57 protein-coding genes and 1 tRNA gene (2 of these 58 only partly in view) are annotated in these 55,645 nt (G+C 70.8%); 23 read left to right on the top strand and 35 right to left on the bottom strand.

Features of this window, described 5'->3' with window-relative positions:
• The 3 genes in view from BEK98_RS09115 to BEK98_RS09105 are tightly spaced (at most 20 nt apart) and all read left to right on the top strand, a layout consistent with a single transcriptional unit that may run on beyond the window.
• A protein-coding gene (locus BEK98_RS09115; RefSeq protein ID WP_094215905.1) for a hypothetical protein crosses the window boundary here: on the top strand, positions 1–651 show its 3' portion. 84 nt of this gene lie to the left of the window's left edge; 651 of the gene's 735 nt are visible here — the last part of the coding sequence; its start codon lies off the left edge, out of view; it ends in the stop codon at positions 649–651.
• Between the two features lie 14 nt (positions 652–665).
• Positions 666–3,095 carry a glycosyltransferase gene (locus tag BEK98_RS09110; protein ID WP_208643056.1) on the top strand — a complete coding sequence of 810 codons (2,430 nt, stop codon included), beginning with the start codon at positions 666–668 and terminating at the stop codon, positions 3,093–3,095.
• 20 nt (positions 3,096–3,115) lie between these two features.
• Positions 3,116–5,371, top strand: coding sequence for a transglycosylase domain-containing protein (locus tag BEK98_RS09105; RefSeq protein WP_094215904.1), 2,256 nt, complete (start codon positions 3,116–3,118; stop codon positions 5,369–5,371).
• 337 nt (positions 5,372–5,708) lie between these two features.
• On the opposite strand, the gene BEK98_RS09095 is transcribed toward BEK98_RS09105, so the two are convergent.
• Positions 5,709–5,779: transfer RNA gene (locus BEK98_RS09095), tRNA-Gly, on the bottom strand.
• 551 nt (positions 5,780–6,330) lie between these two features.
• Between BEK98_RS09095 and dcd the strand changes: the two genes are divergently transcribed.
• Together dcd and BEK98_RS09085 are read left to right on the top strand one after the other, a co-directional pair.
• Positions 6,331–6,906, top strand: a complete 576-nt coding sequence (dcd, locus tag BEK98_RS09090) for a dCTP deaminase (RefSeq protein ID WP_094215902.1) — start codon at positions 6,331–6,333, stop codon at positions 6,904–6,906.
• Between the two features lie 13 nt (positions 6,907–6,919).
• Positions 6,920–7,417 (top strand): phosphoribosyltransferase, encoded by a 498-nt coding sequence (locus BEK98_RS09085; RefSeq protein WP_094215901.1) that lies wholly within the window; start codon positions 6,920–6,922, stop codon positions 7,415–7,417.
• 68 nt (positions 7,418–7,485) lie between these two features.
• On the opposite strand, the gene BEK98_RS09080 is transcribed toward BEK98_RS09085, so the two are convergent.
• From BEK98_RS09080 to BEK98_RS09015, 14 genes are all read right to left on the bottom strand, one after another.
• Positions 7,486–8,511, bottom strand: a complete 1,026-nt coding sequence (locus tag BEK98_RS09080) for a Yip1 family protein (protein WP_094215900.1) — start codon at positions 8,509–8,511, stop codon at positions 7,486–7,488.
• 58 nt (positions 8,512–8,569) lie between these two features.
• Positions 8,570–9,991 (bottom strand): VCBS repeat-containing protein, encoded by a 1,422-nt coding sequence (locus BEK98_RS09075; protein ID WP_094215999.1) that lies wholly within the window; start codon positions 9,989–9,991, stop codon positions 8,570–8,572.
• Positions 9,992–10,022: 31 nt separating this feature from the next.
• Complete coding sequence (locus tag BEK98_RS09070) at positions 10,023–11,402, bottom strand: FG-GAP and VCBS repeat-containing protein (RefSeq protein WP_094215899.1); 1,380 nt, start codon at positions 11,400–11,402, stop codon at positions 10,023–10,025.
• 84 nt (positions 11,403–11,486) lie between these two features.
• A complete protein-coding gene (locus BEK98_RS09065; protein ID WP_094215898.1) occupies positions 11,487–12,968 on the bottom strand; it encodes an FG-GAP and VCBS repeat-containing protein in 1,482 nt (493 codons plus the stop codon).
• Between the two features lie 195 nt (positions 12,969–13,163).
• Positions 13,164–14,426, bottom strand: coding sequence for an FG-GAP repeat domain-containing protein (locus tag BEK98_RS09060; RefSeq protein WP_094215897.1), 1,263 nt, complete (start codon positions 14,424–14,426; stop codon positions 13,164–13,166).
• A gap of 159 nt (positions 14,427–14,585) precedes the next feature.
• On the bottom strand, positions 14,586–14,840 hold the full coding sequence (locus BEK98_RS09055) for a hypothetical protein (RefSeq protein WP_094215896.1): 255 nt from the start codon (positions 14,838–14,840) through the stop codon (positions 14,586–14,588).
• Positions 14,837–15,067 (bottom strand): hypothetical protein, encoded by a 231-nt coding sequence (locus tag BEK98_RS09050; RefSeq protein WP_094215895.1) that lies wholly within the window; start codon positions 15,065–15,067, stop codon positions 14,837–14,839. Before BEK98_RS09050 ends, BEK98_RS09055 begins: the two co-directional genes overlap by 4 nt.
• Positions 15,068–15,079: 12 nt before the next feature.
• Positions 15,080–15,922, bottom strand: coding sequence for a peptidoglycan-binding protein (locus BEK98_RS09045; RefSeq protein ID WP_094215894.1), 843 nt, complete (start codon positions 15,920–15,922; stop codon positions 15,080–15,082).
• 20 nt (positions 15,923–15,942) lie between these two features.
• Positions 15,943–16,593 (bottom strand): hypothetical protein, encoded by a 651-nt coding sequence (locus BEK98_RS09040; RefSeq protein WP_094215893.1) that lies wholly within the window; start codon positions 16,591–16,593, stop codon positions 15,943–15,945.
• Positions 16,590–16,775: a hypothetical protein gene (locus BEK98_RS09035; RefSeq protein WP_094215892.1), complete on the bottom strand. Its 186-nt coding sequence runs from the start codon at positions 16,773–16,775 to the stop codon at positions 16,590–16,592. Before BEK98_RS09035 ends, BEK98_RS09040 begins: the two co-directional genes overlap by 4 nt.
• Positions 16,776–16,840: 65 nt before the next feature.
• Positions 16,841–19,234 (bottom strand): hypothetical protein, encoded by a 2,394-nt coding sequence (locus tag BEK98_RS09030; protein WP_094215891.1) that lies wholly within the window; start codon positions 19,232–19,234, stop codon positions 16,841–16,843.
• On the bottom strand, positions 19,221–20,057 hold the full coding sequence (locus BEK98_RS09025; RefSeq protein ID WP_094215890.1) for a hypothetical protein: 837 nt from the start codon (positions 20,055–20,057) through the stop codon (positions 19,221–19,223). Before BEK98_RS09025 ends, BEK98_RS09030 begins: the two co-directional genes overlap by 14 nt.
• Before the next feature lie 27 nt (positions 20,058–20,084).
• Entirely contained in the window at positions 20,085–21,062 is a 978-nt protein-coding gene (locus tag BEK98_RS09020) for a hypothetical protein (protein WP_244201802.1), read from the bottom strand.
• A gap of 44 nt (positions 21,063–21,106) precedes the next feature.
• Positions 21,107–21,628: a hypothetical protein gene (locus BEK98_RS09015; protein WP_094215889.1), complete on the bottom strand. Its 522-nt coding sequence runs from the start codon at positions 21,626–21,628 to the stop codon at positions 21,107–21,109.
• Between the two features lie 86 nt (positions 21,629–21,714).
• Here BEK98_RS09015 and BEK98_RS09010 point away from each other — a divergent pair, with 86 nt between their 5' ends.
• Positions 21,715–22,104: a DUF3592 domain-containing protein gene (locus BEK98_RS09010; protein ID WP_094215888.1), complete on the top strand. Its 390-nt coding sequence runs from the start codon at positions 21,715–21,717 to the stop codon at positions 22,102–22,104.
• Between the two features lie 359 nt (positions 22,105–22,463).
• Positions 22,464–22,751 carry a hypothetical protein gene (locus tag BEK98_RS09005; RefSeq protein ID WP_143684093.1) on the top strand — a complete coding sequence of 96 codons (288 nt, stop codon included), beginning with the start codon at positions 22,464–22,466 and terminating at the stop codon, positions 22,749–22,751.
• 14 nt (positions 22,752–22,765) lie between these two features.
• Here BEK98_RS09005 and BEK98_RS09000 read toward each other — a convergent pair whose 3' ends face one another.
• From BEK98_RS09000 to BEK98_RS08970, 7 genes are all read right to left on the bottom strand, one after another.
• Entirely contained in the window at positions 22,766–23,053 is a 288-nt protein-coding gene (locus BEK98_RS09000; protein ID WP_425276598.1) for a hypothetical protein, read from the bottom strand.
• 116 nt (positions 23,054–23,169) lie between these two features.
• Positions 23,170–23,460, bottom strand: coding sequence for a hypothetical protein (locus BEK98_RS08995; protein ID WP_094215886.1), 291 nt, complete (start codon positions 23,458–23,460; stop codon positions 23,170–23,172).
• A 79-nt stretch (positions 23,461–23,539) separates the two neighbouring features.
• A complete protein-coding gene (locus tag BEK98_RS08990; protein WP_094215885.1) occupies positions 23,540–24,133 on the bottom strand; it encodes a phage tail tube protein in 594 nt (197 codons plus the stop codon).
• Between the two features lie 23 nt (positions 24,134–24,156).
• Positions 24,157–24,492 (bottom strand): hypothetical protein, encoded by a 336-nt coding sequence (locus tag BEK98_RS08985; protein WP_306459774.1) that lies wholly within the window; start codon positions 24,490–24,492, stop codon positions 24,157–24,159.
• Positions 24,493–24,806: 314 nt separating this feature from the next.
• The gene (locus BEK98_RS08980) at positions 24,807–24,995 is read right to left on the bottom strand and encodes a helix-turn-helix domain-containing protein (protein ID WP_094215883.1); all 189 of its coding nucleotides are present in this window, start codon (positions 24,993–24,995) and stop codon (positions 24,807–24,809) included.
• Positions 24,992–25,528 carry a hypothetical protein gene (locus BEK98_RS08975; protein WP_143684092.1) on the bottom strand — a complete coding sequence of 179 codons (537 nt, stop codon included), beginning with the start codon at positions 25,526–25,528 and terminating at the stop codon, positions 24,992–24,994. Before BEK98_RS08975 ends, BEK98_RS08980 begins: the two co-directional genes overlap by 4 nt.
• A 50-nt stretch (positions 25,529–25,578) precedes the next feature.
• Positions 25,579–26,052, bottom strand: coding sequence for a WhiB family transcriptional regulator (locus tag BEK98_RS08970; RefSeq protein WP_094215881.1), 474 nt, complete (start codon positions 26,050–26,052; stop codon positions 25,579–25,581).
• A gap of 49 nt (positions 26,053–26,101) precedes the next feature.
• Here BEK98_RS08970 and BEK98_RS08965 point away from each other — a divergent pair, with 49 nt between their 5' ends.
• Genes BEK98_RS08965 through BEK98_RS08955 form a run of 3 tightly spaced genes read left to right on the top strand, consistent with a single transcriptional unit; the run spans position 26,102 to position 27,316 of the window.
• Positions 26,102–26,548 carry a helix-turn-helix domain-containing protein gene (locus tag BEK98_RS08965; protein ID WP_244201801.1) on the top strand — a complete coding sequence of 149 codons (447 nt, stop codon included), beginning with the start codon at positions 26,102–26,104 and terminating at the stop codon, positions 26,546–26,548.
• Positions 26,549–26,564: 16 nt separating this feature from the next.
• The gene (locus tag BEK98_RS08960; RefSeq protein ID WP_094215879.1) at positions 26,565–26,993 is read left to right on the top strand and encodes a hypothetical protein; all 429 of its coding nucleotides are present in this window, start codon (positions 26,565–26,567) and stop codon (positions 26,991–26,993) included.
• Positions 26,990–27,316: an antibiotic biosynthesis monooxygenase family protein gene (locus tag BEK98_RS08955; RefSeq protein ID WP_094215878.1), complete on the top strand. Its 327-nt coding sequence runs from the start codon at positions 26,990–26,992 to the stop codon at positions 27,314–27,316. Before BEK98_RS08960 ends, BEK98_RS08955 begins: the two co-directional genes overlap by 4 nt.
• A 54-nt stretch (positions 27,317–27,370) precedes the next feature.
• Here the strand turns inward: BEK98_RS08955 and BEK98_RS08950 are convergent, their stop codons facing one another.
• Together BEK98_RS08950 and BEK98_RS08945 are read right to left on the bottom strand one after the other, a co-directional pair.
• Complete coding sequence (locus BEK98_RS08950; RefSeq protein ID WP_094215877.1) at positions 27,371–28,150, bottom strand: GntR family transcriptional regulator; 780 nt, start codon at positions 28,148–28,150, stop codon at positions 27,371–27,373.
• On the bottom strand, positions 28,147–28,689 hold the full coding sequence (locus BEK98_RS08945) for a GntR family transcriptional regulator (RefSeq protein ID WP_094215876.1): 543 nt from the start codon (positions 28,687–28,689) through the stop codon (positions 28,147–28,149). Before BEK98_RS08945 ends, BEK98_RS08950 begins: the two co-directional genes overlap by 4 nt.
• A 59-nt stretch (positions 28,690–28,748) precedes the next feature.
• Between BEK98_RS08945 and BEK98_RS08940 the strand changes: the two genes are divergently transcribed.
• Positions 28,749–28,982 carry a hypothetical protein gene (locus BEK98_RS08940; protein WP_244201800.1) on the top strand — a complete coding sequence of 78 codons (234 nt, stop codon included), beginning with the start codon at positions 28,749–28,751 and terminating at the stop codon, positions 28,980–28,982.
• Positions 28,983–29,094: 112 nt separating this feature from the next.
• On the opposite strand, the gene BEK98_RS08930 is transcribed toward BEK98_RS08940, so the two are convergent.
• Positions 29,095–31,278, bottom strand: a complete 2,184-nt coding sequence (locus tag BEK98_RS08930) for an NACHT domain-containing protein (RefSeq protein WP_143684091.1) — start codon at positions 31,276–31,278, stop codon at positions 29,095–29,097.
• A gap of 93 nt (positions 31,279–31,371) precedes the next feature.
• Complete coding sequence (locus BEK98_RS08925) at positions 31,372–31,632, bottom strand: GntR family transcriptional regulator (protein ID WP_094215873.1); 261 nt, start codon at positions 31,630–31,632, stop codon at positions 31,372–31,374.
• 132 nt (positions 31,633–31,764) lie between these two features.
• On the opposite strand from BEK98_RS08925, the gene BEK98_RS08920 reads away from it, so the two are divergent.
• The 3 genes from BEK98_RS08920 (at position 31,765) to BEK98_RS08910 (ending at position 33,982) form a co-directional block, all read left to right on the top strand.
• Positions 31,765–32,064: a hypothetical protein gene (locus tag BEK98_RS08920; RefSeq protein ID WP_094215872.1), complete on the top strand. Its 300-nt coding sequence runs from the start codon at positions 31,765–31,767 to the stop codon at positions 32,062–32,064.
• Entirely contained in the window at positions 32,061–32,339 is a 279-nt protein-coding gene (locus tag BEK98_RS08915; protein ID WP_244201799.1) for a hypothetical protein, read from the top strand. Before BEK98_RS08920 ends, BEK98_RS08915 begins: the two co-directional genes overlap by 4 nt.
• Before the next feature lie 176 nt (positions 32,340–32,515).
• Complete coding sequence (locus tag BEK98_RS08910; protein ID WP_094215871.1) at positions 32,516–33,982, top strand: alpha/beta fold hydrolase; 1,467 nt, start codon at positions 32,516–32,518, stop codon at positions 33,980–33,982.
• Between the two features lie 138 nt (positions 33,983–34,120).
• Here BEK98_RS08910 and BEK98_RS08905 read toward each other — a convergent pair whose 3' ends face one another.
• Positions 34,121–36,388 carry a (Fe-S)-binding protein gene (locus BEK98_RS08905; RefSeq protein ID WP_094215870.1) on the bottom strand — a complete coding sequence of 756 codons (2,268 nt, stop codon included), beginning with the start codon at positions 36,386–36,388 and terminating at the stop codon, positions 34,121–34,123.
• Between the two features lie 207 nt (positions 36,389–36,595).
• On the opposite strand from BEK98_RS08905, the gene BEK98_RS08900 reads away from it, so the two are divergent.
• From BEK98_RS08900 to BEK98_RS08880, 5 genes are all read left to right on the top strand, one after another.
• The gene (locus tag BEK98_RS08900; RefSeq protein ID WP_094215869.1) at positions 36,596–37,615 is read left to right on the top strand and encodes an MraY family glycosyltransferase; all 1,020 of its coding nucleotides are present in this window, start codon (positions 36,596–36,598) and stop codon (positions 37,613–37,615) included.
• A 94-nt stretch (positions 37,616–37,709) separates the two neighbouring features.
• Entirely contained in the window at positions 37,710–39,557 is a 1,848-nt protein-coding gene (gene dnaK, locus BEK98_RS08895; RefSeq protein WP_094215868.1) for a molecular chaperone DnaK, read from the top strand.
• Positions 39,554–40,216, top strand: a complete 663-nt coding sequence (grpE, locus tag BEK98_RS08890) for a nucleotide exchange factor GrpE (RefSeq protein WP_094215867.1) — start codon at positions 39,554–39,556, stop codon at positions 40,214–40,216. Before dnaK ends, grpE begins: the two co-directional genes overlap by 4 nt.
• A gap of 36 nt (positions 40,217–40,252) precedes the next feature.
• Positions 40,253–41,422, top strand: a complete 1,170-nt coding sequence (gene dnaJ / locus BEK98_RS08885) for a molecular chaperone DnaJ (protein WP_094215866.1) — start codon at positions 40,253–40,255, stop codon at positions 41,420–41,422.
• A 5-nt stretch (positions 41,423–41,427) separates the two neighbouring features.
• Entirely contained in the window at positions 41,428–41,877 is a 450-nt protein-coding gene (locus tag BEK98_RS08880; protein ID WP_094215995.1) for a heat shock protein transcriptional repressor HspR, read from the top strand.
• Between the two features lie 60 nt (positions 41,878–41,937).
• Here the strand turns inward: BEK98_RS08880 and BEK98_RS08875 are convergent, their stop codons facing one another.
• Positions 41,938–43,638, bottom strand: coding sequence for a PA14 domain-containing protein (locus BEK98_RS08875; RefSeq protein ID WP_094215865.1), 1,701 nt, complete (start codon positions 43,636–43,638; stop codon positions 41,938–41,940).
• 296 nt (positions 43,639–43,934) lie between these two features.
• On the opposite strand from BEK98_RS08875, the gene BEK98_RS08870 reads away from it, so the two are divergent.
• Positions 43,935–45,041, top strand: coding sequence for a sugar ABC transporter substrate-binding protein (locus BEK98_RS08870; protein ID WP_094215864.1), 1,107 nt, complete (start codon positions 43,935–43,937; stop codon positions 45,039–45,041).
• Positions 45,042–45,431: 390 nt separating this feature from the next.
• Positions 45,432–46,475 carry a helix-turn-helix transcriptional regulator gene (locus tag BEK98_RS08865; RefSeq protein ID WP_094215863.1) on the top strand — a complete coding sequence of 348 codons (1,044 nt, stop codon included), beginning with the start codon at positions 45,432–45,434 and terminating at the stop codon, positions 46,473–46,475.
• On the opposite strand, the gene BEK98_RS08860 is transcribed toward BEK98_RS08865, so the two are convergent.
• The 5 genes from BEK98_RS08860 to BEK98_RS08840 form a co-directional block, all read right to left on the bottom strand.
• The gene (locus BEK98_RS08860) at positions 46,438–47,418 is read right to left on the bottom strand and encodes a helix-turn-helix transcriptional regulator (protein WP_094215862.1); all 981 of its coding nucleotides are present in this window, start codon (positions 47,416–47,418) and stop codon (positions 46,438–46,440) included. The two genes, BEK98_RS08865 and BEK98_RS08860, sit on opposite strands and share 38 nt — an antisense overlap.
• Positions 47,415–48,404, bottom strand: a complete 990-nt coding sequence (locus tag BEK98_RS08855) for a helix-turn-helix domain-containing protein (protein ID WP_094215861.1) — start codon at positions 48,402–48,404, stop codon at positions 47,415–47,417. Before BEK98_RS08855 ends, BEK98_RS08860 begins: the two co-directional genes overlap by 4 nt.
• On the bottom strand, positions 48,401–49,399 hold the full coding sequence (locus BEK98_RS08850; RefSeq protein ID WP_094215860.1) for a helix-turn-helix transcriptional regulator: 999 nt from the start codon (positions 49,397–49,399) through the stop codon (positions 48,401–48,403). Before BEK98_RS08850 ends, BEK98_RS08855 begins: the two co-directional genes overlap by 4 nt.
• A gap of 67 nt (positions 49,400–49,466) precedes the next feature.
• On the bottom strand, positions 49,467–50,450 hold the full coding sequence (locus tag BEK98_RS08845) for a helix-turn-helix transcriptional regulator (RefSeq protein WP_094215859.1): 984 nt from the start codon (positions 50,448–50,450) through the stop codon (positions 49,467–49,469).
• A gap of 21 nt (positions 50,451–50,471) precedes the next feature.
• On the bottom strand, positions 50,472–51,482 hold the full coding sequence (locus tag BEK98_RS08840) for a helix-turn-helix transcriptional regulator (RefSeq protein WP_244201798.1): 1,011 nt from the start codon (positions 51,480–51,482) through the stop codon (positions 50,472–50,474).
• A 297-nt stretch (positions 51,483–51,779) separates the two neighbouring features.
• On the opposite strand from BEK98_RS08840, the gene BEK98_RS08830 reads away from it, so the two are divergent.
• Positions 51,780–52,115, top strand: coding sequence for a Rieske (2Fe-2S) protein (locus BEK98_RS08830; protein ID WP_094215856.1), 336 nt, complete (start codon positions 51,780–51,782; stop codon positions 52,113–52,115).
• 179 nt (positions 52,116–52,294) lie between these two features.
• Here BEK98_RS08830 and BEK98_RS08825 read toward each other — a convergent pair whose 3' ends face one another.
• Positions 52,295–52,708 carry a pyridoxamine 5'-phosphate oxidase family protein gene (locus tag BEK98_RS08825; protein WP_094215855.1) on the bottom strand — a complete coding sequence of 138 codons (414 nt, stop codon included), beginning with the start codon at positions 52,706–52,708 and terminating at the stop codon, positions 52,295–52,297.
• A 161-nt stretch (positions 52,709–52,869) separates the two neighbouring features.
• Between BEK98_RS08825 and clpB the strand changes: the two genes are divergently transcribed.
• Positions 52,870–55,467, top strand: coding sequence for an ATP-dependent chaperone ClpB (gene clpB / locus BEK98_RS08820; RefSeq protein WP_094215854.1), 2,598 nt, complete (start codon positions 52,870–52,872; stop codon positions 55,465–55,467).
• 89 nt (positions 55,468–55,556) lie between these two features.
• Here clpB and BEK98_RS08815 read toward each other — a convergent pair whose 3' ends face one another.
• Positions 55,557–55,645 carry the 3' portion of a hypothetical protein gene (locus BEK98_RS08815; protein WP_094215853.1) on the bottom strand. It continues 340 nt past the right edge of the window, so 89 of the gene's 429 nt are visible here — the last part of the coding sequence; the start codon falls outside the window, past its right edge — the gene reads right to left on this strand; its stop codon occupies positions 55,557–55,559.

Raw genomic sequence — 55,645 nt, 5'->3', positions numbered from 1 at the left:
GGGTACGGCCACGACGGGTACGGTCACGAGGGGTACGCCGTCGACACGGCCACGCTGACCGGGGACCCGGTGCAGCTCGCGCAGTGGACGCAGCCCCATTCGACGGCGTGGGACGCCGCTCACGGCGACGTCCTCACCGTGCCGGCCGCGGAGATCGACACGCAGCCCACCCCTTTCGTGCAGCCGGAATCCGAGAGCGACCCGGTGCGACCGGTCTTCGTCGACTCCTCGGGGCGTCGCCAGCGCCTCGTGCTGCGCGCCGCCCGGCTGCTGGTGATCCCCGCCGGCGGCTATGTCGCGCTGCTGATCAGCACCATGCTGGGCGGCCCCGGCATCAGCGCCCCCTTCGTCCCGCAGCCGGACAGCGCACACGGGGCCGGCCCCGGCGTGACCGCCTCCGACTCCCCGTCCAGCACCGGCCACTCGGCGGGGAGCGCGAGCTCCGCCGCGGCGCACGGCAAGTCCCGCTCCACGGCGCAGCGGACCTCCGGCCAGCCCGTCCGGCCGACGGCCTCGACCGCTCCCGCGGCCACGTCCGGGCCCACCGCGGCACCCACCAGGGCCACGTCCCCGACGGCCACCGTCGGTCCGACCTCGACCCCCTCCTCCCGGGGGCGTGCCCTTGGGACGTCCCACAAGCCCGTGAAGTGACCCAAGGCCCTGACGTGACCGATCGCCGCCGCAGCAGCCGTACCCGCCAGATCACCCCCCGCACCCATTGGCTGCTGCTGAGCGTGCTCGCGGTGACCTTGTCGACGGCCCTCCTGCTCCAGGGGTACACCCACCACATGTTCGGGATCACCTCGGACGCCGTGACCGGTGCCCGCGGACGCAGCGAGGCGGTGCCTGGTCAAGTGACCCACGGCGGTCCCGTGATCGCGAACGCCGCCACCGCCGTGCACACCGCCCGGCCGAAGGCCCGCACCATCGCCCTCACCTTCGACGACGGCCCCGACCCCATCTGGACGCCGCGCATCCTCGACGTGCTGCGCCGCAACCATGTGCGCGCGACCTTCTTCGTCGTCGGAACCGAGGTCGTGGCCCACCCGGAACTGGTCCGCCGGATCGTCGCCGAGGGCCACCAGATCGGCATCCACACCTTCACCCACCCCGACCTGTCCCGTCTCGCCCCGTGGCAGCGTTCCCTGGAGCTGCGCGAGACGCAGCTGGCGGTGGCCGGTGCGGCCGGGGTCACCACCGCGCTGCTGAGGCCGCCGTACTCCTCGAACAACGGAGCGCTGAACGACGCCGACTGGTCCGTCCTCAAGCAGGCCGACGCGGCGGGCTATGTCACGGTGCTCTCCACCCAGGACGCCGAGGACTGGCAGCGTCCCGGCACGGACCGCATCCTCGCGAACGCGACCCCGCACGGGCACGCCGGGCAGATCCTGCTGATGCACGACGGCGGAGGTGACCGCTCCCAGACCGTCGCCGCGCTGCACAAGCTGATCCCCCGGCTCAAGGCACAGGGTTTCCGGTTCGCGACGGTCGGCGCGGCGGTCCGCATGGCCGGCCCCGTCCAGCCCGCCGGACTGGGCGAGCACCTCCAGGGGATGGCCCTCGTCACGGCGTTGCAGGCCGGCGACCGGGTGGTGTGGCTGCTGGGCGTGCTGATGTACGCGGCCGGAGCGATCAGCGTGCTGCGCGCGGCGGTCGTACTGATCGCGGCCCGCCGGCACCGACGGCTGCGGACCGGGAGCCGGGGCAGGTCCTGGGGGCCGCCGGTGACCGAACCGGTCAGTGTCATCGTCCCCGCGTACAACGAGAGCGCCGGCATCGAGGCGGCCGTGCGCTCCCTGCTCTCCTCGGACCATCCGGTGGAGATCATCGTGGTGGACGACGGCTCCACCGACGGCACCGCGGACCTGGTGGAGTCGCTCCGGCTGCCGGGGGTGCGGGTGATCCGGCAGGAGAACGCGGGCAAATCGGCCGCGCTCAACACCGGTCTCGCCGCGGCCTCCTGCGACCTGGTGGTCATGGTCGACGGCGACACGGTCTTCGAACCCGCCGCCGTCCGCACGATCGTGCAGCCCTTCGCCGACCCGCGCGTGGGTGCCGTCTCGGGCAACGCCAAGGTCGTCAACCGCGGCGGCATGCTGGGCCGCTGGCAGCACATCGAGTACGTCGTCGGCTTCAACCTCGACCGCCGCCTGTTCGACCTCGCCGAGTGCATGCCCACCGTGCCCGGAGCGGTCGGGGCGTTCCGGCGCCGGGCCCTGCTCGCCCTCGGCGGCGTCAGCGACGTCACCCTCGCCGAGGACACCGACCTCACCATGGCGCTGTGCCGCGCCGGCTGGCGTGTGGTGTACGAGGAGGGCGCGGTGGCCTGGACCGAGGCACCCGCGTCCCTGAACGCCCTGTGGCGGCAGCGGTACCGCTGGTGCTACGGCACCCTGCAGGCGATGTGGAAGCACCGCGGCGCACTGGTCCAGCGCGGTTCAGCCGGGAAACTGGGCCGCCGGGGCCTGGTCTACCTCCTCCTCTTCCAGGTACTGCTGCCCCTGCTCGCGCCGGTCGTGGACATCTTCGCCCTGTACGGCCTGGTCTTCCTGGACCCGGTCCGGATCACCGCCCTGTGGCTCGCCTTCCTTCTCCTGCAGCTCGGCATGGGCCTGTACGCGTTCCGCCTGGACGGCGAACGCCCCGGACCCCTGTGGAGCCTGCCGTTGCAGCAGTTCGTCTACCGGCAGTTCATGTATCTGGTGGTGATCCAGTCCGTCTTCACCGCCGTGTCCGGATCACGCCTTCGCTGGCAGCGCATGGAGCGCTACGGCAGCCTGCGGGCGCCGGCGGGAGCGGAACCCTCCGGGGAGGACCGCACCGCGGCCCCCGCGCAGCCGGAGCCGGAACCGTACGAAGGTGTTGCGCGGCCGGAACCGTACGAGGGCGTCCCCTCTCCCGGACCGTACGCGGCCGTGCCCCCTCCCGGACCGTACGCGGCCGTCCCGGGGCCCGGACCGTACGGGTCCCACCCGGACTCCCAGCCGTACTACGAGTCCCACCCGGACCCCCGGCCGTACGAGGCTCACCCGCAGCCCTGGCCGTACGCGGGCCCTCCACGACCCGCGCCCCACGACACCACCCACCGGTACTGAAAGCAGAGTGATCCGAGCCCATGAGCGGTACCCGGCGCAGGCCGCCGCAGCGCACCATCTCCGGCAGTCGTGCGGCGGGTCGTCGCAGGGCGAGCCGCACCGCATCGCGCAGACGCTGGATCGACTATCCGAGAGCCGGCCGGGCGGGCGCGCGCCGCTGGCTGCCTTCGTGGCGGCAGGTGCTGGCGTCGTTCGTGTTCTGCGTCGGCTCAGCGACCGCGGCCATCGGGTACGCCTACGCCACGATCTCCATCCCCGACCCCAACCCCTCGACGCTGCTCCAGAACAACGTCTACTACTGGTCCGACGGCACGGTCCTGGCGACCGACGGCAGTGTCAACCGGGAGAACGTCTCCCTGGCGCAGGTCCCGCTGGGCGTGCAGGAAGACTTCATCGCCGCTGAGAACGCCTCCTTCTACTCCGACCCGGGCATCGACCCGCAGGGCATCGCGCGCGCCGTCGTGCACATGGCCGAGGGCGACTCCGTCCAGTCCGGTTCGACGATCACCCAGCAGTTCGTCAAGAACACCTACCTCGACCAGTCGCAGACGCTCTCCCGCAAGCTCAAGGAGCTGCTGATCTCCTCCAAGATCGGCGCGAGCATGAGCAAGCAGGAGATACTCCAGGGCTACCTGAACACCTGCTTCTTCGGCCGACAGGCGGACGGCATCGAGGCCGCCGCCCGCGTGTACTACGACCTTCCGGTCGAGAAGCTGACCGTGAGCCAGGGCGCCTTTCTCGCCGCGGCGGTCAACGAGCCGAGCCTCTTCCAGTACGCCGACTCCGATCCCAGGGCGCGGGCACAGGCACAGGCACGCTGGTCCTGGGTGCTCGACCGCATGGTGAAGACCGGCAGGCTGACGGAGCAGCAGCGCGCCCGGTACGCGGCGGCCGGTTTCCCGGTGCCCAGGAAGTGGACTGCCGGCTCGGGTCTCACCGGGCAGACCGGCTATCTGGTCCAGCTGGCCCGGTCGTACGCCCAGCAGCACGACCCCGGCATCACCGACAGCAGCCTGAGCCGGGGCGGTTACCAGATCCATACCACCTTCGACCGGAAGAAGACGGCGGAGCTGGCCAAGGCCGTCGCGAAGGTGCGCGCGGAGCGCCTCGACCCCGCCCACCGGACGGCTGACCGGAACGTCCAGACCGGCGCCGCCTCGGTGGACCCGGCCACCGGCCGCATCCTGGCCGTCTACGGCGGTCCCGGCTACGAACGGGCCCACTACGCGGACAACGCCGACACCTCCGGCGTCCCCGTGGGCTCGACCTTCAAACCGGTCGTCCTCGCCTCCGCGCTCCAGTACGGGGCCGTCCTGAAGCCCGGCGCGTCACCGGCGCCGATCACCCCGGGCAGCAAGTTCGACGGCGACGACGGCATCCGGATCAAGGACCAGCAGGGCGACTACGTCACCGACGACAAGGACCCCACCGGTCTCCTCCACCAGCACAACGACACCACGCACCGCTGGGGCTACATCACTCTGCGCCAGGCGATGGAGCAATCGGTCAATACGCCGTACGTGCAGCTGGGCGAGGACGTCGGCCACACCGACGTGGCCCGGACGGCGACGGCCCTGGGCCTGCGCTCCGGGAGCCTCGCCGCGCCCAGCGCCGGCTTCTACATCGGCACCTCGACCCCGAGCGCCATCCGCATGGCGGGCGCCTACGCGACGTTCGCCGCGTCCGGGATGCAGGTCACGCCGTACTCGGTGACCAAGGTGACCCACGACGGGGCCATACTGCCCGGCTTCACCGCTCCCACCCCCGTACGCGCCCTGCCGACGGCGGTCGCCGACAACGTGACCGACGTCCTGCGCGGCGTCATCGCCCGGGGCACCGGAACCAAGGCCCAGGCCCTCGGCCGGACCGCGGCGGGCAAGACCGGGACCACGGACGACTACCGGTCGGCCTGGTTCATCGGCTACACCCGCCAACTCGCCACCTCCGTCGTCCTCTTCAAAGAGGACCCGGCCCATCCCCAGCTCCAGTCCCTGGCGGGCGTCGGCGGTCTGCAGAAGGTGTTCGGCGGCGACATCCCGACCGAGATCTGGACCGGGTACATGCGCGACGCCCTGGTCGGCCTGCCCGACCTCCCCTTCCCCGCCCCCACGTCCCTCGGCCCCGGCACCGACGAGCCCGGCGTCCCCTCCGCCTCTCCCACCCCGGCCCCCACCAAACACGTCGGCAGGCCCGGCAAGCGAACGACCCCCACGGCCACCCCCAGTCCGGGCCTCCCGACGACCCGTCCCAAGTGCCGTCCGCACAAGTGCCGTTGACGCCGGGAAGTCAAGGAATTTGGGTGAAGCGACGGTCGGCAGTGCGCACCGCGCGGCGGACCGCCGCCGCCCCGATACGGCACTCCCGGTCCTCCGCCGCCGGGCCGGTACGGGCGATGCCATGCACTGTCGTCCGGTGGGGCGTATCGCGGTGCGGGCGGGTCGCACAGCGCTCGACCTGCGCAGAGAGACGGCGCGTGGTGCGAGCGCTCGGCTGGATGGTGTCGTCGACGGGCGGTGGCTGGGCCGCCGGGATCTCCGACACCCTCGCCCTGGGCATCCTCTGTGAGGCGCACAACAACAAGGCCCAGGTCTCTGACCTGGGCCTCAATCACAGAGCGGGTGACGAGAATCGAACTCGCGCTCTCAGCTTGGGAAGCTGATGTTCTACCATTAAACTACACCCGCGTAAGACGGACGGGACGGCTCCGCAGAGTCGATGTCCGAACGCTCGCTCACTGTACCTCATCGCAGACCCCCGGTGCTCGGACCGCGGGGTCCGGGTGCGTTGGGGGTGGGGTGGAAGGGTGGGATCCCCGTGCGGGGGGCGCGAGTTGGGGCGTACCGTGGAGGGATGGGAGAGGGTCCGGGTGAGGCCGGAGTGCCGCCTGGAGAGTCGTCTCTTTGATCCCGTAATGTGGCTTTTGTCGTCAGGGCAGTAAGCCGGACGCGGCTCTTGGGGAAGGGACTTGAGGGACTTGATGGAACGCACCGTCGTTCGTTGTGCGGACGGGCACGTCTTCGGCACCGCTTCGTTCCCGATGCAGCAGGCCGAGCGGCTCGGCCCCGGCCGGCTCGTGAGGTGTCCGCGGTGTGCCCGGCTCCGCAGTGTGGTGCCGGTCGCCCTACAGAAGCGGTAGTGCCGCAGAAGCGGTAGCGGGCTGGGCGCCGCAAGATCGAAAGGCGCGCGGAGTCGTCACGATTGTCATGGCTCCGCGCGCCTTGCGTATCCTCGGGACGTGCTTCTCTCAGACAAGGACATCCGGGCCGAGATCGACGCCGGGCGGGTGCGTATCGATCCCTACGACGAATCCATGGTGCAGCCGTCGAGCATCGACGTGCGGCTGGACCGCTTTTTCCGGGTGTTCGAGAATCACCGGTACCCCCACATCGACCCCTCCGTCGAGCAGGCCGACCTCACGCGGCTCGTGGAGCCCGAGGGGGACGAGCCGTTCATCCTGCACCCCGGGGAGTTCGTGCTCGCGAGCACGTACGAGGTCATCTCGTTGCCCGACGATCTTGCCTCCCGGCTCGAGGGCAAGAGTTCGCTGGGGCGGCTCGGGCTCGTGACGCACTCCACCGCCGGGTTCATCGACCCGGGGTTCAGCGGTCACGTGACCCTGGAGCTGTCCAACCTCGCCACCCTGCCGATCAAGCTCTGGCCCGGCATGAAGATCGGCCAGCTGTGCATGTTCCGGCTCAGCTCCCCCGCCGAGTTCCCGTACGGCAGTGAGCGCTACGGCTCCCGGTACCAGGGGCAGCGCGGGCCGACCGCCTCGCGGTCCTTCCAGAACTTCCATCGGACCCAGGTGTGAGGGCGGCCACGACATGAGTGACGTGCGGGAGAACCTGACCTACGAGCGGTTCGGCGCCGCCATCCGCGAGCTGGCGCAGACCATCGCCGACGACGGGTACGAGCCGGACATCGTGCTGAGCATCGCGCGCGGGGGCGTCTTCGTCGCCGGCGGGCTCGCCTACGCCCTCGACTGCAAGAACATCCATCTCGTGAATGTGGAGTTCTACACGGGCGTCGGGACGACCCTGGAGATGCCCGTCATGCTCGCCCCGGTCCCGAGCGCGATCGACTTCTCCGACAAGAAGGTGCTCATCACCGACGACGTCGCGGACACCGGCAAGACGCTCAAGCTCGTGCGCGACTTCTGCCTCGACACCGTCGCCGAGGTGCGCTCGGCCGTGATCTATGAGAAGTCCCACTCCCTCGTGAAGTGCGAGTACGTCTGGAAGCGCACCGACGAGTGGATCAACTTCCCGTGGAGCGTCGAGCCGCCCGTGGTGAAGCGGGCCGGACAGGTCCTCGACGCCTGAGAGCAAGAGAACAAAGAGAAGGGCCCCCGGGTGGAACACCCGGGGGCCCTTCTCTGTGCAGGTCGCGGCTAGAACGTGCCCAGCTTCACTATCGACAGCAGCGCGATCAGCTGGATCGCCGACGCGCCCAGCGCCTTCGGCCAGGGCAGGTCGTGGGAGCGGGAGACCATCAGGGTCAGCAGGGCGCCCGCGCCGATCCAGGTGGCCCAGCCGAGCAGCTGGACGAAGCCCGCGTTGCCGCCGAAGAACATGGCGAAGACCAGGCGGGGGGCGTCCGTGAGGGACGTGATCAGCATGGACAGCCCGACCGTGGGCTGCCAGGCGCCGTCGCCGCCGAGCTGGCGGGCCAGGGTGTGGGTGACCACGCCCAGGATGAAGGCGCTCACGACCATCGCGACGGCGGTGATCAGGACGATCGGGATCGCGTTGGAGAGCGTCGCGTTGATCGCGTCCGAGCGGGCCCCGTCGAAGCCGAAGACGGCGAGCAGGCCGTAGAGGAAGGTGACGATCAGGGCCGGGGCCCACATCGTGTAGTCCCGCATGCGCAGGAAGGTCTGGGCGGGGGAGAGGATGATCCCCTTCAGCAGTTCCTTCCAGTGCAGGGGCGGGCCGACCGGGCCGGACGGGGCGGCCGAGCCGGCGTGGTAGGTCGCGCCCTGGGTGTAGCCGGCGGCCTCGTCGATCGAGAAGGCCTGGGTGTGGCCCGGGTTGTTCGCCGCGTACGGATCGTGGCCGCCGTCGCCGAAGTACTCCGGTCCGTCGTCCGCCCGGCCGCCCGGGTAGCCGTACGGCTGTCCCTGGGGCGGGTACGACGGCTGCGGGTACGACTGCTGCTGCGGCGCCGACGGGTAGCCGTACGACGGGCCCTGGGGGCGGCCCCCGGGCTGTCCGTGCCCACGTCCCTGGCCGGGCCCCCGTCCCTGGCCGTGCCCGTGCGACGGTCCCTGCTGAGCCTGTTGTCCCTGGGGGGTGCGGTTGTCACGGCCCCCGCGTCCGATCCTGAATCCAGCCACGTCATCGAACGTACCTGGTCCCGGAGGGTGACGTGCCGGGCCCGGGGGTACGGGCCCGGCTTTGCTGCCGACCTGTGACATCCCCTAAGGGACCGTCAGGGGACCTACCAGGGATTCCCCCGGTTTCACCGCCCCGCCCTCACTGCCCCATCAGGCGCCCCAGATGCGGATACCCCGTGGCCGGGACCCCCGTCGCCGCCGGGCCGAAGGACACCGCGCCCGTCGTGCGGATGCCGGAGGCCGAGCCGCGCAGGCTCCACACCGCGCCGTCGGAGTCGTTCTCCCCGTGGGCGCCGATGGAGAGGTCCGCCTTGCCGTCACCGTTCAGGTCGGAGAGGCGGACCGCCGAGCCGAAGAAGTCGTTGTCCTCGGCGCTGCCGGGGACGCCGGCCGTGTCCTGGGAGAAGGACTGGGCGCCGGTGCCGGTCAGGCCCGTGGCCGAGCCGCGCAGCACGGTGACGGCGCCGGTCTGCCAGTCGGGACCGATGGCCTCGTAGATCGCGCCGACGGCCACGTCCGCGTACCCGTCGCCGTTGACGTCGCCGACGGAGAGGGAGTGGCCGAACCAGTCCTCCTTCTCGTCGGTGCCGGGGACGCCGGGGCTGTTCTGGGTGATCGTCGCCTGGGGCGTGGTGCGGATGCCGTCCGCGCTGCCCAGGTAGGCGCGGACCGAGCCGCCGTCGTTCGCGGAGACCGAGCCGGGGGCGGTGGCCGCGACCACGTCGTCGTAGCCGTCGCCGTTGAGGTCACCGACGGCGGCCGTGCGCCAGGCGCCGGAGGGCAGGAACGTCTGGAGGGTGAGCGGGGTGTCGCCCGTCGAGCCCGTGTAGACGAGCTGGCCGTCGTCGTAGGTCCGCTCGTCGGTGCCGCTGATCACCAGGTCGTCGACGTGGTCCCCGTTGACGTCGGCGGCGGCCAGGCCCTGGGCGCCGGAGATGACGCCGGCCTGCAGCTCGGTCCGCAGCACGAACCGGGACGCGGCGCCGGAAGCCTTGGTGAAGCCGCCCCGGAAGACCCACACGTCCTTGCCGAGGCTGCCGACGGCGAGGTCGGCGCGGCCGTCGCCGGTGAAGTCGCCGACCGCCAGGGTCAGGGCGTACTCGTCGTGCGCCGAGGACGCGGGGCCGGGGAGGGTCCAGCCGCCGGAGAGGCCGTTCTTGCCGCCCCAGACGACGACCGCGGTGCCGGTGCCGTCGTTCTCGTCCGGGGTGCCGACGACGAGGTCGGCGTAGCCGTCGCGGTTGAGGTCGCCGGAGGCGAGGGACGCGCCGAACTCGTCGTTCGTCTCCGCCGTGCCCGGGATGCCCGTGGTGTTCTGGGTGATCACCGTGTGCCGGGCGGCGCTGATCCCCGACTTGGAGCCGTAGTTCACGACCACGGCACCCGCCCGGGCCTTTCCGCCGACCGTGGCCGACGGGGCGGCGGTGACCAGGTCGCGGTAGCCGTCGCCGTTGAAGTCGTCGGAGAAACGGGCGGGGGCCGCGGAAGCCGTGGTGACGGGCAGGGCGGTGAGCAGGCCTGTGGTCAGGGTCGCTGCCAGTAGGAAGGCGCGCGTGCGCATGTCCGATCCGTTCATGAGAGGGGGGCGGGCGTCAGTCCTGGAAGCCGCCGCCGAGGTCCGGCAGGACGACCGCTTCGCTCGCCGTCGGCGTGGTGGCGGTGCCGGGCAGCAGGATTCCGCCGCCGCTCAGGGCGATCGCCAGGTCGGCCTTGCCGTCGCCGGTGACATCGCGCAGGCGGAGGCTGTAGCCGAAGGCGGTGTCGGAGTCGGCGCGGCCGGCGACGGTCTGCGGGATCCAGGCGGAGCGGGTGCCGGTCAGGCCGCCGGAGCCGCCGCGGAAGACGTGCACACCGCCCTGGTCCTGCTTGCCGTCGACGTCCTCGTGGGGCACGCCGACCGCGAGGTCCGCGTAGCCGTCGCCGTTGGTGTCGGCGGCCGAGACGTCGTAGCCGAAGTCGTCGTCGGTCTCCGGGCTGCCGGAGACGCCCGCGGTGGCCTGGGTGAGGGTCGTGGAGCCGCTGGGGCCGGCGGAGGTGCCGCGCCAGACGGTCACCGCACCCTTGCCCTTGTCCTTGTCGGGCTGCCCGATGGCGATGTCGCCGTAGCCGTCCTTGTCGAAGTCGGCGATGACGGCGTTGGCGCCGAGGCCGCCGTGCCAGGCGGACTCCAGGGTCTTGGAGGCGCCCGAGGTCAGGCCCGAGGAGGCGCCCTTCAGGAACCAGGCGCGCAGGGCGGGGGTGTCGTTCGTGCCGGTGAACTGCTCGCCGAGGACCACGAGGTCCGTCTTGCCGTCGCCGTTGACCTTGCCGGCCGCCAGCCCGGACGAGTACCAGCCGGCACCGTCCTTGTCGATCTCGCTGACGGTTCCGGTGCCCCCCGCCCTGGTGAACGGCCCCCGGTACAGCCAGGCCTCCCCGCCGCCGATGACCGCGAGGTCGGGCGAGCCGTCGCCGGTGAAGTCGCCGGTGGCGAGGTCGGAGCCGAAGTGGCCCTGCGCGCCGGCCGCGCCGCCCTTCGGCGCCAGGTTGGTGCCGCCGGACAGGCCGGAGCGGGAGCCCCACACGATGGTGACCGAGCCGCGGTACTGCGCGCTGCCCACGTGTTCGGTCTGGTTGCCGACGACGAGGTCGGCGTACCCGTCCTTGTTCAGGTCGGCGCTGGTGAGCGAGTCGCCGAACATGTCGTCCTCCTCGCCCGAGCCGGGCACACCGGCGCTGTCCTGGTCGATGACCTGGGTGTGCGAGGTGTCGAGGCCGTTCGTGCCGCCGTAGACGATGGTGACGGCGCCGCCCCGGTGGTTGTCCCGGTTGTAGCCGAGGTACGCGAGGTCGCGGTGGCCGTCGCCGTTGAAGTCGTCGTACTGCTTGGCGACCGCGGCGGTGGCCGGGGCGGCCAGGACCAGCGGGGTCAGGCCGGCGGCGAGGAGGGCGGCCGCGAGGGCGGTGGGGGTGGCCTTGCGCGGGTGAGGCATCGGGGTGGTCCTCCGGGAGGTCACGAGGCGGTCGTGCGGCCGGGCCCGCACGACTGCGGGCCCGGCTGGTGGGAGTACGGCGGGTCAGTCGGCGAACACGGCGCCGAACTGCGGCGTGCCGGTCGTCGAGACGCCCACGGTGCTCGCGCCGAAGGCACGCGAACCGCTGGTGGTGATCTTCGTGCCGTTGGACGGCAGGTAGGTGATCGCGCCGTCCCCGCCGTTCTCGTACGAGCCCACGACCAGGTCGGCCTTGCCGTCGCCGGTGACGTCGTCGAGCTTGACGTCGGCGCCGAACAGGTCGGACTTCTCGTCGCCGCCGGGGACACCCGCGGTGCTCTGGGCGAAGGACTGGCCGCCGGTGGTGGTGTTCACACCGGAGGCGGAGCCGTACAGGACGGTGACCAGGCCGGTGTTGGTGACGCCGCCGATGTCCTCGTTCGGGCTGCTGACGACGAGGTCCTGGAAGCCGTCGCCGTTGATGTCACCGAGGTCGAGGTCCCAGCCGAAGCCGTCGCCCTTCTCCGCGGTGCCGGGGACGCTGCCGGTGTCCTGGCTGACGGCCGCGGTCGAGCCGGGGCCGGAGGCGGTGCCGTAGGTGATGTTCACCCGGCCGCCCTTGGAGGAGTTCGGGATGCTGGTGCCGTCGCTGGTGGTGGTGTCCCAGTCGGCGCCGCTGACGATGTCGCCGAAGCCGTCGCCGTTGATGTCGCCGATGGCGGTGACGATGCCGGACTTGAGGGTCTTGGCGGAGGAGCCGCTCAGGCCGCTCGCGGTGCCGGGCAGCCAGTAGTTGGTGTTCCAGCCGTACTGGGTGCTGGTCTCGTAGCCGTCGACCACGAGGTCGGTGCGGCCGTCGCCGTTGACGTCACCGGCGGTCAGGTTCAGCGGGCCGAACGGGGAGTCGTTGGTGCCCGACTCGATGGGCGGTGTGACGGTGGTACGGCTGCCCGCGGTGCCGGTGCTGCTGAAGCCGCCCTTGTAGAGGTAGAGGGTGGCGGAGGAGCTGCCCACCACCAGGTCGGCCTTGCCGTCGCCGTCGAAGTCGCCGGCGGCCAGGTCCTTGCCCCAGTAGTCGTGGGAGCCGGCGGCCGGGTCGGGCACGTCGACGCCCTTGCCGGTGAGGCCGTTCGCGGAGCCCCACAGGAGGGTGACGGCGCCGCCGTTGGTGTCGGTGCCGACCTTCTCGTACGGGGTGCCGACGACGAGGTCGTCGTAGCCGTCGCCGTTGAAGTCGGCGTACGCCAGCTCGGCGCCGAAGGAGTCGCCGGCCTCGGCGGTGCCCGGGACGCCGGAGCTGTTCTGGCTGAGGGTGGTGCGCTGGGCGGAGGAGACGCCGGTGGACGTGCCGTAGAGGACGACGACCTGGCCGGCGTTCTTGAGGCCGCTGACGTAGGCGGTGGCCGCCGAGGTGGCGACGTCACCGATGCCGTCGCCGTTGAAGTCGGCCTTGGCCACCTTGACCGAGTCGGCGGCCGTGGCGGGCGAGCCGGCGAACGTGAGCAGACCGCCCGTCAGCGCGGCCGCGGTGGCCGTCGCGAGGGCGAGTCGGCGGTGCGTGTGCATGCTGGTTCTCCTGCGGCATGCGGGGGGATGCCTGGCGGGGCATCCCGCAGTCGATGGGGTGCGAACGTCCGTGTTCGCCGCGGGTTGTCCCGCGGTTCACGGAGCGTTCGGCGATCAGGAGACCGGCGTCGGGGCGTAAGGGTTGTACAGGAGTTCGGTAAATTCTTGAGACTGTTGTGACCTGAGGGGCGACGGCTACGGCGCGAGGAACGCCGAGCTGGAGAAGGTCACCGCCGGCTTCGCTTCGAGCAGCCCCCGCTTCGTCCCCCGGTACACGGCGACCGTGTCCCGCGTCTCGCCCCGGTACGTCCGCACCACCAGGTCCGCCCGCCCGTCCCCGTCGAAGTCGCCGGCCGCGAGGACGCGGGTCGTGCCGGGCGCGGGCGGTACGACGGTGAGCGCGCCCTTCGTCGACAGGCCGGCCGTACCGGCGCGGAAGAGGCGCAGCCGGGAGGCGCTGGAGACGAGTTCGTCGCGGCCGTCGCCGTCGAAGTCGGCGGCGTCGAGCATCGAGCCCGGGGTGGCGAGGCCGGCCCGTGTGGCCGCCGGAAGGTCGTAGCGCAGGGACGTTTCCCCCGTGCCCCCGACCGCCGCGTCCAGCGCCCTGCCCCTGCCGAAGCGGCCCAGGGCGACGTCGGCACCGGTGGGCAGGACGGCTCCGGTGCGCGTCGGGCCGGCGGGGCCGCCGAGGACCACGGCCGAGGTTCCGGTGCCTTCCGCCGTACGGACGACCAGGTCGTCGTAGCCGTCGCCGTCGACGTCGGCCGCGGGGCCGGTGGGCACCTCGCCGGGAGAGGGCAGGGGTGCGCCGGCCGCGCGCGGGGCGCCCTTTCGGCTGAACGGGCCGCGCAGGTACGACAGCCTGCCCCCGGACGCGTGCAGCACCAGGTCCTTCTTCCCGTCCCCGTCGAAGTCGCCGCACACCGGCTGGTCCGGCCAGTCGTTGCCGAAGCGGGCCCGGTCCGGGACGGTCAGTTTGACGGCGCGGCCGGTCAGGCCTGCGGGGGAGCCGAAGAGGATCTGCAACGGCACCGGGGGCCGGCCCTGGCCGTCGTACGGCGGGTCGGTCGAGACGATGAGGTCGGTGAAGCCGTCGCCGTCCAGGTCGCAGCTCTCCTCCGCGCCGAAGACGGCGGGAAGTTGCCCCTTGGTGGGCGCCGCCTGCTTCTTGGGGCTGAGCAACTGCCGGGCGCCGGGCGTGAGTCCGTGCGGGCCGCCGTAGACGATCCCGATGCCGGCGTCGTCGGCGTGCCGCTGCTCTTTGACCAGGTCATTGAGGACGAGGTCGCGGTGACCGTCGCCGTTGAAGTCGTCGGGGGTACGGCTGCCCTTGCCGTGCGGGACGGGGAGCCGGGCGGGGGCGTCGGCGATGCGGGTGGGGGTGGCGTGGCCGGCGTCCGGGGCGGTGGGGCCGCAGGCGGCGAGGAGCAGGGTGCCGCAGAGGGCCGCCGTGGACATCCCGCCTCTTCGCACGCGCACCGTTCACCTCGTCAGCAGCCTCGCCCAACAACCTCGCAATGATGCACGTGTTCGAGTGGCGGGGTAAGGGGCGGGGGGTGCGGGATCGGTCACGCGGCGGCGCCCCCTGCCGGGGAGGGCAGGGGGCGCCGGGGCGGGTCATCTGCGGGCCGCCTCCCACAGGGTCAGGGCGAGGGCCGCGCACGAGGTCAGTGCCGCCAGGGACGGCAGGGGCCAGCGGGTGCGTTCGAGGGCGTCGAGGCGGTCCTCGTGGTCGCCGAGGGTCTTGTCGGTCTGGTCGGCGCGCTGGAGGAGGAGGGCCAGGTCACCGCGGGTGGTGGCGAAGCCGACGTCGACCGAGCGGCGGAGGCGTTCGAGTTCCAGGGCGACTCCTTCCGCTTCACGGGTGGTCACGGCGACTCCTTCTCGGACGCCTTCTCGCACTCCTCCCCGCGCAGCCAGGAAGGCAGCAGCCGTTCCACCTCCGGGAGGGACATCAGGCGGGTCAGCGCGGCGGCGACCGCCACCACGCCGGCGACCGCGGGGGCGTCGCGGGCCGCGGGTTCCCCGGCGAGCAGCGGTACGAGGGCGACGAGGGTCTGTACGGCCGTCCGGAGGGTGCGGCGCGTGGCGTCGGTCATCGGTCGGCCTCCTCAGCTCGTGCGCGGCACCCGCAGCCGGTCCCAGCTCGCCCGGCCCGGAACCCCGTCGGCGGCGGCACCCGTGTAGCCGAGCTTGCGCTGCCACGCGGCGTACGAGCGGACGTCGGCCTCGCCCCACACCGGGCCGGGGCCCACCGCGTAGCGTCCGCATCCCTCGGCGACCAGGCGCTCGCCGACCGCCGTGACCAGGGCGCCGCGGCGGCCGGGCACGAAGTAGGCGGCGCCCGGGAAGGGTTCGTACGGCACCGGGCGCAGGCCCAGGCGGGCCTCGACGCGGGTGCGCATGCCCGGCATCGAGAAGGACGGGTCGATCTTGCGGCGGGTCCACTCCCGGTGGCCGACCACGCTCGCGGCGGACCAGCCGTGGGCGCGGCACAGGGCCGCCGACAGGCGTTCCACGGCGGCGAGTTGGGCGGGCGGGTACGGGTCGCGGCCGGTGCCCAGGTTCTCGATCTCGAAGCCGTAGAAGCAGGAGTTGCCGTCCACGGCGTCCGGGCCGGGGGCGGGCAGCGGGGTCCGCTCGGCGCGTACCGCGGCCAGGACCGCGGTGGAGCCCGCGCCGGCGTGGTTGGTGCGGCCGTAGCCCACCAGGTGGACCGTGCCGTCCTTGGTGACCAGGCCGACGCAGAGCGGGCCGGGCAGCGCCGCGGTGCCGTCCCGGCACAGGCGGAGGCTGTCGGTGCCGGCGGTGTGGTGCAGCATCACGCCGTGGACCGGGCCCCAGGGGCCCTTGTGGTTGCGGTTGTGGGTACGCCAGTCGGCGTGCTCGCGTAGGGCGACGCCTTCGTCGCGCAGGGCGCGGACGAAGGCGTCGGCGGACAGAGGTGTTGCCATGGGCGGATCTCCCGGTGGTTCTAGGGGATCGGGTCGATGCGGATGAACCGGCTGTCGAAGTTGGCCGTGTTGGTGGTCGCGCCCGAGCGGTAGGCGGGGGTGCCGGTGTAGGTGGCGCCCGGGGTCAGGCCGGTGACCAGGAACTGGGCGGACACCGACGCCTTGGAGGTGCTGTTGAGGAGCGCGGCCCGGTTGTCGTCGGCCGCCAGCACCACCGTGTTGGAGGAGTTGCGGATGTTGGCCGACATGAAGGAGGAGTAGTTGGCCACCGACGACCAGAGGTAGCCGCCGATGGTGACGAGGACCTGGCCGGAGGCGGGTGCGGTGAACGAGGCCGCCATCGGGTCGCCGACCGCGTTGTTGAGGGTCTCGGTGTACGTCGCCGTGGTCGTGTCGCCCGCATCGAGGTTGATCTTGTAGACCGGGCTCGGGGCGGCGGGCACCCAGGCCGAACCCGTGTAGTACATCAGCCGGCCCGGGGTGCCGATCCAGGCGAGCATCCCGGCGACCGGGCTGGTCACCTTGGCGTCGCGCGCGGCGGCGTCCGCGAAGCGCAGCACGGTACGTCCGTCGAGCGCGTCGGCGAGCGCCTTGAGGTGGGCGGGCAGATCGGCCGGGTCGGTCGCCTGCGGGTAGGGAAGGCTGCTCAGCGGGGTGTACTGGGTGCTCATGCGGGCTCCTCGGGTACGAGCGCGGACTGGACGGGACCGTCGACGACGACCGTGAGCAGGCCGTCATCCGCGGCCGGCGGCGCCTCATCGGGATCGGGACCGGGCGCGGCGGCCTCGGCGAGCTCGGCGAGCAGCTCGGGCGGGGGTTGTACGGGCAGTGGCTCGGGCGGGGTCTCAGACATGTGGGGGCTCCTGAAGGTCGGGCGGGGCGGACGGAGGCTGTACCGGCACCGGCCCCGGCGTGGATTCAGGCAAGTGCCGTCTCCTTCACGTCGTTCCAGGTGGCGTTGGCCACGAGCAGGTCCGCGAGGGTGGCGTAGGTCCTGGTGACGTCGGCGTAGGTGGCGGCCGGGGCCGGGGAGGGCAGGGCGGGGGTGTCCGGGGTGAGGCCGGTGTCCTGGGGGACGTCGTTCGCGCGGACTCCGCGCAGGCTGAGGGTCTGCTGGACCCCGCCCTCCGGGGACGCGGCGGTGGTGATGCCCACGACCCAGGCGAGCGTGTCCAGCGCGGCCCCGGCGGTGTCCACGAGGCGTACGACGTCGCCGAGCTGGATCCGCGGGTCGTAGAGCACCTGGACGTCCCCGAACACGGGCACCGGGTACTCGCCCGCGGCCCGCATCGCGTCCGCCAGCTGCCGCGCCGCCGTCACGTCCTGCACCCAGTCGCTGGCGTCGCCGTAGAACTCCTGGCGGCCGTACCAGCGTTCGCTCGCCGAGCCGGAGACGTACGACACCGCCTGCCGCTCCACCGGATCCTTGTCCGGCCGGAGCGGGACGATGCGGATGGACGGCTCGCCCTTCTGCGTGACCGTGTACAGCGTCTGGGCGGTGCGGTTGGTCAGCCGCAGCACGATCGTGCCGTCCTCGCGGCGCACCATCGCGTCCACCGCGCCCTTGATCGCCGGCGCCCCGGCCGCCCGCGAGGCGGACACCCGGAAGTTGGAGCCGGAGGAGATCACGCTGTCGTCGTCCGTGTCCGGCGGCCCGATGTCCAGTTCGTCCTCGCCGAAGGTGTACGAGACGGTGAGGGTGCCGCTGCCGGGGATCTCCCGGACCAGGCTGTCGACGACCGCGTCCCCGGCGACCAGCCCCACCGCGCCGTAGTCCTTGGCGGGCTGCACACAGAAGTTGCGGCAGGCGTCGATCTCCTCGGTGACGGTGAGCGCGGCGATGTCCCGCACCGACGTCAGGGTCAGGTCGGCCTCCTTGGGCACGGTCGCGAACCGGGTGAAGTTGCGCCACCGGAACCGGCCGCGCTCGTCCAGCTCGGCCGTCGACATGCTCGCCTTGGCGATCTGCCCGAGCGCCTCCCACTGCGAGCCCGACACCTTGGGGACCGTGCGCAGCGGCAGGATCGCCTCGTCCAGCTCGCCGGTCTTCGTCCAGGTGCCGGCCTGGGAGAACTCGCTCGCCGACGGCACCGCCGCGAGACCGCTGGTGACCTGTACGTTCTCCACGGCCATGGTGGTCACCAGGCGCACCTTGCGCAGTTCGGAGACCGGCTGCGGTCCGCTGGTGAGCGTGAAGGACCCGGTGGCGCCGGTCCATGTCGTGCCGTCCGGGGCGGTCATGACCGGGCGGACGACGGGCAGCGCGCTGCTCCCGCTGACCGTGGTCAGGTCGAGGAACACGCCGACGTGCCACACGCCCCGCTGCGTCTTCATCGCGGTGCCGTTGTCGCTCCAGACCAGACCGCTGCCCGGCACGGAGACATCGCTGCTGAGCGACCAGACGACGGCCTGCCCCTTGACGAAGTCCAGGGCGAGGGAGAGCGTGCCGACCCCGGTGCCGGTGCGGTTCAGGTCGACGTCCAGGCGGACGGTGTCACCGATGCCGACCGCGTTGTTCACCCACGCCTCGACGAACAGCCGGCTGCCCGGCACGGTGACCCGGCTGCGCGGGAACCAGGAGGCCGTCACCCCGCTCTCGCCGGGCGGCAGCCCCTTGGGCACCAGCGCCATCTCGAACGGCGCACCGGCCCGCGACCAGGTGTAGTGGCGCGGGTCCGGCAGGTCCTCCGGCATGCCGAAGGGGGTCGCGAACCCGCCGTGCAGGGTGGCGTGCACCAGGCTCAGCGGCTGGCCCGCGGTGAACCGGTCCGCGCGGGGCGGGGGCGAGGTGAGGATCCCGGCCTGGCGCAGCAGCTCGTCGACGCACCAGGTGGCGGTGGCGACCGGCCGGCCCCAGTACAACCCCGTGTACGGGCGCGGGAGTTCGGCCGGTGCGCGCAGCCGCTCGGCGCCGTCCAGGGCGGTGAGCTGCACGCTGTCGGTGCCGGAGGCGGCGCTGCGGTTGCGCAGGGTGCCGCGGAAGACGGGCAGCGTGCCGCCGCCGCCCACGCCCGCCTCGTGCACGACGGTCTGGCCGGGGCGGGCCAGGTCGCCGGTGGCGTGCGGCGCCCACGGCGAGTAGAGCGCGGGGGCCGGCTGGGTGCCGTCACCGCCGAGCTGCAGGGTGAGCTGGGCGGCCGAACTGCCCGAGAAGGCGCGCATAGCGGCCGGCAGGTCGGTCGCGTACGACCGCTCGACCTGCCAGGACTGCACCTGCGCGGAGACGTCCCGGCCGCCCAGCCGGGTGGTGTGCGTGACGGTGCGCTCACCTGCCGCGAGGGCGTTCTTCGTCGTCTGGTCAGCCCGTTGCACCGGTCACCTCCACCAGGTCGACGCCGACGTTCCGGTACGGCAGCGGGCGGCCCGGGGTGTCCGAGTAGCCGGTGACGGCCAGCTTGGGCAGCCCGTCCCCGGGGACGTCGTCGGCGGCGCCGTCACCGCCGTACGTCAGGCAGGCGCCGGCGAGGGAGTAGGCGCCGGCGGCGCCGGTCTTGGCGGTGGGGGTGAGGTGGGTGGCGCCCGCGGGCACGGTGGCCGTCACGTACGGCCCCGTCGTCGACGTCGAACTGAGATACGTCCCGTCGGCCTTCTTGAAGTCGATGCCGACGGACACCGTGCCGAGGGCGGCGAACGCGGTCGGGGCGCGGAAGGACACCCGCAGCCCGGCGGCGGCCGGGAAGTTCCCGCTCCACGGCACGCAGCGCCAGGCGACCTGGCCGGTGGCGTCGGCGGCGGTGAACGCGAAGACGCCGGGGGTGGTCTCCGTGACGGCTCCGGTGGCCGACACCCTGAACCACTGCGCGAGCCCGCTCGCCCCGGCCGGCCCCCGGCCCGTGGCCTGCGCGGGCTCCAGGACGTTGCCGGCGGCGGGGTCGATCAGCACGAGCGGGCCGACGCCGTTGCCGCCGCCGTCGACACGGCGGGCGAGCCGGTCGAGGACGCGCGCGGTCTGCGGCTCCAGCATGTCCCAGCTCAGCTTGACCCGGCGGACGGGCGGCGCGGTGCGGGTGAGGGTGATCCGGCCGGAGAGCGCCTTGAACTCGGTGACGCCGAGGTCGGCGGCGCGCTCGAACGACTTGGCCGCCCGGTCGATCTCGTACAGGGCGCCGGGCGGGCCGATCCAGAGGTTGCCCATGAACTCCTCCTTGTTGAGGGCCGGTTGTCACCGGCGGGCGAGCTGCCGCTGGCCGAGGAACACGGCGCGGGCGATGGTCTGCGCGTCGACCTGGACGACGACGGGCCGCTCGGCGAGCCGCTCCACGGCGGCGGCCAGGCGGTACAGGCCGCCGCCTGAGCCGAGCACCCGGTCGAGCTTCGACAGCGGGATGACGGCCTCGGACTCGCCGGCCTCGCCGAGCAGCGCGAGGGTGCCGCCGGTGCGGGCGGGCACGATGCCGCCCTGGGCGAGCGCGGGGATGTTGGGCAGCATCGGCAGGTTGATGCCGAACTCACGGCCGCCGAAGTGGGGCACCCAGCCCGGGATCTTCACATGGATGCGGTTCAGGGCGCCGATCATCGCGTTGAGGCCGCTGATGTAGGCGCGGGGCAGGGCGGTGAAGGCGTTGATGATGCCCTTCATGACGGACTTGATCGGCCCGGCGTGGTTCTTGATGGCCCCGTAGATGGCGTTCCAGGCCCACTTCACGCCCTTGGCGAGGGCGGCGGAGATCTTGTCCATGTTGATGAACTGCGAGATGAGCGGCGCGAGCAGGGTCATGATCAGCCCGAAGGCGTTCGCCTTCATGGCGGTGTTGAGCCCCTTCTGCGCGAGGGTGGCTCCCTTCAGCCCCGTACCGAACCCCTTCATCGAGGTCCCGCTCGTCGTCGCCTTCTTGCCGGCGTCGCCGACGGACTTCTCCACGGCGTCGGACTGCCGCTTGACGTCACGCAGGGCGTTCTTGGCGTTGTTGGAGGAGGACTTGAGGTGGTCGAGGGAGGTCTTGAACTTGCCGGTCGAGGTCACGGACGCGCCGAGGGCGCCCTGTGCCCCCTTGGACGCGGACTTGATGGAGTCGATGCTCTTCCCGCCCTGCGCGGCGGCGCTGTGCAGCTGACGCGCGGACGACGACGCCTGTGTGGCGGCACTGCGGAAGCGGGCGAGGGACTGGGTGGCCGTGGCCAGGCTGCTGGCAAGGGACACGGGAAGCTCCTTCCTGAGCCGGAGGTACCGGCCCGATCGGGGGGTCAGGCGATCTGGGACGCGGCCTGCTTGGCCTCCTTGTGCAGATCGCTCAGCGACCGCGTGAGGGCGACGGCGGCACTGCGCATGCTTTTCAGGCGGTCCACGTCGATCTGACTGACCGCCACCTGGCCGCCCGGCTTCGGGGCGGAGCCCACGCCCAAGAACTTCTCGCTCTTCAGTTCCAGGCCGATTCGGTCCAGCAGCTTCTTCCCCAGCACATCCCAGTTGAGGAGCTTGTTGAAGCCGAGGGTCGCCACTACCGCGACGGTGGCCGGAAGCCATTCCTTCTTGAGCAGGTTGCCGATGACATCGGACAGGCCGGTCAGCGGCGAGAGCTGCTCCACCAGGCTCGGCTTGTCCTCCTCCTTCTTCTTTTCGTCCCCTTTGCCGCCTGCGGGTTTGCCGAGGCCTTGGATCGCCTTGTCGAAGTGCGCTTTGGTGACCCAGGTGTCCTGTCGGCCGGCCAGGAGCGTTTTGACTTCGACGACTTTCTCGTAGACCTCTTCATTGGTGCGATTGGTCACCTTTCCTCCTGCTTCCGATGGGGTGGGCGCATGGCCTAAGGTTTCGTGACGGCTGAGGTGCCGGTGACGCTGGAGGGGTGGGGAACGTGCTCGACGGGCTGCGCGAATACGGGCCGGCTGTCCTGATCTTCGGAATCCCAGTTCTGGCCGGGGCGATCCTGTTCATCTGGCGTGACGGAGCGCTGCGGCGCCGGGGAGTCACCGTTCGCGCCCGGTGCGTCAATCAGGGCCGGAACAAGGACGGGGAAGTGGCTCTGCGGCTCCAGTACGAGGTCGATGGCGCGCAGTACGCCATCACGACCCAGCACTACACGTTTCCTCCGGCGGGAATCGGCCAGACGGTGGACGTCATTTACGACCCCGTGCACCCCTCGTTCGGGCAAATGGCGTCGGAATTGGGCCGGGGTATCGTCCCGTGGATCGTCGGCGGCATCGCGAGCGTGCTGCTCGTGCTGACGGGGATCTCCTACCTCTGACCCCCTCACGCAGGAGGTCGAGATCCGTGATTCCGTCAAGCTGTCGACGGGAATCTCGTACCGATTCACGCCCGTTGACGCGAAGTCCGGTTCCGCTTCCCGGGACTTTTCTGGAACCCCACGCGGATTCAGTGATCCACAGTTCTCGCCGGGGGAGCACATTCTCATAGACTTCGATCCCGGCTACCAGCTGTTCTTCTATCCCGCGGGCAGGTTTCCGCGAGTCCGCCTCTGGCCGGTCGCGCTGGCCGCAACGGTGATCGGCGCCGGGACGGCTGCCCTTGGAGTGTTCAACCTGCTGTGACACCTCTCGCGCGGCGTGTGTGACGACGGTTTCGAAGATGGGGAGGCGAGGGATCGTGCTCGGTGGGCTGCGTGACTGGGTACCGGACATCCTGTTCTTCGGAGTACCTTCGCTGGCCGGTGCGCTTCTTTTCATCTGGCGCGGGGAAACCCTCCGGCGCAGGGGAGTCGTCACCCGTGCCACATGTGTGAACCAGGCGCGTGACGCGAAGGGCCTGGTCACTCTTCGCTTGAATTTCGAAGTTGACGGCACGCATTACTACTGCACCAGCGGCATCGTCCCGTGGATCGTCGGCGGCATCGCTACGGTTCTGCTTCTGCTGGCAGGGATCTCCTACATCTGAGAAGTCGGCCCTTTTCAGGCGAAGAACCGATGGATCTCCCCGAGCGAGGGCAGGGCGTCACCACGCTGTTCGGGGCCGGCCTCGTCCTCGGTGTCCGGCGCCTGCCCCGGTCGCGGTACCGGCCGCGGATACTCCGGCGGCTCGCTGTCCTCGTCCCGGTTGACCGTCGCGAACATCCAGTTGGCCTCGGCGAGTTGATCGACCGCCGCGGCCAGCAGGTGGTCCGTCACCGACCACTCCGCGGCCTCCCCGTGCAGCTCGCGCAGCAGCGCGCTGTCCCGCGGCAGATGCCGGACCAGCACCGCGAGCCGGCGCGAGGTGAGCCGGCCGCGGTGCCAGTCCAGGAGGTCGACGCCGTAGTGGCGGAGCAGGTCCGCCTCCAGGGCCTCGGCGTGCTCATCGACGAGCGCGCCGAGGCTCAGCCTTCCCCCAGGCCGAGCCCCGTCTCCTTGCCGTAGGTCTCCAGGATCGCGGCGATGTCCTGCATGGTGACGTCGTGCTGCTCGAAGCGGGCGAACTGCTCCTCGCCCAGCAGGAGTCGGAGCAGCCCGTCCACGTCGTTGTCGTCGAGGTCGCGCAGCTTGCGGGCGGTGGTGCGGGTGAGTTCGGTCGGCAGCGTGAAGCGGTCGCCGTCCAGGGCGAAGGACCAGTCCCGGCCGAGGGCTTCCAGGCGCTGGGCGCGGGCGGCGTTGACGTCGAAGGCGGTCATGTGGGGCTCCCTGTAGGTGAGGTGGGGCGCGAGCCCGGCGTGTGCGCACACGCCGGGCACACAGCGGGGGGTACGGCGATCAGGCCAGCGCGGCCGGGTCGTTGACCAGCCAGGTGGCCAGCGGCTTGGTCGGGTCGTCACCGGACAGCGCGGTGAAGGTGACACCGAGCTTGACCGCGCCCGACCGGCTCAGCGACAGCTCCTCGACCTCGGAGACGGCGCCGTACGGGATCACCAGCCGGTAGCGCAGGTCCTTGGTGCCGTTGTTGTCGGTGAAGTCGATGGCGAGGGCGCGCTGGTCCTGGCCGCCCGGGGCGCCGGAGATGTCGATCTTCTGCGCGGTGGTCTCGGTGGTGGACCCGGAGGCGACGATCGAGGACGACGGCACGCCCAGGTAGAACGGGAAGGTGTCCTTGTTCATCTGCAGCAGCTGGAACTTCAGCGTCAGATCCCGGTCGGAGAGCATGAAGCGGGCCGGGGCCATCGACTGCCAGGTGTCGACCGGGTCGTTCTTGTCCTTCTTGTTGAACTTGACCCCGTCGGACGAGGTGAAGCCCAGGTTGACCCACGGGGCGGCCAGCGCGGTGGTCTCCTTGACGGTGGTCCCGGCCGGGGCCCACCAGACGTTGCCGGTACCGGCGATGCGGATCTCGGCGTTCTTGAAGCCTGCCATGTGTACTCCTCAGTGTTGGTCGGTCATGCCGGGCGGATCGAGAGCCGGAGCGTGGCGAGGTAGCGGTTGCCGGCCGGCCGGTTGTAGTCCGGCAGCCAGCGCGGGCCGTCGGCCTCGTCCACGTCGGTGACGAGCGCGGTGCCGTACTGCGTGCCGGGCAGTTCCAGCACGCAGGCGCGGGCCGCGTTGGCCGTGACGAGCGCGGTGGTCTTGTCCGGCCCGTACACCTCCAGGTCCACCAGCGGACGGTCGAGGTGGAGGTCGTCGATCCAGGCGCCGCCGGCGCGGGAGACGAGGACGACCTGCTGGGTGCCGTCGAACCCGGCGGGCGGCCGGTTGTCGACCGTGGTCCCGGCCATCTCGGTCCGGTTCTTCAGGAAGTCGACGACCAGCCGCTCCACGTCGGGGAAGTTCAGGATCGCCACATGGACGCTCCCTTCGGGGAGATACGTGGTGATGCGGGAAGAAGGGCCCGGGTTTCCGGGCAGCAGAAAGCGGCAGGTCCGCCGCCCGGGATGTGGGCGCAGCTCTGCCGCTGCATTCAGTGTGACGGGGTGGCGCAGATCCTGCAACTGACGTTGTTTCAGGGGTAGTTGGGACGCGCGAGGGCCCCGCCGCGATCGTGCGGCGGGGCCCTGGTGCGTGCGCGTGCGACTGCCTCGTCGACGAGTGGTCAGCGACCGGCGCGGGCGCGGTACGTCGCCCGCTCGGCGGCGAAGACGTCCTCCAGCCGGTACAGCTGGCGCCTGCCCTGGGTGCCGGCGGGCCGCAGATGCCCGCGCTGCACCCACTTGCGGATGGTGGCCGGGCTGACACCGGCCTCGGCGGCGGCCAACTCGGCGGTGATGAGAGGGGTGTTCACGAGGCGACCTCCGCTTCCGCTTCCGTGTCATGGCCCTTGCAGGCGGGGTTCACGCACCGCACCTCGGCCCGCTCCGGGAACGCCCGCAGCGAGACCGAGTCACAGGCGGGGCAGCGCCCGGGCAGCCGGACCAGTTGCTCGGGGTCGCCGAGGGTGCGGGCGCAGCGGGCGGCCATGCGCCGGGTCTCGTCCTCGACGTGCGCGGCGAGGACGGGGTCGGCGGCGACCCGCTCCAGCAGCCCGGCGATCCGGCGCAGCCGCACCGGCACCGGGGCGGGTGGCACGGACCGCAGACCGAGCCGCTCCCGCACGGCCTCCTCCAGCTCGACGACACCGTCGGTGATGTCGCGCAGGGCATCGGAGACGTGCAGCCGCACGGGAGCGGTCGTACCCCCGACGGCCCCGCCGCCGCGCCGTTCCCGCAGCCCCCCGTGGGCTGCGGGCGCCAGCTCGGCGACGAGTTCGGGAAACCGCTTGAGGAGCGAGCCGATCCACACGGCGGCTCCGGCGTCCGGGACAGCCGTACGACTCATGCGACTCATACGACTCGTACAGCTTGTACTGCTCATACGGCTCGTACTGCTCATACGGCGACCACCCGCCCGTTGCGCCACAGCCGCCCGCCGCTGACGCCGTCGAACCAGTTGTGCGCCGGATCCACTATGGCCTCGCACTCCCGCCGGATCGGACACTGATTGCATGCGCGCAACGTACGGCGGGCGTCGGAGGGGTTCCGGGTGAAGACGAGGCGGGGTGGAAGGTTTGCGCAGGCCGCAGCCCTGCGCCAGTCGAGTTCGCTGGTCACGTGTGGTGCCTCCCAAAGCAAATGGAATATTTGTTCGACACGTGCGAACGATCGCCAGCGTGACACCGTGCGAGCGCGAGCGCAAGCGTTTAGCGGTGCCAGTGTGACGGAATGAGATGTGTCGGTCGCCCTTAGTGCCGACTCTCCGGCGGTGCGTGCACTCTCGGCGCGCGGTGTGCGAACATGTGTTCGAAGGTTCGAAGGTGAGGTGAAGGTGTGAAAGCTCCTTGCGCGCGTGCGCGCACCGAACATGTGCGCGCGCGATCGGTACCCTGCTCCCTCGACGAGGGGAGAGCGGAGCATGGCGTCGAGCCCACGTATGGAGCGCCTGGAACGCACCGACGGACTCGAGGAGTTCGCCGCATGGGTCGAGGACCTGATGCGGCAGCGCGGTTACGTCATCGACGGACCGCGCGGCGGTGGCAAGTCCCGGCTGGCGGACGACGCGGGGGTGCACCGGGCGGCAGTCACCCGGCTCCTGCAGCGGCAGAGCATGCCGGACCTGGAGACGATGCGCCGTCTGGCCGGCGTGCTGGGCGTACCGCTGCGGGACATGCTGATCCGCTCCGGACGCCTGTCGGAGGAGGACCTGCCGCTGGAGCCGGTGCCGGGCGGGAGCTGTCCGCCGGCGGGCCGGATCAGCCCGGAGGAGGCGGCCCGGCGGATGGGGGTCCCGGAGGATCTGCGCGGCCTGTTCGCGAAGGTGGCCCGGCAGTTCCTGCCGGAGGGCGGTTCTGGCGGTTCGTAGCGGAAGGAGTGCGCGGATGGCGAGCGATGCGGACCGGATCGACCAACTGCTGGGCGCGCTGCTGATCGAACTCGGCGAGAAGATACGGCAGGCCGGCGCCGAGGGCGTCCGCATCCTGACGGACGAGGAACTGCAGCGGTCCCACCTCCAGTGGTACCGCATGGGCTGGGAGGAACACGCGAGAGCGGTCCGCCCTTACGGCCCCTCGCCTTCCGCCACCGCTCCTCCACCGCCACGCCGGGGCGACGCCTCCCTGGGCTCGCCTCCACGCTCCACAGGTTCCTCCTCGTCGGCGGACTCCTCCTCCGACGCGTCCCGCCCATCCGGCCACCCCGCCGACCCCGACCCCCTGACCGAGGTGGGCCGCCTGCTCAGCTTTCCCCGGCCCGGGCGAACCCACCTGCCTGAGCCGGACAGGGGGAGCCGAGGCAGGATGGACCCATGAGCGTAGTGAAGATCAACGTGCTGACCGTGCCCGCCGAGCAGCGGGAGGTCCTGGAGAAGCGGTTCGCTTCGCGAGCCCACGCCGTGGAGAACTCCGACGGCTTCGAGTGGTTCGAGCTGCTGCGCCCCGTCGAGGGCACCGACACCTACCTCGTCTACACGCGCTGGCGGGACGAGGAGTCGTTCCAGGCGTGGATGGAGGGCCCGATGAAGTCCGCGCACCAGGGCGGCGGCGAGGGCGCCGAGCGCCCCAAGCCGGCGGCCAGCGGTTCCACCCTGTGGTCCTTCGAGGTGGTGCAGCAGGCGGGGCCGAAGGGCGAATAGCGAACAGGTCGCTGCGGCCTGTAAGCGGCGAGGTGCAGTACGAGTCCCGTCCCGTCACTCCGGCGTGAACTCGTACTGCAACTCGTAGAGATGCCCGGCTTTCACCATGGCCGTCACCTCGATGGGACGTCCGTGGTCCGTGTAGACGACACGAAGAGTGCACAGGACGGGCAGGCTGCTGGGCAGGCGTAGCGCCTGGAACTGTTCCTGCGTGGGCACGCGGGCCGAGACCCGGTCCACGCTCCGGCGGGCCGGATGGCCGAGTGACGTCAGGAGTGCGGGAGTCCCGCCCTTGATCCTGCGGTGTTCCATCAGTGGCGTGCCCCGGGCGATGTCCAAGGGGTAGTAGGACTTGACCAGTTCGGCCGGTTCGTCGTCGACCAGCAGGATCTGGCTCCGGAGCAGGACCGTACTGTCCTCCGGAAGGCCGAGGGCGGTGCGGACGTCCGCGGGTGGGCGGGTCTCTGCCACGTCGAGGAGGGTGATGTGGGCGTCCGCGCCGTGCTTCTCCGCCTCGTTGAGCCAGGGGTACGCCTCTCCGGCGGCGGCCGGTGCCAGGGAGGCGGCTGGGTGTGCCGTGCGTTGCCGGTGCTCCCGGACCGTCACGGCCGCACCTGCGCGCCCGACCACCAGGCCTTCGTCCTTGAGGAGCTGGAGCGCCTTCTGGACCGTGGCGTTCGAAGCGTCGAATCGGTTCCTGAGCTGTGCGGTCGAGGGCAGGTTGGCTCCCGGCCGCAGCTCGCCGCTCATGATGTCGTCGCGCAGGTCGGCAGCGATGCGCTCGTGCAGCGAGCGGCGGTCGTGGGCGTCCGGTTCGGCCTTGGGCACGGTCATCCGATCCTGATCTCGTAGCGCAACTGCTGTCTCTGCGCGGGCATCACCATACGGTCGACCTGGATCGGCCGGTCGTCGTGGTCCAGGGTGAGCCTGGTGAGCCGTAGGACCGGCTCTGTCGGTGCCATGCGCAGTGCCTGCTGTTCCTCCTCCTCGGGCAGGCCGGCCGTCACGTCCTCGCGTACGAGGACGCCGACATGCCCGAGCCGTACCAGCAGGGTGACGGCTCCGCCGGGGATCTTGGCCTTGTCCGCGAGTCCGGTACCCCGGGCGATGCCGGTGGGGTAGTAGGTGTCGGTCAGCTCGTTCGGTTCGTCGTCGAGAAGGATCAGACGTCGCCGTACGACGACCGGCTCTCCCTCCGGAATCCCGAACAGCCGCGGCACGTCGGCAGGGGCGGACACCTCTCCGGCATGAAGGATGCGCTGAGACCCGCGCCGGCCCTGGCCTGCCGCGTCCTCACTCCAGGCGTCGCCCTGGCCTTTCTCGCGCGGCGTCAGATACGGCATCGAGGTGCTGACCCACCTGCTCGCGCTCACGGTGTCCTCCCCTGCGACCGGTTACGGCGTCGACCTTGCCGCTTTGCACGGTAAGCGGCTTGGTCGGACGGTCCCGGCCATCAGCGAGCCCGATCGGAACTGAGGCCCGCACCGCTCCTGCACACCGCAGCCCGTACGGGCTCGACACGCCCCTCGACGCCACCGCCGCCAGAGCCGTACGGCCATACGTGATCGCCCATGAACAGCAGGAGTGGCGGCGCGAGTTGGCGCTGGCATCGCTGGGTCAGGACATGCCCGGCCCGTACTGGATCCACGGGCTGGAGGTCGCGTGACCCAGCCGCCGCGCCTGCTGCCCTGGACCGGCTCCGGGGGCAAGCCCTGTTACCTGATCACCGACGTCCGCGACGGGCCGCTCTCCCGACTGGCCGACGCAACGGAGTCCGTTCAAGGTCGGCGTCCCGCGAGATGGCGCTGGAGGTCGACGTGGCGGAACTGGTACACGGCTCCCACCTGTCGCAGTACGCCTCGCCGCTCGTGGGCGTCGGCCAGGAAACTCATGAAATGACAGGGCACGCGCCCCAGTGCCGCCAATCCGACCTGTGCTATCAGGAACTCCAACCACACCGACCGAACGACTCCGAGCATGAGTCCGAACGGGAGCCCGTACCCGAGTCCCTGCGGGAGCTCGAACGCAAGCGCGGTCGGGAGGCTGACCCTGTACCCGAGCGCGAGCGCGAGCACGATGACTAGCGCGAGCGCGAGTGCGAGTACCCCTGTGAGCCCGCCCGCGAGCGTCATGACCGAGAAGGTGCGGCGGTCCCGAGCCAGCACCGCGCCTGGTCCCACTGCCTTGTCCAGGTCGGGGTGTACTGACCTGAGCCCGCCCATGAACCCGCCCATGAGCCCGGCCGCAAGCCCATTCGTGAGCCCGATCGCGAGCCCAAAGTCGCGCCCGATCGCGAGCCCATTCCAGACCCCGGTCACGAGCCCGAACCCGAGCCCGGCCGCGAGCCCGAAAATGAGCCAGGATTTCCCCCTCCAGCTCCAGCGGATCCCTGAACTCGGGTTTCTGTCTTTGGCGGACGAGGTGATCAATGCCGCCCCCGCTGCGCACGGGAGCCCGAACAGAAGCCCGTTGGTGAGTCCGGCGCTGAGTCCATATGTGAACCCGCTGGTGAGCCCGAACGGGAACCCAAAGCCGAGCCCGCCCGCGAGCCCGCCGATGAGTCCGGCGGTGAGGCCGACCGCGATCGCTACTCCGTGTTTGGGGAGGGCTTTGGGGAGTTGCCACCAGGCGAGGTTGGGGGTGCCGTCGAGGGTGTGTTGGAGGTGGCGGGCGAGGAAGGTGAGGGTGCGCTGGGCTCGTTCGGGACTCCAACGGGTGGGGTGAAGAGGATGGGGGCGGTAGGCGGCGGGGATGAAGGCGGCGAACAGATGGGTGTCGATGTCCGCGCGGGAGGGGAAGCGGGCCTGGTCGAGGAGTTCGTCGGGGTGGGCGAGGTCGACGAGGTGCTCGTCGGGGCGGGGGTTGTAGATGGTGCGGGCCAGGAACAGTCCGAGGGGGGTACTCAGTGCCTGGGAGGCGGGGATGCCGGTGCCCAGCGAGGCAGTGACCCGGCTCCAGCGTGCGGCGGCCCCGGTGCCCGGGCCGCCGGCGTCGCGCTCCAGATAGGCGGCCGCTTTCGCGGGATCCAGTGGAAGGAGGCGGATGCCTGCGGCTCCGTTCAGGAGCACGGTGGTCCCCGCTGGTGGGGTCAGAGCGCGGCGGTACTCGGCGATGCGGCTGGAGAGCACCAGCGGCTGCCTGGCTGGTAGTACCTGGTTGATGGCCTGCAGGGCCCGGGCGCGCACGGCTTCGGGGAGTTCGTCCAAGCGGTCGAGGAGGGGCAGGATCAGCCGCTGCTCAAGCAGGGCGCATGCCTGGGTGCCTGGGCTGGGTTGTGGGGTATCGGCGGGGACTGGAGTCTGCAGGCCGGGGTGGTCTCGAGTGAGTTGGTCGGCCATCCATGAGTACAGGTCCTGTCGGGCCGGGTCCCATGAGGCCAGGGGGAACAGGACCGGGACGGGGCCGCCGGGCGGACGGTGTTCGAGCAGGGCCAGGAGGAGGCGGATGAGTAGAACGGTCTTCCCGGCGCCGGGCTCGCCGAGGACCACCAGGCGGCCGGTGGGGACGCCCTCGAAGACCCGGGCGATTTCGCCTCCCTTGCCGGCCAACCCTTTCGCACTGACAGCCCAGGCGGAGTTGGCAGGGGGCTGGCCTGGCCAGTCCCCCACCAGCTCCCTCAAGTGCGACCATGACTCGACCAGGTCCGCGTCGGCCGCCACCCATTCGACCGGCAGCGGGAAGGGGTCGTTGAGGCGGCGTACCTGCGCCTCAGCCTCCCACTGCTGGCGCACCCCATGGGCGAGTCCGTCAGCGACCTGGTTCACAGAGGGGACAGGTTCCGGTGCCGTCCTACCGAGGCGGAGTACGTCCCTCAGCGCGGGGAGCACGGCCAGCAGGGCGGTGAATGCGGAGACTCCGGTGACCAGCTTGCGGGCTGCGTGGCCGCTTGCGAGGTACCAGGCCAGGAACGTCACGACCAGCAGCGCATAGAGCGGTCCCAGCCACATCGGTACACGTCTCACATGGTGATCATGCGGGACCCGGGACGGCAATCCCAGGATTTCGCCGCCGACAGCGCCGGACCGGTGACGTGCTCTGGCTGGTTCCGGACGAGTCTATGCGGGCGATTCGGTTTCTTCGGCGGGGCGCTTCGCCACGAAGGAGCCGAGGCCGACCTCGGCTCGGATGAGTCCCTCGGACTTGAGGTGGGCCAACGCCTTCTGCGCTGTCGAGGTCGCGATGCCGAACTCGGTGGAGAGTTCGACGACGGACGGCACGCGGGCACCCTCGGGGTACTCGCCGCTGGCGATCCGGGCGGTGATGGCCTCGGCCACTTGGCGCCAGACAGGGCGGGTGCGGTCAAGCTCGGGGGTCATGCGGTTGACGCTAAAACTCTGCGGTAGACCGCGCGACCGCGGTAGACTGCGGTATACCTAGCCAAGCGAAAGCCTCGGCGACGGTTGCAGCCGCCCCGAGGCATGGCCGCCAGCTGAATTGGAGCTGATGACGTGACCGACCTTATCCGCCGCCTCGCCACCTGGGTGGGCCTCCTGCTCTTCCCTCCTGGCGAGGAACCCGTACCGGACCCGACATCTCCCGCCGTCCCCTGGCCGACCCAGCCTCTGCCCCTCCCACGCCACCGCAGCCCGTACGGGCTCGACACGCCCCTCGATGCCACCGCCGCCAGAGCCGTACGGCCATACCTGGTCGCCCATGAACAGCGGGAGTGGCACCGGGAGTTGGCGCTGGCAACGCTGGGGCAGGACATGCCCGGCCCCTACTGGATCCACGGGCTGGAGGTCGCGTGACCCAGCCGCCGCGTCTGCTGCCCTGGACCGGTTCCGGGGGCAAGCCCTGTTACCTGATCACCGACGACGGCGACGGGCCGCTCTCCCGACTGGCCGATGCCACGGAGTCCGTTCAGCTCGGTATGGGTGGCCAACTCCTCGACCATGCCCGGGAGATCCTGCCGGACACCCCGCCCGGCGAACTCCGTTTCCTCGCCGAGTGCTTGACCAAGGCCCTCGACGACGCCCTGCGAGTCGCGGAGAGCCGGGGCCGGCGGCTGGAGCGGTTGAACTGAGCCGAGCCGTTCACTGGGCCCCGCCTCCAGTGCAGCGCGGAGGGCGTGATCCGTTCGGCCGTCCTGCCTGGCACCGTGTCAGATCACGCAGAAGCATGTTCCTGACCCCGGCCGCGCAGCCCAGCTCAGGAGACGCCATGCACCGTAGCCCAGATCGACATGCGTGGAGGCGGCCGGTGCCGCGGAAGTGTTGGCTGCTTCTGCTGTCCGTCGGGATGATCGCAGGTGCGCTCGCCTCCGGCAGCGCGCGGGCCGCCGATGGTGTCGGGTCCGCGGATCGGCGCTGCGACAGGACGCCGACCGACATCAGTGTCGAGGACAACTACCTGGACTTCCTGGTGCCGCCCGGGCTCATGCCGGACCCGCAGTTCACGGATCGCCCCGCGAAGATCCAGGTCCACCGCGTCCAGCCGGTGTACGCCCACGGAAGGTGCTCGAACGTTCCGAGCAGAGCCGCGGTGCTGGTCCACGGCCGGAGCCTGCCCGGCACACCGGTGTTCGACCTGCGACAACCCGTCGCCAGGGGTGAGACGCTCAGCATGCAGCAGGCCCTCGCCCGGGCGGGGATCGACACCTTCGCCCCGAGCCTCCTCGGCTACGCCCGCTCGACGCGGTTCGACACCGGGCTGGACGATCCCGGCAACGCGAGCCTGAGGCCGTATCTCCCGGACGGCTCCTGCCCCTACCCCGAGGGGTGCGACCGCAGCCACCTGCCCTTCTTCCACCTCGACCAGCAGGGGACGCTGCTGCTGAACAACCCGCTGGGCGGGGAGCGGGTCGCGCACTCCAGCAACTCCCGCTTCGGCCGCACCGATGTGTGGGTGCGCGACGTCCGCCAGGTCATCGACGACGCGATCGAGCGGGCCAGGCCGACGGACGGCAAGGTCACGCTGGTCGGCTACTCGCTCGGCGGGACCACCGTCGGCCGGACCCTGTACGCGGCCAACCCGGTGCTCCCCGGCAGCGACGCCGTCATCGCCAAGGTCAACCGGGCCGTGTACTCGTCCTCGCTCTTCGGCACACCGACCGAGGAGGCGGCACCGGCGACGGGCTTCACGAGCTTCCCGACGAACCTGTCCGTCCGGTCCACCAGTGACGCCACCTGGGCGATGCCCCAGGACCGGGACGTCGCCTGCACCGGCCACACCGTCCCGGGCAGCCAGGAACAGATGTGGAACCAGCTCATGGAGGAAGATCCGGTCGGCAGAAGCTGGGGAGGGACCGACCCCGCCCAGCCGACCGGGGTCAACCGCACGCCGACCTTCTCCAGCTACGGCTGGAACTCCACCGTCGCGCACCAGCAGACCACACCCTCGCTCGTCATCGACGGCCTCGACGACACGACACCGATGGCGACACCGGCCGATTCGAGGGCCCTGTACGACAGCCTCGGCACGTCGAAGAAGGTGCTGGTGCAGGTGCAGTGCGCGAGTCACGCGATGCTGTGGGAGGGCTGCTCAGGGCCGCGCTGCACACCGCGCACGGGAAAGCCCTACGGCACCGCCGCCGGCCGCGTCTGGCCCGGCCCCCACGCCACGGCCCAGGCCGCGATCACCGAGTGGATCAAGAACGGCACCTTCACCGGCGCCACGAACGGACGCTTCACGGTCGACGAGAGCGGCGTCGCGCATCCCGCCCCGTGACGGCTGCGGCATCCCGCTCCGTGACGGCCGCGGCAGCCCTCTCCGTGACGCGTGGCCCCGGAACACGACGGCGCCCCCTGCCTGTGCGGGTCAGGGGGCGCCGTCGGGTCGTACAGCCGGAGTGTCGTACAGCCGGCGTTACTTCACCGGCTCCGGCTCCGGCTCGTTCTCCGGCTCCGGCTCGCCCGCCGGGTCGACCGGCGTCTTGACGGACTCCAGGAGCAGCTGGGAGACGTCCACGACCTGGATGGACTCCTTGGCCTTGCCCTCGTTCTTCTTGCCGTTGACCGAGTCGGTCAGCATGACGAGGCAGAACGGGCAGGCCGTCGAGACGATGTCGGGGTTGAGGGAGAGGGCCTCGTCGACGCGCTCGTTGTTGATGCGCTTGCCGATCCGCTCCTCCATCCACATCCGCGCGCCACCGGCGCCACAGCAGAAGCCGCGCTCCTTGTGGCGGTGCATCTCCTCGTTGCGCAGGCCCGGGACCTTGCCGATGATCTCGCGCGGGGGCGTGTAGATCTTGTTGTGGCGGCCCAGGTAGCACGGGTCGTGGTACGTGATGATGCCCTCGACCGGCGTCACCGGGATCAGCTTGCCCTCGTCCACCAGGTGCTGCAGCAGCTGGGTGTGGTGGATGACCTCGTAGTCGCCGCCGAGCTGCGGGTACTCGTTGCCGATGGTGTTGAGGCAGTGCGGGCAGGTCGCGACGATCTTCTTCGCCGACTTCGGCTTCTTCGTCGACTCGTCCTCGTCGTCCTCGCCGAAGGCCATGTTCAGCGCGGCCACGTTCTCCATGCCGAGCTCCTGGAACAGGGGCTCGTTGCCGAGGCGGCGGGCGGAGTCACCGGTGCACTTCTCGTCGCCGCCCATGATCGCGAACTTCACGCCCGCGATGTGGAGCAGCTCGGCGAAGGCCTTGGTGGTCTTCTTGGCGCGGTCCTCGAGGGCGCCGGCGCAGCCGACCCAGTACAGGTACTCGACCTCGGTGAGGTCCTCGATGTCCCTGCCGACGACCGGGATCTCGAAGTCGACCTCCTTGGTCCACTCCAGGCGCTGCTTCTTGGCCAGGCCCCAGGGGTTGCCCTTCTTCTCCAGGTTCTTGAGCATCGTGCCCGCCTCGGAGGGGAAGGCCGACTCGATCATGACCTGGTAGCGGCGCATGTCGACGATGTGGTCGACGTGCTCGATGTCCACCGGGCACTGCTCCACGCAGGCGCCGCAGGTGGTGCAGGACCACAGGACGTCCGGGTCGATGACGCCGTTCTCCTCGGCGGTGCCGATCAGCGGGCGCTCGGCCTCGGCCAGCGCGGCGGCGGGCACACCGGCCAGCTGCTCCGCGGAGGCCTTCTCCTCGCCCTCCACGGTCTTGCCGCCACCCGCGAGCAGGTAGGGCGCCTTGGCGTGGGCGTTGTCGCGCAGCGACATGATCAGCAGCTTCGGCGACAGCGGCTTGCCGGTGTTCCAGGCGGGGCACTGCGACTGGCAGCGGCCGCACTCGGTGCAGGTGGAGAAGTCGAGCAGGCCCTTCCAGGAGAACTGCTCGACCTGGGAGACGCCGAAGACGTCGTCGTCACCGGGGTCGGTGAAGTCGATCGGCTTGCCGCCGGAGGTCATCGGGAGCAGGGCGCCTAGGGAGGTCTCACCGGTGGCGTTCCGCTTGAACCAGATGTTCGGGAAGGCCAGGAAGCGGTGCCAGGCGACACCCATGTCGGTCTTCAGGGCGACCGTGATCATCCAGATGAAGGAGGCCGCGATCTTCACGCCCGCGAAGAGGTAGGTGAGGTTCTGGAGCGTGGAGACGTCCATGCCCCGCAGCCACGACACCACCGGGTACGAGAGGAAGAAGGACGCCTCGTAGCTGTCGACGTGGTGCTGTGCGCCCTCCAGCGCGTGCAGCATGAAGATGCAGATGCCGACGGTGAGGATGACGGCCTCGACGAAGTACGCCTGGCCGAAGTTGGAGCCGGCGAAGCGGGACTTGCGGCCCGGCTTGTTCGGCTTGCTCAGCTGGCGGATCACGATCAGGACCGCGATGCCGAGCACGGTCATCGTGCCGATGAACTCGACGAAGATGTTGTACGGCGCCCAGTCGCCGATGATCGGCAGGATCCAGTCGGCCTGGAACAGCTGGCCGATGGCGTTGACGATCGTCAGCAGCAGGGAGAAGAAGCCCACCGCCACGAACCAGTGCGCGACACCGACGATGCCCCAGCGGTTCATCCGGGTGTGGCCGAGGAACTCCCTGACCACGGTGACGGTGCGCTGCACGGGCTCGTCGGTGCGGGTGCCCGCGGGCACGTTCTGGCCGAGCCGCATGAAGTTGTAGATCTGCAGGAGGGCGCGGGCGAACAGGGCCACGCCGACCACGATCAGAACCAGCGACACGATGATCGCGGCGAGTTGCATTTCGGGGCTCCTCGGGCCTGCGAGGGACTTCGTCGAGAGACATTACTAAGCGGTAACTTATGCAGTCCGTCTGAGACTACCCGCATCTTTACTCGCACTGTAGTCAGGGGCGAGGTGATCTGGGTCGCTGAGGGGAGCCTGAGCAGGCCAGGCAATCCGATCGTGTTATTCGTACCGAATTGCTACTTTCGGGCCTAACTTAGAGCCGTGCTCTACGGGATCGCCGCGGCCTCCGCCGCTCTCCTCCTCACCGCCGTGCTCGCGGCGCTCCTCCGGGTGCCCGCTCTGCGCGCGGGGATCGTCGACCGGCGCCGGCAGCGGCCCCTGCCGGCGCTCGGAGGGGTCGCCGTCGTGGCCGTCACCTGTCTGGTGGCCTGGGCGGGGGTGTGGACGAAGGTCGCCCCGCTGGGGGACGGGGTCGCGGAGCTGCTGGTCGCCGGTGCCGCGGTCGCCGTGCTGGGGCTGGTCGCCGACGTGTGGCGGCTGCGCGCGCGGGTGCTGGTCGCCGGTACGGCCGTGGCGGCGGCGTGCGTGGTGCCGTACGACGAGACGGGCGTCTGGGGCGGGATCCTGGCCGTGGGCTGGATCGTCTTCGCCTCCGTCGCCTTCAAGGGGCTCGACCACGCCGACGGACTGGCGGGCACGGTCGGGGTGGTCGCCGCCTTCGGGACGGGGGTCTGTGCCGCCGCCGAGGTGATGGACGGGCTCGCGGTGCTGCTGAGCGTGTTCGCGGCCGCCCTCACCGGGTTCCTGATGCACAACTGGCATCCTGCGCGGGTCGGAATGGGAGCCTGCGGATCGTTGTTCACCGGGTTCCTGCTCTCCTCGGCCGCCGTCTTCACGCGCGCGGGGTACGCGCTCGGGCCGACCGCGGGTGTGCTGTTCTGCCTCGGTGCCGTGGCCGCCGGCGACTTCCTGCTCGTGGTCCTCGCGCGCGCGACGGCCCGCCGGCCGCTGCTCAGGCGCGGCCCGGACCATCTCGCGCACCGGCTGCGGCGGCTCGGGCTCACTCCGCCGGGGGCCGTCGTGCTGCTCGGCGCCGGGTCCTTCTCCACGGTGCTCGTGGGGGTGCTCGTCCATGCCGGGTGGACCGGGGACGGGGCTGTGCTGTGGGTGGCGGGAGGGGTGCTCCTCGTCGTCCTCGTACTCCTTCGCATCCCTGTCCAGCCGCCCCGGCGTACGGTATCCACGCAGGTCAGAGGGCAGTTGCGTGTAAGGAACGGATAAGAGTTGAGTCCGTCCGACTCAGGTCTGTTGACCCATCGCGTCTCCTCATGCACACTTGAGCCTGTTCCACTCAAGTCAGCTGGAGGAATCAACCATGGCACGTGCGGTCGGCATCGACCTGGGCACGACTAACTCCGTCGTCAGCGTTCTCGAAGGCGGCGAGCCCACCGTCATCACCAACGCCGAGGGTGCCAGGACCACGCCGTCCGTCGTCGCCTTCGCGAAGAACGGTGAGGTGCTCGTCGGCGAGGTCGCCAAGCGCCAGGCGGTCACGAACGTGGACCGGACCATCCGCTCCGTGAAGCGCCACATGGGCACGGACTGGAAGATCGAGCTCGACGGGAAGCAGTTCAACCCGCAGCAGATGAGCGCCTTCATCCTGCAGAAGCTGAAGCGCGACGCCGAGGCCTACCTGGGCGAGAAGGTGACCGACGCGGTCATCACCGTCCCGGCCTACTTCAACGACTCCGAGCGCCAGGCGACGAAGGAGGCCGGCGAGATCGCCGGTCTGAACGTCCTTCGCATCGTCAACGAGCCCACCGCGGCCGCGCTCGCGTACGGCCTCGACAAGGACGAGCAGATCATCCTGGTCTTCGACCTCGGTGGCGGCACGTTCGACGTCTCGCTCCTGGAGATCGGCGACGGTGTCGTCGAGGTGAAGGCCACCAACGGTGACAACCACCTCGGTGGTGACGACTGGGACCAGCGCGTCGTCGACTACCTGGTCAAGCAGTTCCAGTCCGGTCACGGTGTGGACCTGTCCAAGGACAAGATGGCCCTCCAGCGCCTCCGCGAGGCCGCCGAGAAGGCGAAGATCGAGCTGTCCTCCTCCACCGAGACCTCGATCAACCTGCCCTACATCACCGCGTCCGCCGAGGGCCCGCTGCACCTGGACGAGAAGCTCACCCGGGCTCAGTTCCAGCAGCTGACGGCCGACCTGCTGGAGCGCTGCAAGACGCCGTTCCACAACGTCATCAAGGACGCCGGCATCTCCCTCGGCGAGATCGACCACGTCGTCCTCGTCGGTGGCTCCACCCGTATGCCCGCCGTCGCCGAGCTCGTCAAGGAGCTGACCGGCGGCAAGGACGCCAACAAGGGCGTCAACCCGGACGAGGTCGTCGCCATCGGCGCCGCCCTGCAGGCCGGTGTCCTCAAGGGTGAGGTCAAGGACGTCCTGCTCCTCGACGTCACCCCGCTGTCCCTCGGCATCGAGACCAAGGGCGGCATCATGACGAAGCTCATCGACCGGAACACGACGATCCCGACCAAGCGGTCCGAGATCTTCACCACGGCCGAGGACAACCAGCCCTCCGTGCAGATCCAGGTCTACCAGGGCGAGCGCGAGATCGCGGCGTACAACAAGAAGCTCGGGATGTTCGAGCTGACCGGTCTGCCGCCGGCCCCGCGTGGTGTCCCGCAGATCGAGGTCGCCTTCGACATCGACGCCAACGGCATCATGCACGTCACGGCCAAGGACCTCGGCACCGGCAAGGAGCAGAAGATGACCGTCACCGGCGGCTCCTCGCTGCCGAAGGACGAGGTCAACCGGATGCGCGAAGAGGCCGAGAAGTACGCGGAGGAGGACCACGCCCGCCGCGAGGCCGCCGAGACCCGCAACCAGGGCGAGCAGCTCGTCTACCAGACGGAGAAGTTCCTCAAGGACAACGAGGACAAGGTCCCGGGCGAGGTCAAGACCGAGGTCGAGGCCGCCGTCGAGGAGCTGAAGACCGCGCTCAAGGGCGAGGACACCGCCGAGATCCGCACGGCCACCGAGAAGGTCGCCGCGGTCTCCCAGAAGGTGGGCCAGGCCATGTACGCCGACGCCCAGGCCGCACAGGCCGCCGGCGGTCCCGAGGGCGCTGCCCCCGGTGGCAAGGCCGCTGACGACGACGTCGTCGACGCCGAGATCGTGGACGACGAGCGCAAGGACGGTGCCGCGTGACGGAGGAGACCCCGGGCTTCGAGGAGAAGCCCGACGTCCCCTCCGGCGCGACCCCCGAAGACGCCGAGTCGAAGGCCGCCCCCGAGGAGGGGGCGGCCCCGGCCGGGGACGTAGCAGCAGACGCGGGTCTGGTGGCCCAGCTGGACCAGGTGCGCACGGCACTGAACGAGCGCACGCTGGACCTCCAGCGGCTCCAGGCCGAGTACCAGAACTACCGCCGCCGAGTGGAGCGCGACCGGGTCGCGGTCCGGGAGATCGCCATCGCGAACCTCCTGACCGAGCTTCTGCCCGTGCTCGACGACATCGGCCGCGCGCGGGAGCACGGCGAACTGGTCGGCGGCTTCAAGTCGGTGGCCGAGTCGCTGGAGACCGTCGCGGCCAAGATGGGCCTGCAGCAGTTCGGCAAGGAGGGCGAGCCCTTCGACCCGACGATCCACGAGGCCCTGATGCACAGCTACGCGCCGGACGTCACCGAGACGACGTGCGTGGCCATCCTGCAGCCCGGGTATCGCATCGGCGAGCGCACCATCCGCCCCGCGCGGGTGGCCGTCGCCGAGCCGCAGCCCGGCGCGCAGGCCGTCAAGGCGGAGGGCGCCGAGGACACCACCGAGGCGACCGCGGCCGACGACAAGGAGAACGGTGGCCCGGAGGAGGGCTGACGTAATCACCGAAGACAGGAAGGAGGGGCGTCGGGGATGAGCACCAAGGACTTCATCGAGAAGGACTACTACAAGGTCCTCGGCGTCCCCAAGGACGCCACCGAGGCCGAGATCAAGAAGGCGTACCGGAAGCTCGCCCGCGAGTTCCACCCGGACGCCAACAAGGGCAACGCCAAGGCCGAGGAGCGCTTCAAGGAGATCTCCGAGGCGAACGACGTCCTCGGCGACGCCAAGAAGCGCAAGGAGTACGACGAGGCACGCGCCCTGTTCGGCAACGGCGGCTTCCGCCCCGGGCCGGGCGCCGGCGGCGGCAACTTCAACTTCGACCTGGGTGACCTCTTCGGGGGCAACACCCAGAGCGGAGGCGGCTTCGGCGGCGGAATCGGTGACGTCTTCGGGGGCCTGTTCAACCGCGGCGGTGCGACCGGCACCCGCACCCAGCCCCGGCGCGGCCAGGACATCGAGTCCGAGGTCACGCTGAGCTTCACGGAGGCCATCGAGGGCGCCACGGTGCCCCTCAGGATGTCCTCCCAGGCGCCCTGCAAGGCCTGTTCAGGCACCGGCGACAAGAACGGCACACCGCGCGTGTGCCCGACCTGCGTCGGCACCGGGCAGGTCGCCCGGGGCTCGGGCGGCGGCTTCTCGCTGACCGACCCCTGCCCCGACTGCAAGGGCCGCGGCCTGATCGCCGAGCACCCCTGCCTGGAGTGCAAGGGCAGCGGCCGCGCCAAGTCGTCCCGCACGATGCAGGTCCGCATCCCGGCGGGCGTCACCGACGGGCAGCGCATCCGGCTGCGCGGCAAGGGCGCGCCCGGCGAGCGGGGCGGACCGGCGGGCGACCTGTATGTGATGGTCCACGTCGGCGAGCACCCGGTGTTCGGGCGCAAGGGCGACAACCTCACCGTCACCGTGCCGGTCACGTTCGCCGAGGCGGCCCTCGGCGGCGAGGTGCGGGTCCCCACCCTCGGCGGCCCCGCCGTCACCCTGAAGCTGCCGCCCGGCACCCCCAACGGCCGCACCATGCGCGCCCGGGGCAAGGGCGCGGTCCGCAAGGACGGCACCCGCGGCGACCTGCTGGTCACCGTCGAGGTGAGTGTCCCGACGGACGTCTCGGGGAAGGCTCGTGACGCACTGGAGGCGTATCGCGAGGCGACCGCGGGCGAGGACCCGCGGGCGGAGCTGTTCGAGGCCGCGAAGGGAGAATGAGAGTGATGGACGGCCGTCGGCGCAACCCGTACGAACTGACCGAGGAGACCCCGGTCTACGTCATCTCGGTCGCGGCCCAGCTCTCCGGACTCCACCCGCAGACGCTGCGCCAGTACGACCGCCTGGGCCTGGTCTCCCCCGACCGCACCGCCGGCCGGGGCCGACGCTACTCGGCCCGTGACATCGAGCTGCTCCGCCAGGTGCAGGCGCTGTCGCAGGACGAGGGCATCAACCTGGCCGGCATCAAGCGGATCATCGAACTGGAGAACCAGGTCGCCGCGCTCCAGTCCCGCGTGGCGGAGATGCAGGCGGCCCTGGACGGCGCGGCGGCCGCGATGCAGCAGCGCGAGGCCGCCGTCCACGCCTCCTACCGCCGCGACCTGGTCCCGTACCAGGAGGTCCAGCAGACCAGCGCGCTGGTGGTGTGGCGGCCGAAGCGGCAGCAGAACGACTGAGGTGTCTGCGACAGGTGAAAGGGGCCCGGATTCCGGGCCCCTTTCGCGTGCTCAGGGCTTTCAGGGCGCGAGGGCCACCCAGTCACCGCCGGGCGCGGACTCGGTCCCGTCCGCGTACAGCGCGACCACCCGGTAGAAGTGAGTGGTCCCCTTGGCGGCGCCGCTGTCCTCGTACGACGTGTCCGTCGTGGCGCCCAGCTTCTCGTACGCCTTGCTGCCCGGGTTCCAGCGGTAGACCTGGTAGCCGGTGGCGTCCGCCACGGCGTTCCAGCCCAGCGCGACGCCCGTCCCCGCGGCGGTCGCCGACAGCCGGACCGGCGAGCCTTCGGGCGTCGCCTCGCTCGGCGTCATGTCCAGCTCGGTGACGGGCACGGCCTCGGCCGGGCCGTTCCACTTGATCGCGGAGTTGCCCTCGTCGTCCACGGCGTCGACGAAGAAGCAGACCTCGTCGCCGTCCGGGAGCGTGGTGTAGTCGTAGGACGTCCGGTCGGGCGAGACGTAGTCCGCCGTGCCGCCCCAGCAGACCTGGTCGCCCGGGTCGCCCATCACCTCGCCCCAGTGGATCTCGTAGTACTTCAGGTCCGTGGCCGGGTTCTTGTCCCAGTCCAGATGGAAGCCGTACTCGGTCGGGGTGACGCTCAGCCCGGTGACGAGGGCGGGCGGGTCGTTGTCCCAGATCTTGCCGTACCGGGTCTCGGACTGGGCGGACTCGTTGCCCGCCGCGTCGACGGCCGAGACGCGGTAGTAGTAGGTGACCTTCTCGGCGGCCGAGGTGTCCAGGTAGGAGAGCTGGTCTGTGGTGCCGAGCGCGGTGTACGTGCCGTTCTCGCTCGCGGCCCGGAAGACGCGGTACGACACCGCGCCCGCGACCTTGTCCCAGGCGACCTTCAGCCCGCCCGTACTGTCGGTCGGACCGAAATGGCCCCCCGCGCTCACGTTGGCCGGCGCGTCGGGCGCCACCCGGTCGACGGTGGTCACCGCCTGGTCCGCGGTGCCCGTCGACTCGTTGCCGACCCGGTCGTAGGCGCGGACCTCGTAGTAGTACGTCTCGCCCGTCTTCGGAAGGGTGGCGTCGGTGTACGAGGTGGAGGTGGTCGTGGCGAGCGGCTTGCTCCCGAACGACGCGCCCTTCAGCCGCCGGTAGACCCGATACCCCGCGAGGTCCATCTCCTTGTTCTTCGCCCAGCTCAGCTTCGCCTTGCCCGTCTCCTTGTCGTACGCCACCGAAGTCCCCGTCGGCACCAGCGGCTTGACCTTGTCGGCGTCGGCCGACAGCCGGGGCAGGTACGAGAAGGCGACGTTGGCGGTGCCGGTCCAGTTGACGTAGTCGACGCGCAGGGTGTGCTTGCCGGACGGGATCGTGACGTCGACGGACTTGCTCTGGTTGGCCGACACGTTCTTCCAGATGTCCACCTTGCGCACGCCGTCCAGATACACCCGCACCCCGTCCTGGGTGCTGACCGGCAGCGAGAAGGGCCCACCGGAACCGAAGTCCCGCGTCACGCTCCAGCGCACCCCGAAGTTGTCCTTGGGCAGGCCGGTGGCCGGGGCGGCCGTGCCCCAGTTCTCGGAGATCCCCGAGTCGCAGTCGGTCTTCTTCGGAGTGCCGGAGAAAGTCGTGTTCGCGTAGAACGTCCGGGTGTACACCGGGGAGACGCAACTCGGGGCGGCGGACGCGGCGGTGGTGGTGAGTGCGCTCAGCAGGGCGCCGGTGGTGGAGAGTACGGCGGCCGTGGCTGCCGTACGTCTGGCTGGGTTCATTCGGTCCTCTGCTCGAGTCGGAGTGACGGCGCACGGCCGCCGGTGATCACGACTCGCGAGGATTGCCGTTGGTTGTGCGGATCTTTGCCTGCCCATGAACTCCTCGTGGATGGAGGGTCCGTAAAGAGTGTTTGGAGGGGATTCCGTTCCTTCTTCACAGGTGCAGCGGAGCGTGCTGTTGCGCACTCGTTAAGTAGTTCCGCTTGACGCCGGGTAGCGGCTCCGCGTTGGCTTTTCAGACACCTGGGTCGTAAAGCAGCACCCACGTCCGGAACGCACCTGAAGTGAGCCCTCGAATGCGTCGTATCGCCATAGCCGTGGCTGCATCCACGATGACCCTTTCGCTCGCCGGCTGCGGCGTGCTGGACGCGACGGGGGACGGTGCGAGTGCGAGCCCGACCAAGGGCGACGACGTCACCATCGGGCTGCTGCTGCCGGAGAAGGCGAACACCCGCTACGACAAGTTCGACTACCCCATCATCAAGAACAAGGTCGCCGAGCTGACCCACAAGAAGGGCAAGGTCGAGTACGCCAACGCCGACGCGGACGCCGCCCGGCAGGCCGGCCAGCTGCAGCAGATGATCGACGACAAGGTCGACGTCATCCTGCTCGACGCGGTCGACTCGCACGCCATCGCCGGCCAGGTGAAGAAGGCCAAGGACGCGGGCATCCCGGTCATCGCCTACGACCGGCTGGCCGAGGGTCCGATCGACGCCTACATCTCCTTCGACAACGAGCTGGTCGGCGAGGTGCAGGGCCGTTCGCTGCTGGAGGCGCTGGGCTCGAACGCCGACACCTCCGACAAGGTCGTGATGGTGAACGGCTCGCCCACCGACCCGAACGCCAAGCAGTTCAAGCAGGGGGCGCTCTCCGAGCTGAACGGCAAGGTGACCCTCGCGGACACCTTCGACACCCCTGACTGGAAGCCGGAGAACGCCCAGGCCGAGATGACCGAGGCGATCAACAAGATCGGCAAGAACAACATCGCCGGGGTCTACGCAGCCAACGACGGCATGGCGGGCGGTGTCATCAAGGCGCTGAAGGCCGCCGGCGTCACCAGCCTGCCCCCGATCACCGGCCAGGACTCCGAACTGGACGCGGTGCAGCGGGTCATCGGCGGCGAGCAGTACATGAGCGTCTACAAGTCCTACCCGGACGAGGCCGAGGCCGCGGCCCAGATGGCCGTCACCAAGGTGCAGGGCAAGGACATCCAGTTCGACGCCCTCACCCAGGACAAGGTCGACAGCCCGACCGCCAAGGACATCCCGTCCAAGCTGGTCCAGGTGAGCGCCCTGACCAAGGACAGCATCAAGGACACGGTCCTCGCCGACGGGATCTACACGATCGGCGAGATCTGCACCCCCAAGTACAAGGCGGCCTGCGCGGCCATCGGCCTGAAGTAGGGCAGCAGCCCGGCACACGGCAGCGGGCTCGCACGTGACGCGGCGGGAGCCGGAAGGTCCTCGGCTCCTGGCCGCGTCACGTGCTGAGCGGCCCACCCGTATCGCGCCACCCCCGTGGGCGCGATACGACGGCCCCGGCCGGACGGGGGGTGTCCGACCGGGACCGCTCCGGGTGTCGGTGCACCCGGGGGAAGCGAGATCAACGATGCCCCGGTGACGTGCGCCCCACCACCATCATCTTGTTGCAATGCGACGGGCGGAGGCCGGACGAAAACGGGTCGTAACGTCGGTTTTCGCCGCCCGCGGTGCGTGGAGCCGTGTTGCGGACCCGGTCCCGGCCGCGCATAGTTGCGCTGCGGAAGAGGCAGCAAGCCGGGGGTGGAATGGGCGATGGCCAGGCACGGGACGGAGCAGCATCCACACGGTGCCGACCGACTGTGCGGGGTCGGGGATCGCGTGTATTCCCGGGCCGTACGTCGGGGACGGGTGCCGCGCACGGACGCGGAACAGGTGCCCTGCCTGCTGGAACTTGCCCTGCTGCACCCTGACCCGGACGACATGGACTGGCTGGTGCCGACCTCCCCGCAGGAGGTCATGACCCGGCTGCTGCGCGGGGTCTACGACGAGGTCAGGGAGAGCCAGCAGCGGGTGGGTTCGGCGGTGGCCGCGGTCGAGTGGTACGCCGGTCTGGGCCGGCAGCTGCAGGCCCTGTCGGCGCCGGGCGAGGGCACGGCCATCCGCGTGCTGGACGGGCTCTCCCGCATCCAGGCCGCGATGGACGAGGCGACCGAGGCGTGCACCACCGAGGTGCTCACCGTGCAGCCCGGCGGCATCCGGCGCGAGGCCGAGCTGACCGAGGGACTGCACCGGGCGCTGGCGCTGCGCGGCCGGGGCGTGCGCATGCGCGACCTGTACACGCATGTGGCCCGGCACGGGCAGGGGCTGCTCAACTACCTGGAGCTGATGGGTGACACGGTGGAGGCCCGCACCCTGGACGAGGTCATCGACCGGCTGATCCTCTTCGACCGCACGGTCGCCTTCATCCCCGCCAACTCCGAGCGCACGATGGCCCTGGAACTGCGCCACCCGGCGCTGGTCGAGTACCTGGTCACCGTCTTCGAGCGGCTGTGGCGGCTGGCGCTGCCGCTGACGGCTCCCCTCCCCGACACCGGCATCGAGGGCATCTCGCACCGCGAGCGCTCCATCGCCGCGCTGCTCGCCGAGGGCCATCAGGACGCGGTGATCGCCGAACGGCTCGGCATAAGCGTGCGGACCTGCCGGGCCCACATCGCCCGCCTGTCGGACACCCTCGGCGCGGCCAGCCGTACCCAACTGGGCGTGCGCATCGCCCAGGTGGGCCTGAACGGCCCCCCGCACCCCGGCCCGCCGGCCGCGCTCACGGTTCCTGATCAAGGATCCCCGAGCGTGCGATGAGGTAGCCGAGCTGGGCGCGGCTGTCGCTGCCGAGGGTGGTGGCGAGTTTGGCGATGTGGACGCGGGCGGTGCGCACGTTCATGCCGAGGCGGTCGGCGATGACGGTGTCGGTGTGGCCCTCCACGAGGAGGGCGGCGATGGCCCGTTGGCGGGGGGTGACGCCGTTCAGCGTGGGGCGCTGGACGGCCTCGGGGTACATGGGGGTGGCCAGCCGCCACAGCCGCTCGAAGGTCGTGACGAAGTACGTCAGCAGGGCCGGGTGGCGTACCTCCAGCGCGAGCCGGCCGTCGTCGCCCGCGGGGATGAACGCCACTGTGCGGTCGACGACGATGAGCCGGTCCGGCAGCTCGTCCAGACCGCGCGCCATGGTGTCGCCCCGCAGCCGCTCGAAACCGGCGTGCACGCTCGGCAGATGGCGCACGGCGTGCTGGTAGAGGGCGCGGATCCGGCCGCCCCGGTCGAGCAGCGCCTGGTCGCGGGAGTAGGCGGCCACGCTGGCGGCCTCGCCGCGCGGGCCGCTGAGCCCGGCGTGCGACTGGATGCAGAGCACCTCATCGGTGGCCTCGGCCATCGTCTCGGTGATGGCCCGGTTGATCCGCTCGGTACCGCTGTGCAGCCGCAGCAGGGGGGTGCCGGGGCCGGTGGTGTGCGGGGTGTCGATCCGCATCAGCGACGCGAACTGCTCCACCAGCCGTGCCTCCCGCCGCCGTTCGTCGGCGACCCGCGCCGCCGAGGTGCTCAGCAGCCGGTGCAGGGCCGCGGCCGGGGAGACCGGCTCCAGCAGCTCCGGGTCGTGCAGGACCGGGTGCAGCAGCCCGAGGTCGGTGAGGCAGGGGGCGTCCGCCGCGTCCACGGCCCGTACATGGCCGTCCTGCAGGGCCTGCTCGTACAGCTGGGCGCCGGTGACGCACAGCTCCTCGATCCCGTGCTCGCGGTGGTTCACCGGGCGGCCTCCTCCAGCTCCAGGATCCCGGACCTGGCTATCAGATACCCGAGCTGTGCGCGGCTGTCGCTGCCGAGGGTGGTGGCGAGTTTGGCGATGTGGACGCGGGCGGTGCGCACGTTCATGCCGAGGCGGTCGGCGATGACGGTGTCGGTGTGGCCCTCCACCAGCAGGGCGGCGATGGCGCGTTGGCGTGGGGTGATGCCGTTGAGGGAGGGGCGCTGGACGGCCTCGGGGTACATCGGGGTGGCCAGGCGCCAGAGGCGGTCGAAGGCGGTCACGAAGAAGCGGAGCAGAGCCGGGTGGCGTACCTCCAGGGCGAGCCGGCCGTCGTCGCCGGCCGGGATGAACGCCACCGTGCGGTCGACGACGATGAGCCGGTCCGGCAGCTCGTCCAGCGTGCGCGCCTCCGCCTCCCCGCGCAGGTCCTCGTACCGGGCGAGGACGAGCGGCACATGGCGCTGGGTGTGCTGGTAGAGGGTGCGGATCCGGCCGCCCCGGTCGAGCAGCGCCTGGTCGCGGTCCATGGCCACCGCCTGTGCGGTCCGGCCGCGGTCGGTGTTGTAGTGGATGCTGGGCTGGATGCAGAGCACCTCCTCGGCGGCCTCGGCCATGGCGTCGCTGATGGCGCCGTTGATGCGTTCCGTGCCGCTGAGGATGCGCAGGGTGGGGGTGTCGGTGTGGGTGCTGTGCCGGGGCTCGACGCGCATCAGCGGCTCGAACAGCTCCGTCAGCCGCTCCTCGCGCCGGCGTTCCTCGGCGATGCGGGCGCGGGAGCCGCGCAGCAGGTGGTTCAGCAGGGCGGCGGGGGCGACGGGTTCGAGCCGGCCGAGGTCGTCGACGGACGGGTGCAGCAGCCCGAGGTCGGTGAGGCAGGGGGCGTCCGCCGCGTCCACGGCGCGGATGTGGCCGACCCGCAGGGCCTGCTCGTACAGCTGGGCGCCGGTGGCGCACAGCTCCTCGATCCCGTGCTCGGGGTGGTTCACCGGGCGGCCTCCTCCAGCTCCAGGATCCCGGACCTGGCTATCAGATAGCCGAGTTGGGCCCGGCTGTCGCTGCCGAGGGTGGTGGCGAGCCTGGCGATGTGGTCCCGGGTGGTGCGGACGTTCATGCCGAGCCGCTCCGCGATCACGGCGTCGGTGTGCCCCTCGACCAGCAGCCGGGCGATGGCGCGCTGCCGGGGCGTGACGCCTTTCAGGGTGGGGCGCCGGACCGGTTGCGGGTACACGGGGGTGGCCAGCCGCCACAGCCGGTCGAAGGTGGTCACGAAGTACGCGACCAGCGCGGGGTGGCGGACCTCCAGCGCGAGGGCGCCGTCGTCGTCCGCGGGCAGGAAGGCCACCGTACGGTCCATGACGATGAGCCGGTCGGTCAGCTCGTCCAGGCAGCGGCCCTCGATGTCGCCGACGAGCCGTTCGTTGTAGGCGTGGACGGCCGGCAGATGGACCACGGTGTGCTGGAAGAGGGTGCGGATACGGCCACCGCGGTCGAGCAGCCGCTGGTCGCGGTGGTAGGCGACGTCATGGGCGGCCTCGCCGCGCGGACCGGCCATGCCGGCGCTCGGCTGGATGCACAGGACCTCCTGGCGCGCCTGCTCCATGGCCTCGGTGAGGGCCTGGTTGATCCGCTGGGTGCCGCTGTGCAGGCGCAGCAGCGGGGTGTCGGCGCCGGCGGCCCGCGGTCCGTCCGTCCGCATCAGCGGCTCGAACTGCTCCACCAGCCGGTCCTCGCGCCGGTACTCGTCCGCGATCCGGGCCCGGGAGCCGCGCAGCATCCGGATCAGGGCGGCGGCGGGGGCGACGGGTTCGAGCCGGGCGGGTTCGTCGCGGGCCGGGTGCAGCAGCCCGAAGCGGGTGAGGCAGGGCGCCTCGACGGCCTCCTCGACGCGCAACCGGCCGTCGCGCAGGGCCTGTTCGTACAGTTTCACCCCGGCGGCGCACAGCTCTTCGGCTCCGTGGTCCCGGTGTGGTGCCGCGGTCACTCCGATATCTCCTCCAGTTTCGGGATCCGCCGCGGCAGCCCGAACCGCAGCAGGCGGGGCGCCGCGCTCACTCGTGTTCCTCCTCCGGGTCGAGTATCCCCGACTGTCCGATGAGGTAGCCGAGTTGGGCCCGGCTCTCGCTGCCCAGGGTGGCGGCGAGCTTGGCGATGTGGACGCGGGCGGTGCGGACGTTCATGCCGAGCCGGTCGGCGATCACGGCGTCGGTGTGCCCCTCGATCAGCAGCCCGGCGATGGCGCGCTGGCGCGGGGTGACGCCGTTCAGGGTCGGCCGCTGGGCGGCCTCGGGATGCATCGGGGTGGCCAGGTGCCAGAGCCGGTCGAAGATGATCGCGAAGTGGTCCAGCAGCGCCGGGTGGCGGATCTCCAGGGCGAGCGTGCGGTCCTTGTTCGCCGGGATGAAGGCCACCCGGCGGTCGATGATGAGCAGTCGCTCGGTGACCTCGTCCAGGGTGCGGGCCTCCACGTCGCCGCGCAGCATCTCGTAGCGGCCGACGACGAGCGGCACATGGCGCTGGGTGTGCTGGTAGAGGGTGCGGATACGGCCGCCCCGGTCCAGCAGGGCCTGGTCGCGGGCCAGGGAGGTGGCCTGGGCGGCGAGGTTGCCGCGGGCGTGGGGCTGGATGGCGAGGATCTCTCCGGAGACCTGCTCCATGGCCTCGGAGATGGCGACGTTGATCCGGTCGAGTCCGCTCAGCATCCGGATGCCCGCGGCGTCCGCCGGGGCCGGGTCCGGCGCCGCGAGGGCGAGGAGCGGCTCCAGCGCCTCGGTGAGCCGGGCGCCCTGCCGGCGCCGGTGGGCTATGTCCTCGTCCACGACGCGCAGCAGGCGGGTGAGGGCGACGGAGGGTGCCACCGGTCGCAGTCGCCGCGCGTCCGCCACGTCCGGCTGCAGGAGCCCCGTGTCGAGGAGGCAGGGCAGCGCGTCGGCGTCGCCGGCCGGGACCTGGCCCTCACGCAGCGCACGGGTGTAGAGCTGCAGACCCGCCTCGCACAGTTCCTCCGGTCCGTGGTCGTGCGCTCTCGCGGTCACGGGTGGCTCTCTCCCTGTGGTTCAGGGCTCCTGTTTCAGGATTCCGGACTGGGCGATGAGAAATCCGAGCTGGGCCCGGCTGCCGCTGCCCAGGGCCTGGGCGAGCTTGGCGATGTGGGCGCGGCAGGTGCGGACGTTCATGCCCAGGCGGCGGGCGATGGCCTCGTCGACATGGCCCTCGACCAGGAGCTTGGCGATGGAGTGCTGGATGTCGGTGATGCCGTCGGGGGCGGTCTCGTAGGGCGCGCCGGCGCTCAGCGGCACCGCCCGGTTCCACATGAACTCGAACACCTTGATCAGGTAGCGCACCAGGCCGGGGTGACGCAGCTCCAGGGCCACCTGACGGTCGTCCCGGATGGGGATGAACGCCACGGTGTCGTCGCAGATGATGAGCCGCTCCACCAGTTCGTCGATGGTGCGGTACTCCACCTTGCCGGCGGCGAACTGGTCCACCCAGGCCAGCCGTTCGGGGCTGTATCTGGCGGTGTGCTGGTAGAGGGTCCGGATCCGGACTCCTCGCTCGATCAGGGGCTTGTCACGTTCGAGCGCTTCGATGAGCCTGCGTTCGGGGTGGCGGTGGGCCGGCTGGACCGTGAGGACCTCGTTCTGGCACTGGGCCGTCGCCAGGTCGAGTGCCGCGTTGATCCGGTCGAGGCCCTCCAGCACGGTGACGGCGTGCGCGGACGTCGTCGTCTGGGCGCTGAGGTCCATGAACGGCTCGAACGCCTCAGCAAGTTCGGTTGACAACTGCCTGCGCTCGGTGATTTCGCGCTCGAGGGGGTTGAGCCGCTGGGCCAGGGCGACCGACGCGGGGACGGGCCGCAGCCAGTTCGGGTCGTCAGGATCGGGATGGAGCAGGTCGAACTCCATCAGACAGGGGGCGACCTCCGCATCTGCGCGGGCGATACGGCCAGTGCGCAGCGCGTTCGCGTAGAGACGGCTCCCTGCCTCACACAGATCGGTCAAGGCATGGGGATGTGTCTCTTTAATGCGATTCGTCACCAAATCTCCACCCCCCAGGGTCCTGAACATGCAGGAACATGATGCACTGAATGTGTGGCCATGACGTGCCCGAATGAGCCATCGTCTTGTTCGACGGGGGAAGAGGGGACTTTCAAGTGAGGACGAAGCCGACTATGCGAAAGAGAATGCTTCGCTCGATACTTGTCGCCGCCTTCTCCGCCGTTGTGGCCTTCGGATCGCTGAGTGGCCTCTCTGGCGCGAAGGGTGACGTGCGAGCGGACACCGCTTGGTCTGTCACGGCCAAAACAGACCAGACCGACGCGGGCACCGCTGCCGCCTTCCCAGACGACACCGCGTGGAGCTGACGTGACCACTCCACCAGACGACCGCTCCTTCCGACGCGAAATGGCCACCGCCTACCGCTCGGGCTGGCACTTCATCGACCTGGTCACCGCCATCCCCCACAGTGGTGACTCGCTGATGGTGACCGTGTTCGGCGAGCCGGTCGTCGTCACCCGGGACGAGGACGAGGACGTTCGGGCGTACCGGTGCCTGCGCAAGCCCCGCGGGGCGCCGCAGCCGGTCCGGTGTGCCATCCGGTACGGCATGATCTTTGTGAACCTGGACCAACGTGACCACCGGCTGGCAGAACCGGAGATCGCGGACTTGAGGACTATTTCGGCCACCCCCCGCAGTGCCTGACGCGATTCCCCCGTCGTAAAAAAATCGCTCAGGTGCTTCCCCCCGCAGCGGCGTCACCGTGACCTGAACACGGTGACGCCGCTGCAGTTTGTGGCGACATTTCGGGGTATGGGAGCGGTACCAGGTGGCCGAAACCGACCGGTTGACCGGCCCGCCTCAGTCCTGCTTCAGCCCTCGCCTCAGCCCCGCCCGAGCGCCCGCTCCAGTGTGATCTCGATCACCACCCGGGAGGGGTTCTCCCCGGGCTCCCGGTGGTAGCGCTCGGCGTACCGCCGCTCCGCCTCCGTCACCCGCTCCGGCTCGGTGCGCACCTGCGCCCGGCCCTCCAGCGTGGCCCAGCGCCGGCCGTCCACCTGGCACACGGCGACCCGCGCGCCCTCGGGCCCGGCCGCGAGGACGTGGGACACCTTCGCGCTCGTCTTGTTCGTGATCACCCTGGCCAGCCGCGCCCCGGGGTCGTACGTCACCCCGACCGGCACCACGTGCGGGCTGCCGTCGGGACGCAGCGTGGTCAGGGTGCACAGGTGCCGTTCCCGCCAGAAGGCGAGGTACGGCTCGTCCGGGGCGGCCGGGTCCTGGGAGTAGGTGGGCATGCGCCGAAACCTAGTTGCAGGAAGCTGCAATCCCCAAGGTGGGGGGCCGCCCGTACCTTGAGTGGAATAGACTCAACTTTGTGTACGCTGGTTAAGTCAGCAGTGGGAGACGGTCCGGGAGAGACGGCCGACGAGCCGCCGCCGAGGAGGAGAACGCGAACGTGGACGCCGAGCTGACCAACAGGAGCCGGGACGCGATCAACGCGGCCAGCAACCGGGCCGTGACCGAGGGGCACCCCGACCTCACGCCCGCTCACCTGCTCCTCGCGCTGCTCGCGGGGCAGGACAACGAGAACATCACCGACCTGCTGGCCGCCGTGGAGGCCGACCAGGTGGCGGTACGCTCCGGAGCCGAGCGGGTGCTCGCCTCGCTGCCCAGCGTGACCGGCTCCACCGTGGCGCCCCCGCAGCCCAACCGGGAGCTGCTCGCGGTGCTCGCGGACGCCGCCGAGCGGGCGAAGGCACTCGGTGACGAGTACCTGTCCACCGAGCACCTGCTGATCGGCATCGCCGCGAAGGGCGGCGCGGCCGGCGAGGTGCTCCAGGGGCAAGGGGCGGATGCGAAGAAGCTTGAGGAGGCCTTCCGGAAGGCCAGGGGAGGACGCCGCGTGACCACCGCCGACCCCGAGGGCCAGTACAAGGCCCTGGAGAAGTTCGGCACCGACTTCACCGCCGCCGCCCGCGAGGGCCGGCTCGACCCGGTCATCGGGCGGGACCAGGAGATCCGCCGGGTCGTGCAGGTGCTGTCGCGTCGTACGAAGAACAACCCCGTCCTCATCGGCGAGCCCGGCGTGGGCAAGACCGCCGTGGTCGAGGGGCTCGCCCAGCGGATCGTGAAGGGGGACGTCCCCGAGTCGCTGAAGGACAAGCGGCTGGTCTCCCTCGACCTCGGCGCGATGGTGGCCGGTGCCAAGTACCGCGGCGAGTTCGAGGAGCGGCTGAAGTCCGTGCTCGCCGAGATCAAGGACTCCGACGGGCAGATCATCACCTTCATCGACGAGCTGCACACCGTCGTGGGCGCCGGCGCCGGCGGGGACTCCGCCATGGACGCGGGCAACATGCTCAAGCCGATGCTGGCCCGCGGCGAGCTGCGCATGGTCGGCGCCACCACGCTGGACGAGTACCGGGAGCGGATCGAGAAGGACCCCGCCCTGGAGCGCCGCTTCCAGCAGGTGCTGGTCGCCGAGCCGACCGTCGAGGACACCATCGCCATCCTGCGCGGCCTCAAGGGCCGGTACGAGGCCCACCACAAGGTGCAGATCGCGGACAGCGCGCTGGTCGCGGCCGCCACCCTCTCCGACCGGTACATCACCTCCCGCTTCCTGCCCGACAAGGCCATCGACCTCGTCGACGAGGCGGCCTCCCGCCTCCGCATGGAGATCGACTCGTCCCCCGTCGAGATCGACGAACTCCAGCGCTCCGTCGACCGGTTGAAGATGGAGGAGCTGGCGATCGCCAAGGAGACCGACCCGGCCTCCCGCGAACGTCTGGAGAAGCTGCGCCGCGACCTCGCCGACAAGGAGGAGGAGCTGCGCGGCCTGACCGCCCGCTGGGAGAAGGAGAAGCAGTCCCTCAACCGGGTCGGTGAGCTGAAGGAGCGCCTCGACGACCTGCGCGGTCAGGCCGAACGCGCCCAGCGCGACGGCGACTTCGACACCGCGGCCAAGCTGCTGTACGGCGAGATCCCGCAGCTGGAGAAGGAGCTGGAGGAAGCCTCGGAGGCCGAGGAGGAGGCCGCCAGGGACACCATGGTCAAGGAGGAGGTCGGCTCCGACGACATCGCCGACGTCGTCGCCGCCTGGACCGGAATCCCGGCCGGCCGCCTGCTGGAGGGCGAGACGCAGAAGCTGCTGCGCATGGAGGACGAGCTGGGCAAGCGGCTCATCGGCCAGACCGAGGCCGTACGGGCCGTGAGCGACGCCGTACGACGGGCCCGCGCGGGCATCGCCGACCCCGACCGCCCCACCGGCTCCTTCCTCTTCCTCGGCCCGACCGGCGTCGGCAAGACCGAACTCGCCAAGGCCCTCGCGGACTTCCTCTTCGACGACGAGCGGGCCATGGTCCGCATCGACATGTCGGAGTACGGCGAGAAGCACAGCGTGGCCCGCCTGGTCGGCGCGCCCCCCGGGTACGTCGGCTACGAGGAGGGCGGCCAGCTGACCGAGGCCGTCCGCCGCCGCCCCTACACCGTGGTGCTGCTGGACGAGGTCGAGAAGGCCCACCCCGAGGTCTTCGACATCCTGCTGCAGGTGCTGGACGACGGCCGCCTGACGGACGGTCAGGGCCGCACGGTCGACTTCCGCAACACCATCCTGGTGCTCACCTCCAACCTGGGCAGCCAGTACCTGGTCGACCCGGTGCTCGGCGAGGCGGAGAAGAAGGAGCAGGTCCTGGAGGTCGTACGGACCTCTTTCAAGCCGGAGTTCCTCAACCGGCTCGACGACCTCGTGGTCTTCTCGGCCCTGGACAAGGAGGAGCTGGCCCGGATCGCCCGGCTCCAGATCGACCGGCTGGCCAAGCGGCTGGCCGAGCGCCGGCTCACCCTGGACGTCACCCCCGAGGCCCTGGCCTGGCTGGCGGACGAGGGCAACGACCCGGCCTACGGCGCCCGCCCGCTGCGCCGCCTGGTCCAGACCGCCATCGGTGACCGGCTCGCCAGGGAGATCCTCTCCGGCGAGGTCAAGGACGGCGACACGGTCCGTGTGGACCGCTTCGGCGAGGGGCTGATCGTGGGCCCGGCGACGGGCAAGACGCTGTAGGACGCGTCGGCGTGCGGCCCCCTCCTCCGCTCACCTTCCGGTGGCCGGAGGAGGGGGCCCGCCGCGTTTCGGCGGTCGGCTCAGACGCTTCACACGGTGAACGCCGAGAAGCTCACCCGCGCGGTGTCCGGGCCCTCGTACGTCACGTTCACGACGACCGCGTTCGCGTCGACGCCGG

Source organism: Streptomyces diastatochromogenes (genome assembly GCF_002242805.1).
Lineage (GTDB): Bacteria > Actinomycetota > Actinomycetes > Streptomycetales > Streptomycetaceae > Streptomyces > Streptomyces diastatochromogenes.
The sequence above is the reverse complement of the archived record's forward strand: the minus strand, read 5'-3'. Positions and strand labels throughout refer to the sequence as shown.

What these genes read in the sequence shown, in the direction of transcription:
- BEK98_RS09105 (WP_094215904.1), top strand. Translation starts at nt 3,116, where the DNA reads ATGAGCGGTACCCGGCGCAGGCCGCCGCAGCGCACCATCTCCGGCAGT.
- BEK98_RS09085 (WP_094215901.1), top strand. Translation starts at nt 6,920, where the DNA reads ATGAGTGACGTGCGGGAGAACCTGACCTACGAGCGGTTCGGCGCCGCC.
- BEK98_RS09080 (WP_094215900.1), bottom strand. Translation starts at nt 8,511, where the DNA reads ATGTCACAGGTCGGCAGCAAAGCCGGGCCCGTACCCCCGGGCCCGGCA.
- BEK98_RS09075 (WP_094215999.1), bottom strand. Translation starts at nt 9,991, where the DNA reads ATGCGCACGCGCGCCTTCCTACTGGCAGCGACCCTGACCACAGGCCTG.
- BEK98_RS09070 (WP_094215899.1), bottom strand. Translation starts at nt 11,402, where the DNA reads ATGCCTCACCCGCGCAAGGCCACCCCCACCGCCCTCGCGGCCGCCCTC.
- BEK98_RS09065 (WP_094215898.1), bottom strand. Translation starts at nt 12,968, where the DNA reads ATGCACACGCACCGCCGACTCGCCCTCGCGACGGCCACCGCGGCCGCG.
- BEK98_RS09060 (WP_094215897.1), bottom strand. Translation starts at nt 14,426, where the DNA reads ATGTCCACGGCGGCCCTCTGCGGCACCCTGCTCCTCGCCGCCTGCGGC.
- BEK98_RS09050 (WP_094215895.1), bottom strand. Translation starts at nt 15,067, where the DNA reads ATGACCGACGCCACGCGCCGCACCCTCCGGACGGCCGTACAGACCCTC.
- BEK98_RS09045 (WP_094215894.1), bottom strand. Translation starts at nt 15,922, where the DNA reads ATGGCAACACCTCTGTCCGCCGACGCCTTCGTCCGCGCCCTGCGCGAC.
- BEK98_RS09040 (WP_094215893.1), bottom strand. Translation starts at nt 16,593, where the DNA reads ATGAGCACCCAGTACACCCCGCTGAGCAGCCTTCCCTACCCGCAGGCG.
- BEK98_RS09035 (WP_094215892.1), bottom strand. Translation starts at nt 16,775, where the DNA reads ATGTCTGAGACCCCGCCCGAGCCACTGCCCGTACAACCCCCGCCCGAG.
- BEK98_RS09025 (WP_094215890.1), bottom strand. Translation starts at nt 20,057, where the DNA reads ATGGGCAACCTCTGGATCGGCCCGCCCGGCGCCCTGTACGAGATCGAC.
- BEK98_RS08995 (WP_094215886.1), bottom strand. Translation starts at nt 23,460, where the DNA reads ATGACCGCCTTCGACGTCAACGCCGCCCGCGCCCAGCGCCTGGAAGCC.
- BEK98_RS08990 (WP_094215885.1), bottom strand. Translation starts at nt 24,133, where the DNA reads ATGGCAGGCTTCAAGAACGCCGAGATCCGCATCGCCGGTACCGGCAAC.
- BEK98_RS08985 (WP_306459774.1), bottom strand. Translation starts at nt 24,492, where the DNA reads ATGGCCGGGACCACGGTCGACAACCGGCCGCCCGCCGGGTTCGACGGC.
- BEK98_RS08975 (WP_143684092.1), bottom strand. Translation starts at nt 25,528, where the DNA reads ATGAGTCGTACGGCTGTCCCGGACGCCGGAGCCGCCGTGTGGATCGGC.
- BEK98_RS08970 (WP_094215881.1), bottom strand. Translation starts at nt 26,052, where the DNA reads ATGTTCGGTGCGCGCACGCGCGCAAGGAGCTTTCACACCTTCACCTCA.
- BEK98_RS08965 (WP_244201801.1), top strand. Translation starts at nt 26,102, where the DNA reads ATGGCGTCGAGCCCACGTATGGAGCGCCTGGAACGCACCGACGGACTC.
- BEK98_RS08960 (WP_094215879.1), top strand. Translation starts at nt 26,565, where the DNA reads ATGGCGAGCGATGCGGACCGGATCGACCAACTGCTGGGCGCGCTGCTG.
- BEK98_RS08955 (WP_094215878.1), top strand. Translation starts at nt 26,990, where the DNA reads ATGAGCGTAGTGAAGATCAACGTGCTGACCGTGCCCGCCGAGCAGCGG.
- BEK98_RS08950 (WP_094215877.1), bottom strand. Translation starts at nt 28,150, where the DNA reads ATGACCGTGCCCAAGGCCGAACCGGACGCCCACGACCGCCGCTCGCTG.
- BEK98_RS08925 (WP_094215873.1), bottom strand. Translation starts at nt 31,632, where the DNA reads ATGACCCCCGAGCTTGACCGCACCCGCCCTGTCTGGCGCCAAGTGGCC.
- BEK98_RS08905 (WP_094215870.1), bottom strand. Translation starts at nt 36,388, where the DNA reads ATGCAACTCGCCGCGATCATCGTGTCGCTGGTTCTGATCGTGGTCGGC.
- dnaK (WP_094215868.1), top strand. Translation starts at nt 37,710, where the DNA reads ATGGCACGTGCGGTCGGCATCGACCTGGGCACGACTAACTCCGTCGTC.
- dnaJ (WP_094215866.1), top strand. Translation starts at nt 40,253, where the DNA reads ATGAGCACCAAGGACTTCATCGAGAAGGACTACTACAAGGTCCTCGGC.
- BEK98_RS08880 (WP_094215995.1), top strand. Translation starts at nt 41,428, where the DNA reads ATGGACGGCCGTCGGCGCAACCCGTACGAACTGACCGAGGAGACCCCG.
- BEK98_RS08875 (WP_094215865.1), bottom strand. Translation starts at nt 43,638, where the DNA reads ATGAACCCAGCCAGACGTACGGCAGCCACGGCCGCCGTACTCTCCACC.
- BEK98_RS08870 (WP_094215864.1), top strand. Translation starts at nt 43,935, where the DNA reads ATGCGTCGTATCGCCATAGCCGTGGCTGCATCCACGATGACCCTTTCG.
- BEK98_RS08865 (WP_094215863.1), top strand. Translation starts at nt 45,432, where the DNA reads ATGGCCAGGCACGGGACGGAGCAGCATCCACACGGTGCCGACCGACTG.
- BEK98_RS08840 (WP_244201798.1), bottom strand. Translation starts at nt 51,482, where the DNA reads ATGTTCAGGACCCTGGGGGGTGGAGATTTGGTGACGAATCGCATTAAA.
- BEK98_RS08825 (WP_094215855.1), bottom strand. Translation starts at nt 52,708, where the DNA reads ATGCCCACCTACTCCCAGGACCCGGCCGCCCCGGACGAGCCGTACCTC.